Source organism: Chryseobacterium sp. HNCC26DJ238, from assembly GCF_057180465.1.
Map to the genome: position 1 here is coordinate 57,672 of NZ_JBXUGI010000014.1, position 57,671 is coordinate 115,342.

Annotated in this window: 35 protein-coding genes and 3 tRNA genes (2 of these 38 cut by a window edge); 17 read left to right on the top strand and 21 right to left on the bottom strand. The window is 39.5% G+C overall.

All coding sequences use genetic code 11. The annotated features are described in order from the left end of the window. Positions 1–133, bottom strand: partial view of a YdeI/OmpD-associated family protein gene (locus AC2A07_RS13980; protein ID WP_484050929.1) — the beginning only. The gene continues 431 nt to the left of window position 1, outside the view; the window shows 133 of its 564 coding nt (coding positions 1–133); the start codon lies at positions 131–133; its stop codon lies off the left edge, out of view. A gap of 227 nt (positions 134–360) precedes the next feature. Between AC2A07_RS13980 and AC2A07_RS13985 the strand changes: the two genes are divergently transcribed. Then, the gene (locus AC2A07_RS13985) at positions 361–3,228 is read left to right on the top strand and encodes a M16 family metallopeptidase (protein WP_484050930.1); all 2,868 of its coding nucleotides are present in this window, start codon (positions 361–363) and stop codon (positions 3,226–3,228) included. 123 nt (positions 3,229–3,351) lie between these two features. Here the strand turns inward: AC2A07_RS13985 and AC2A07_RS13990 are convergent, their stop codons facing one another. Continuing rightward, a complete protein-coding gene (locus AC2A07_RS13990; RefSeq protein WP_484050931.1) occupies positions 3,352–3,741 on the bottom strand; it encodes a VOC family protein in 390 nt (129 codons plus the stop codon). 3 nt (positions 3,742–3,744) lie between these two features. Continuing rightward, positions 3,745–4,899, bottom strand: a complete 1,155-nt coding sequence (locus AC2A07_RS13995) for an MFS transporter (protein WP_484050932.1) — start codon at positions 4,897–4,899, stop codon at positions 3,745–3,747. A gap of 123 nt (positions 4,900–5,022) precedes the next feature. Here AC2A07_RS13995 and AC2A07_RS14000 point away from each other — a divergent pair, with 123 nt between their 5' ends. After that, positions 5,023–5,592, top strand: a complete 570-nt coding sequence (locus tag AC2A07_RS14000; protein ID WP_484050933.1) for a Crp/Fnr family transcriptional regulator — start codon at positions 5,023–5,025, stop codon at positions 5,590–5,592. Positions 5,593–5,842: 250 nt separating this feature from the next. Here AC2A07_RS14000 and AC2A07_RS14005 read toward each other — a convergent pair whose 3' ends face one another. The 5 genes from AC2A07_RS14005 to AC2A07_RS14025 form a co-directional block, all read right to left on the bottom strand. Next, on the bottom strand, positions 5,843–7,984 hold the full coding sequence (locus tag AC2A07_RS14005; protein WP_484050934.1) for a S46 family peptidase: 2,142 nt from the start codon (positions 7,982–7,984) through the stop codon (positions 5,843–5,845). A gap of 201 nt (positions 7,985–8,185) precedes the next feature. After that, positions 8,186–8,767 (bottom strand): Crp/Fnr family transcriptional regulator, encoded by a 582-nt coding sequence (locus AC2A07_RS14010; protein ID WP_314497461.1) that lies wholly within the window; start codon positions 8,765–8,767, stop codon positions 8,186–8,188. A gap of 115 nt (positions 8,768–8,882) precedes the next feature. Continuing rightward, positions 8,883–9,527: an MgtC/SapB family protein gene (locus AC2A07_RS14015; RefSeq protein ID WP_484050935.1), complete on the bottom strand. Its 645-nt coding sequence runs from the start codon at positions 9,525–9,527 to the stop codon at positions 8,883–8,885. A 68-nt stretch (positions 9,528–9,595) separates the two neighbouring features. Further along, the gene (locus AC2A07_RS14020; RefSeq protein WP_484050936.1) at positions 9,596–12,157 is read right to left on the bottom strand and encodes a T9SS type A sorting domain-containing protein; all 2,562 of its coding nucleotides are present in this window, start codon (positions 12,155–12,157) and stop codon (positions 9,596–9,598) included. A gap of 84 nt (positions 12,158–12,241) precedes the next feature. Continuing rightward, the gene (locus AC2A07_RS14025; protein ID WP_484050937.1) at positions 12,242–13,003 is read right to left on the bottom strand and encodes a response regulator transcription factor; all 762 of its coding nucleotides are present in this window, start codon (positions 13,001–13,003) and stop codon (positions 12,242–12,244) included. 179 nt (positions 13,004–13,182) lie between these two features. Here AC2A07_RS14025 and AC2A07_RS14030 point away from each other — a divergent pair, with 179 nt between their 5' ends. Beyond that, entirely contained in the window at positions 13,183–13,743 is a 561-nt protein-coding gene (locus AC2A07_RS14030) for a sugar O-acetyltransferase (RefSeq protein ID WP_484050938.1), read from the top strand. Between the two features lie 103 nt (positions 13,744–13,846). After that, positions 13,847–14,503, top strand: coding sequence for a DUF1349 domain-containing protein (locus tag AC2A07_RS14035; RefSeq protein ID WP_484050939.1), 657 nt, complete (start codon positions 13,847–13,849; stop codon positions 14,501–14,503). Between the two features lie 136 nt (positions 14,504–14,639). On the opposite strand, the gene ligA is transcribed toward AC2A07_RS14035, so the two are convergent. After that, complete coding sequence (ligA, locus tag AC2A07_RS14040) at positions 14,640–16,640, bottom strand: NAD-dependent DNA ligase LigA (protein WP_484050940.1); 2,001 nt, start codon at positions 16,638–16,640, stop codon at positions 14,640–14,642. A 241-nt stretch (positions 16,641–16,881) separates the two neighbouring features. Here ligA and AC2A07_RS14045 point away from each other — a divergent pair, with 241 nt between their 5' ends. The 8 genes from AC2A07_RS14045 (at position 16,882) to AC2A07_RS14080 (ending at position 29,999) form a co-directional block, all read left to right on the top strand. Beyond that, complete coding sequence (locus tag AC2A07_RS14045; protein ID WP_484050941.1) at positions 16,882–19,983, top strand: TonB-dependent receptor; 3,102 nt, start codon at positions 16,882–16,884, stop codon at positions 19,981–19,983. 65 nt (positions 19,984–20,048) lie between these two features. Further along, on the top strand, positions 20,049–20,798 hold the full coding sequence (locus AC2A07_RS14050) for a glycerophosphodiester phosphodiesterase family protein (RefSeq protein ID WP_484050942.1): 750 nt from the start codon (positions 20,049–20,051) through the stop codon (positions 20,796–20,798). Positions 20,799–21,070: 272 nt separating this feature from the next. Beyond that, on the top strand, positions 21,071–24,043 hold the full coding sequence (locus tag AC2A07_RS14055; protein ID WP_484050943.1) for a SusC/RagA family TonB-linked outer membrane protein: 2,973 nt from the start codon (positions 21,071–21,073) through the stop codon (positions 24,041–24,043). Between the two features lie 11 nt (positions 24,044–24,054). Continuing rightward, complete coding sequence (locus tag AC2A07_RS14060) at positions 24,055–25,512, top strand: SusD/RagB family nutrient-binding outer membrane lipoprotein (protein ID WP_484050944.1); 1,458 nt, start codon at positions 24,055–24,057, stop codon at positions 25,510–25,512. A gap of 34 nt (positions 25,513–25,546) precedes the next feature. After that, a complete protein-coding gene (locus AC2A07_RS14065) occupies positions 25,547–27,130 on the top strand; it encodes a calcineurin-like phosphoesterase C-terminal domain-containing protein (RefSeq protein ID WP_484050945.1) in 1,584 nt (527 codons plus the stop codon). A gap of 164 nt (positions 27,131–27,294) precedes the next feature. Beyond that, positions 27,295–28,008, top strand: a complete 714-nt coding sequence (locus tag AC2A07_RS14070) for a 3-ketoacyl-ACP reductase (RefSeq protein ID WP_314497497.1) — start codon at positions 27,295–27,297, stop codon at positions 28,006–28,008. 310 nt (positions 28,009–28,318) lie between these two features. Next, positions 28,319–29,149: a 50S ribosomal protein L11 methyltransferase gene (gene prmA, locus AC2A07_RS14075; RefSeq protein WP_484050946.1), complete on the top strand. Its 831-nt coding sequence runs from the start codon at positions 28,319–28,321 to the stop codon at positions 29,147–29,149. A gap of 13 nt (positions 29,150–29,162) precedes the next feature. Beyond that, a complete protein-coding gene (locus tag AC2A07_RS14080; RefSeq protein WP_484050947.1) occupies positions 29,163–29,999 on the top strand; it encodes an SH3 domain-containing protein in 837 nt (278 codons plus the stop codon). 100 nt (positions 30,000–30,099) lie between these two features. On the opposite strand, the gene AC2A07_RS14085 is transcribed toward AC2A07_RS14080, so the two are convergent. Next, complete coding sequence (locus AC2A07_RS14085; RefSeq protein ID WP_484050948.1) at positions 30,100–30,684, bottom strand: Crp/Fnr family transcriptional regulator; 585 nt, start codon at positions 30,682–30,684, stop codon at positions 30,100–30,102. Positions 30,685–30,909: 225 nt separating this feature from the next. Here AC2A07_RS14085 and AC2A07_RS14090 point away from each other — a divergent pair, with 225 nt between their 5' ends. Next, positions 30,910–31,788 (top strand): nuclear transport factor 2 family protein, encoded by an 879-nt coding sequence (locus tag AC2A07_RS14090; protein WP_484050949.1) that lies wholly within the window; start codon positions 30,910–30,912, stop codon positions 31,786–31,788. Positions 31,789–32,712: 924 nt separating this feature from the next. Here the strand turns inward: AC2A07_RS14090 and AC2A07_RS14095 are convergent. The 9 genes from AC2A07_RS14095 to AC2A07_RS14135 form a co-directional block, all read right to left on the bottom strand. Then, complete coding sequence (locus AC2A07_RS14095; protein WP_314497513.1) at positions 32,713–33,183, bottom strand: hypothetical protein; 471 nt, start codon at positions 33,181–33,183, stop codon at positions 32,713–32,715. A gap of 164 nt (positions 33,184–33,347) precedes the next feature. Beyond that, on the bottom strand, positions 33,348–44,246 hold the full coding sequence (locus AC2A07_RS14100; RefSeq protein WP_484050950.1) for a LysM peptidoglycan-binding domain-containing protein: 10,899 nt from the start codon (positions 44,244–44,246) through the stop codon (positions 33,348–33,350). A 17-nt stretch (positions 44,247–44,263) separates the two neighbouring features. After that, positions 44,264–45,631 (bottom strand): hypothetical protein, encoded by a 1,368-nt coding sequence (locus tag AC2A07_RS14105; RefSeq protein WP_484050951.1) that lies wholly within the window; start codon positions 45,629–45,631, stop codon positions 44,264–44,266. 32 nt (positions 45,632–45,663) lie between these two features. Then, entirely contained in the window at positions 45,664–49,317 is a 3,654-nt protein-coding gene (locus tag AC2A07_RS14110; RefSeq protein ID WP_484050952.1) for a hypothetical protein, read from the bottom strand. A 26-nt stretch (positions 49,318–49,343) separates the two neighbouring features. Further along, positions 49,344–49,763 (bottom strand): hypothetical protein, encoded by a 420-nt coding sequence (locus tag AC2A07_RS14115; RefSeq protein WP_484050953.1) that lies wholly within the window; start codon positions 49,761–49,763, stop codon positions 49,344–49,346. Beyond that, positions 49,726–50,076 (bottom strand): hypothetical protein, encoded by a 351-nt coding sequence (locus tag AC2A07_RS14120; protein WP_314497527.1) that lies wholly within the window; start codon positions 50,074–50,076, stop codon positions 49,726–49,728. Before AC2A07_RS14120 ends, AC2A07_RS14115 begins: the two co-directional genes overlap by 38 nt. A gap of 615 nt (positions 50,077–50,691) precedes the next feature. Further along, positions 50,692–50,765: transfer RNA gene (locus AC2A07_RS14125), tRNA-Arg, on the bottom strand. Positions 50,766–50,796: 31 nt separating this feature from the next. Continuing rightward, positions 50,797–50,871 (bottom strand) — tRNA-Pro (locus AC2A07_RS14130). 15 nt (positions 50,872–50,886) lie between these two features. After that, positions 50,887–50,973: transfer RNA gene (locus AC2A07_RS14135), tRNA-Ser, on the bottom strand. A gap of 136 nt (positions 50,974–51,109) precedes the next feature. Here AC2A07_RS14135 and AC2A07_RS14140 point away from each other — a divergent pair. The 4 genes from AC2A07_RS14140 (at position 51,110) to AC2A07_RS14155 (ending at position 55,711) form a co-directional block, all read left to right on the top strand. Next, the gene (locus tag AC2A07_RS14140; RefSeq protein WP_484050954.1) at positions 51,110–52,135 is read left to right on the top strand and encodes an N-acetylmuramoyl-L-alanine amidase; all 1,026 of its coding nucleotides are present in this window, start codon (positions 51,110–51,112) and stop codon (positions 52,133–52,135) included. 71 nt (positions 52,136–52,206) lie between these two features. Further along, positions 52,207–53,607, top strand: coding sequence for an aspartate ammonia-lyase (gene aspA, locus AC2A07_RS14145; RefSeq protein ID WP_484050955.1), 1,401 nt, complete (start codon positions 52,207–52,209; stop codon positions 53,605–53,607). Between the two features lie 74 nt (positions 53,608–53,681). Next, positions 53,682–54,536: a glycosyltransferase family 2 protein gene (locus tag AC2A07_RS14150; protein ID WP_484050956.1), complete on the top strand. Its 855-nt coding sequence runs from the start codon at positions 53,682–53,684 to the stop codon at positions 54,534–54,536. Positions 54,537–54,661: 125 nt separating this feature from the next. Beyond that, positions 54,662–55,711, top strand: a complete 1,050-nt coding sequence (locus AC2A07_RS14155) for a hypothetical protein (RefSeq protein ID WP_484050957.1) — start codon at positions 54,662–54,664, stop codon at positions 55,709–55,711. Here AC2A07_RS14155 and AC2A07_RS14160 read toward each other — a convergent pair. Next, a complete protein-coding gene (locus AC2A07_RS14160; protein WP_484050958.1) occupies positions 55,704–57,182 on the bottom strand; it encodes a lipopolysaccharide biosynthesis protein in 1,479 nt (492 codons plus the stop codon). The genes AC2A07_RS14155 and AC2A07_RS14160 overlap by 8 nt on opposite strands. A 9-nt stretch (positions 57,183–57,191) precedes the next feature. Beyond that, positions 57,192–57,671, bottom strand: partial view of an FkbM family methyltransferase gene (locus AC2A07_RS14165; RefSeq protein ID WP_484050959.1) — the 3' portion only. It continues 315 nt past the right edge of the window; the window shows 480 of its 795 coding nt (coding positions 316–795); its start codon lies off the right edge, out of view — the gene reads right to left on this strand; it ends in the stop codon at positions 57,192–57,194.

A 57,671-nucleotide genomic window follows, 5' to 3' on the forward strand; every position in this document is an offset into this window, starting at 1 on the left:
ACCAGGTCATTGAAGGCTTTTTTGTTCCCACTTTATAAAATCCCACGACCAGCTCCGCTTCTATCCTGTGATTTTCTTCAAGCCATTTGCGGAAATCCTGCCGTGTTATGAAAAAAATTGCAGTTGTTTTCATTTTAAGTATTGATGATAAAATTAAAAATTTACTTTTAAATTTAAGGATAGATAACATTAAATAATTTGATATCCTGATAAACCTGATGTATTGTAATCTGATTTCTTACAGTTTATACAAATCATCATCATAGATTTATTATAAACATTTTGTAGAAAGTCTTATCTTTTGAATCCTTACATTTGTAAGGCATTCTGATTTAAAGAAAGAGTGAAAATGAATTTAATATGATTGACAGAAGATATAAGGAAACGATTCATACGGATAGTAATAATTACGAATACATCACTGTTACCAACGACGAAAATAAAGTCAGAATTTATACCCTGAAAAACGGATTGAAAGTTTTCCTGGCGCAGAATTTTGATGCACCGAGAATTCAGACATTTATTCCTGTAAGAACCGGCAGTAATAATGATCCTTCTGATAATACAGGTCTGGCCCATTATCTTGAGCACATGATGTTCAAAGGAACATCTAAGATCGGAACGCAGAACTGGGAGGAAGAAAAAGTTTTGCTGGATCAGATTTCAGATTTATACGAGCAGCATAAAGCGGAGCAGAATCCTGAAAGAAAAAAGGAGATCTATAAAAAAATTGATGAAATTTCTCAGGAAGCCAGCCAGTTTGCTATTGCCAACGAATATGATAAAATAATCTCATCACTCGGTGCCAGCGGAACCAACGCTCATACCTGGTTTGATGAAACAGTCTATAAAAATAATATTCCCGCTAACGAATTTGAAAAATGGCTGAAAGTGGAGAAAGAAAGGTTTTCAGAGATGGTTTTACGTCTTTTTCATACAGAACTGGAATCTGTTTATGAAGAATTCAACAGAGCGCAGGATAATGATTCCCGATTGGTTAATGATGAACTGATGGAAGCCCTTTTCCCCAATCATCCGAATGGGCAGCAGACTACTCTTGGTAAACCTGAACATTTGAAAAATCCCTCTATGAAGGCGATTCACAAATATTTTGATGAATATTATGTTCCCAATAATTATGCAATGGTGTTGGTGGGAGATCTCGATTTTGAAGAAACCGTAAAGTTGGTGGATCAATATTTCGGAACGATCCCGTATAAAGAATTACCTGTAAAAGAAGCCGTTACAGAAGAGCCCATGACTGAAATTACTGAAAGAACAGTATACAGCCCGACAACACCGAGGGTTCAGCTTGCATGGAGAACAGACAGCTACGGCTCAAAAGAAGCGATGTATGCCGATGTAGTTGCCAATATTTTAAGCAACAGGGGAGATGCAGGTCTGCTCGATCTGCATATCAATCAGACCCAAAAAATGCTTTGGGCACAAGCTTATTCTTTAGGATTAAAAAACTACGGATTCTTTTCCATTGTGGCTGTTCCTAAGGAGAATCAGACTTTAAACGAAGCCAGAGACATGGTTTTGGAGCAGATTGAACTGGTTAAAAAAGGAGAATTTCCGGATTGGATGTTTCCTGCTATTATCAATGATTTTAAGCTTCAGAGAATGAAGGCACTGGAAACTGCCGGAGGATTGGCTAATAATCTGTATGACACCTATATAAAAGGAAGAACCTGGGAACAGGAACTGAATGAAATGGATGAGTATGATGAAATTACCAGAGAAGAAGTCATAGAATTCGCCAATACTTTCTTTAAAGAAAATTATGTTGTCATCAACAAGGAAAAAGGGATCAATGATAAATTACTGAGGGTTGACAATCCCGGGATCACGGCTATTAAAATTAACCGCGATGCACAGTCTGATTTTCTGAAAGAAATTGTAGAGGAGAAGACTGAGGATATTCAACCTGAATTTATTGACTATCAGAAAGAGATAACCACGGATGTTATTAAAGATAAGAAAGTAAGTTTCGTTAAGAATAAGTACAATGAGATTGCCCAGGTGTATTTTATTTTTCCGTTTGGAAGCGACAACGACCGGCATCTGGGGATTTCTACACAGATCCTGCAGTATCTGGGAACTGAAAAGTTTTCACCCGAGGATCTGAAAAAAGAATTCTTTAAAATTGGAATAACGAACGATTTCAAAACCACTTCAGACCAACTGCATATTTCGTTGAGCGGACTTGAAGAAAACATGGAGAAAGGTATAGAGCTGCTTCAGCACTGGATGAAGAACGTAGAGCCCGATCAGGAAATTTACAATCAGTTTGTCACCACTGTTCTGGAAAACCGTGAAGCCGGAAAAAAAGATAAAAACCGGATCATGACGGCACTGACCAATTATACCAAGCTTGGGAAAGGTTCCAGATTTTTGGATTTCCTTACGAAGGAAGAATTAGAAAACACAACAGTGGAGGAGTTTACAGATCGTATAAGAAATCTGTTCAAATTCCAGTACCAGGTATTTTTCTATGGAAAAGATTTTGAAAAATTTAAAAAAGAAATAGAAAGCTTTACTGAAAACCAGAGTCGAAGTACTCCCGACCCTAAAAAATATCCTGACCCGGAAACAACCGGAAATGTATATTTTACCAATTACGATATGGTACAGATGGAAATGAGTAAAATAGGAAAGGGGCATCATGTAAATACAGAGAATTTTGGTAAGATCAATGTTTTCAATGAATATTTTGGAAGAGGTCTGTCATCTATTGTTTTTCAGGAAATCCGTGAAAGTAAAAGTTTAGCCTACTCAGCCTATGTTTCCTATTCGCCGAATACTGAGGCTGGTCGTCCTGACTACATTACAACTTACATAGGGACACAGCCTGATAAATTACAGATTGCAGTTGACACCATGACCGAACTGATGGATGAGCTGCCTGAAGTGGCCACCCAGTTTGAAAATGCGAAAAGTGCAGCATTAAAACAGATTGCTTCAACAAGAATTACCAGAACCAATATCTTTTTCAATACATTAAAATTACAGAAGCTGGGGATAACACACGATTTCAGAAAGGATATCTATAGCCAGATAAAAGACCTTAAATTTGATGAAATCAAACAATTTTATCAGACGGAGATAAAGCCGATCCAGTTTAATACTGCTATCATCGGGAAAAAAGAAAACCTGAATCTGGAGGCTGTTGAGCAGATGGGAACTTTTAAAGAGCTGGAATTAGAAGAGATTTTTGGGTACTAAAGTATAATTAATTTCCGTGAACGAATTATAAGTAAAAATATCTAAATGAAAGGCTGTCCCCATTTTCGGACAGCCTTTCATTTAATATATAGAAACAACCATTAACCTTTTTTTTGATCCTTACTACACACAAATTTCTATCTGGTTTCCTTCGGGATCAAGAATGACACTTTCATAATATCCGTCACCCGTTGTTCTTGGTTCACTTTCTATGGTATAATGACCGGTACGCAACCTTTCTGTTAAGTCATTTACCGCTTCTTTGCTGCCGACAGAAATGGCAAAATGAGCCATCCCTTCTGTAAATCCTCTTTTTTCAGGCTTATCATTTATATCCTGCCTGTTCATTAATTCAATACGTGTTTTATCATCCCCAAAGTTCAGGAAATAGGAAGTAAATCCTTTTGAAGGATTGCTGTATTTTTCATTGGAAACTGCATTGAAATAATTTACATAAAATTCCCGCATTCTTTCCAGGTCAGCAACCCATATTGCGATATGATCAATTCTCATTTTTTAGAATTTAATAGATTTGTATTTTTCGGAGAGAACAATAATTAAAATTCCGAAGGCCGATGCTGATAATAATGCGATTCTGAGGTCTGTAATTTCAGAAAGCAGACCAATTAAGGGTGGGCCAATCATAAAACCGAGAAAACTTATTGACGAGACTGCTGTGATGGCAATACTTGCGGACATCGTTTTTAATCTTCCTGCTGCACTGTAACAAATGGGTACAATGGAGGAAACGCCTAATCCTACAAGTAAAAAACCAAAAGTTGAGAGGATTAAACCAGGTCTGGCGGTAGCAAGTAATAAGCCCGCAGTAATTAATATCCCACAGTACTTCAGCACGGTTGAGGCCTGATAACGGTTGACAAATTTATCAGCGACAAAACGTCCTAATGTCATCGCTCCCATACTCGCTATATATCCCATACGTACAAAAGACTCGTCCGGTTTGATAATGGTAGAGAAATAAACGCTGCTCCAATCAAACATGGTTCCTTCACAAAACATACTTCCAAATCCTATCAGTCCCAAAATAATTACAGCAGCATCCAGTTTAAAAACTGTTTTTTCCGTTCTATCTCTATCAGCTTCCTTTATATCCTGATGAAGTAATCGCCGGCTGAAAAAAAAGATTCCTAAAATACCGAAGACCAGGATGATCATAAAATGGGTGAAAACTGACCATTCCGTCTGGGCGAATACAGTGCCTAAGATTCCACCTGTAAACCCTCCCAGACTCCATAATCCGTGGAAAGAAGACATGATGTTTCTTTTGTACAGCGCTTCTAAACTGACTGCCTGGGTATTCACGGCAATATTGGCCATGTTTGATGCAATCCCGAATAAAAATAATACGGAGAACAGGTATGCAAAGCTATCTGCGTTTGCAATGAATGTGAGCATGATTCCATACATGATCATTGCTGTGATCAAAACAGGCCGGCTTCCATATTTGTTCACCAGATAACCTGAGACCGCCATCATGGTTAACTGACCCAGAGGCATGGCAAAGAGTACCTGTCCCAGCTCGCCATCATTGAGCTGAAGCGCTTTTTTAATATCAGGGATCCTGCTTGCCCAGCTGGCGAATATCAATCCCATGATAAAATAGAAGTAAAAAATGCTGATACGCGTTGGAGATAATTTCTGCGTGGTCATAAGTGCTTTTAAAAATTAGAGTGCAAAACTAATAACAGATCAGGTGAATAAAAATGACGCACGTCATTTTCTTCATGTTTAATGAATAAATATTACTTTTGATAAAGTGATTATTTTAAAATAATGGATATTGTAAAAACAATTCTCGAAAAATATAAGGTGCGGTTTTCTCAGGAATCAATGTTGAGATTTCAATCGATACTGATACAGAAATCTTATCAGAAAGATGAAATGATTTTAGAAGAGGGAACCGTAAGCAGATACATTTATATTGTAGAAAGAGGCCTGATCCGACAGTTTTATTATAAAGAAGGGCGGGATATAACAGAACATTTTTCCTGTGAAGGTAATATTGCCACCTGCCTTGAAAGTTTATTTCTGCAGGAGCCGACGCGGTTATTGGTAGAAGCGCTGGAGCCGTCTGTCATCTGTCTTCTGGATTATAATAAATGGATAAAACTTTGTGATGAATTTCCGGATATTAATCAATTGTACAGGGCTGTTATGGAATATAAGCTCGTTGTTTCTCAGCACAAAGCAGATTCCTGGCGTTTTGAAAATTCAAGGGAACGCTATGACCGATTTTGTAAAGAACAGCCATCTATTTCCGGAAGGGCATCTGTAGCCCATATCGCTTCATATCTTCTGATGAGCCCTGAAACTTTGAGCCGTGTAAGGGCAGGAGTACTGTAGTTTTCTGATTAAAATTGCAGCAATTCATTTTTGTTTTATCACATCATTAACGATGTTGCAGCCTATTTCTATTCCTGTCAACAGACATCTGATATTGATTCATCCTAAAAAAATTCTGAGAAGAGAGAGAGTCACTTAAAAAAAGAACAACCCTGAAATCAAAAGTTTGCACACATAATTTCAAGGTTGTCCGATTAAATCAATTTTCTGAAGTTTTATTTTCACTTCCTGAAACAGGTAAAAGTTGATATTACTTCACTATTTTCATCTCGTTGATCAGCCATTTTGAATCGGCAAATTTATCAACGATAAAAAGAATGTATTTCGTATCAACCATGATATTTCTGCTGAACCGCGGATCGTAGTTAATGTCGCTCATGGTTCCTTCCCACTGTCTGTCAAAATTTAATCCGACCAGGTTTCCGTGTGCATCCAGAGCAGGGCTTCCGGAATTTCCTCCTGTGGTATGATTGGTTGCCGTAAATCCTACAGGAACATCTCCGGTCTTGTCTTTGTAATTTCCGAAGTCTTTCCTGTCATAAAGATCAATCAGTTTTTTAGGGACATCAAATTCGTAATCTCCGGGAACATATTTTTCCATAACACCTGCCAGGTGCGTCTGGTAATCATAGGTAACTGCATCTTTTGGAGTTGAGCCTTTTACTTTTCCGTAGGTTACACGAAGTGTAGAATTTGCGTCCGGAAAGAATTTTCTCTCTTTATCAGTTGACATCTGCTGAGCCATATACTTTTTCTGCAGACCGTCGATTTTTGCCTGCAGAGAAGTAAATTGTGGATCAGCAGTTTTCATATAAGTATCTTTTAGATTCATGAAAAGCTGATAAACAGGATCTTTTTTAACCGTTTTTATCAATTTGTCCTGATTGGAAAATGCTTTGTCGATATCTGCATTCAGAGCAGCTCCGTTTACAGAAGATCTTCCCGTGATAACAGAGTTTTTAGAGAGGTTTTCAAAGTCGGTTATGTTTTGAGCTTCATTTTTATATTTGTCAAAACCGGAAGGCAAAAATTGCGGAGCCGTTTTGTTGGCATACAGAGCCAGAAGTTTTGCCGTTACTTTAGCATCCAGTTCCGGACTGTAATCTTTGTAGAACGAGGTAAGTCTGCTTTTGAATGCAGCTGTTCCTTTCTCATCCATTCTGCCTGCTTCCACGGCGGTAATGTACGAAGAGAACAGATTGGCAAGCATCAATGTCTCAGCGTTCCTGATCACTTCAAAATAATAGGCATTATTTAAAGCATAAGGGGCCTGATCTTTATACAGTTTGTTCAGTTCGTCTATCGTGGTTTTTATCTGAGGATTTTTGGAAGCGAGCGAACTTTCATACGTTGCTTTTTTCTGCACGGCATTCGATTTTTTAAGACCTTCTACCTCGCCAATCCATTTTTTCCAGTAGTTGGCGACAGAAGCGAATTTTGAAGCGTATTTGATCCTTGTAGCGTCGTCAGCACGCATTTTTTCATCTAATGTCTTCAGGGCAACATCACGTACTGCGATTCTCGCAGGATCAATCTCTGTCATGATCTTTTCCACAGCAATGGCAGGAAGATATTCTGTCGTTCTGCCGGGAAATCCGAAAACGAAGGTGAAATCATTTTCAGCCTTATCCTTTATAGAGACCGGAAGGTAATGTTTCGGAACGTAGGGTACATTGTCTTTAGAATATTCAGCAGGTTTGTTGTTTTTATCTGCGTAAATTCTGAACATTGAGAAATCTCCCGTATGTCTTGGCCATACCCAGTTGTCTGTATCACTTCCGAATTTTCCGATACTTTGTGGCGGCGCTCCGACCAGACGAATGTCCTTATAGGTTTCAATCACATAGGCATAAAATTTATTTCCGTAATACATTGATTTTACAGAAATTGACTGATAAGGTTCTGTTTTTTGAGAATTTTTATAAATCTCAATATTACCGGCAATTTTTTTAGAAAGTTCAGGTTCCTGAAGATTTTCAGTGTTTTCTAAAATCTTATCTGTTACCTCCTTGATATCCACAATAAAGTCAACGGTTACACCCGGATTCGGAAGTTCAGTTCCCATATTCTTTGCCCAGAAACCATTGGACAGCAGATCATTGTCAACCGTTGAATGAGCCTGGATCTGACCGTATCCGCAGTGGTGGTTGGTTAAAAGCAATCCTTTAGGCGAAATAATTTCAGCTGTGCATCCTCCGTTGAATTGTACTACAGCATCTTTGATACTTGGTTTCTGCGTATTGAAGATATCTTTGGCAGAGATTTTCATTCCCAGATCCTTCATTTCCTTTTCATTCAACTCCGTGGGAATCCACATTCCGCCGTATTGCTGCGCCATTCCCCATGAAAAAGTAAAGAATGCCGAAGCAATTAAAATAGTACGTTTTATCATTGCAAAAAATTTTGACTAAAATACGGATTTAATTGTCTCTGAAAAAAGAAAACCCTTCAGAATTTTGTTCTGAGGGGTCTGGGATCTGATATCTTACAGATTGAAAATCTTGCTTAATTTTACAAATACTGTTTCATCATTTGCATCTTTTAAGCTGTTGCAAAAATACATCATTCATCAATACCGGAAAATGAATCCAGGTTAAGAAATGCGTTTTCTGATGCGGCTCAGGGCCTGTGGAGTAATTCCCAGATAAGAGGCAATATATTTCAATGGAATCTGGATCACATAGTCAGGATAGGTTTCTAATAAATTTAAATATCTTTCTTCAGCGGAATGCATCAAAAGTGACATCTCCCGCTGGGCTTTTCTCACATATAAACCTTCTGCGGAAATTCTGCCAATATAATTTCCTATCTCAGTACTTTTGTACAGATCCTGCAGATGAGTATGATGAATCCTGTAAACCACCGTATCTTTTAAAGTCTCAATGTTATAATGGCAGGGCCTTCTCGTAATAAAAGAATCGTAAGCACTGCAGAACATATTTTTTACCAAAAATGAAAACGTAATTTCTTTCGGTGGCTCTGTCGGATGAGGTTTGCAGACAAAAAAACGGACAATTCCTTCAGAAATAAAATATAAATAATCCTCGGTTTCTCCCTGATTTAAAATAACTGTCTTTTTAGGGATTTCTAACCGTTCAAATTTGACGGTGTGGAGTAGTGCCAGGTCTTTAGGAATTCCTAAAACCGAAACATAAAAATGTATTAAATCATCCATAAATTATGGGAAACAAAATTAAATAATTATACCTCACCTTAAACTGTTTTTTTTAATTAGACTTAAAAATAAAGGTGAGAAAAGGTTACTGATAAGATTAATGATTATTTGTTTTTCAAAATTCGTAAGATTTTACCTTTTTATCATTTCGGAGATGAAGGATAAACAGCTCATGATTGGTATTTTTTCCCGTTAGCATCCATGTCGTAGCAATACTTTCCGGAGTAAATTTTTGTCTGACAACATAAAACTTCAAATGATAATTTTTGAAATTGTTTTCAAAATAAACGACATCTTCAAAAGTGTCAGCAACAATTCTGTATTCCCGGATTTTGTGATTGTTGTCAATGAAATTCTGCAGATAGCTCAGTGAACTTAAGATCAAAAGAACCAGAACTGTTCCCGTCAAAGATAAATAAACATACCCTGCACCAACTGCCATTCCGATTGAAGCTGTAGCCCAAATAGTGGTGGCAGTGGTAATTCCATCAATTTTGCTGTCTCCTTTAAAAATAACACCGGCACCCAAAAAGCCTATTCCGGTAATAATGTTTGCTGCAAGACGGTCAGGATCATGGATACCTATTTTTATAGAAAGAATAGTAAAAAGGCAGGAACCGAAGCAAACAAGGATGAAAGTCCGTAAACCGGCAGATTTGTTCCGGTATTCTCTCTCAGCTCCGATAAAAAGCCCCAGAATCACAGAAATAATAATCAGTACGAGTTCATTGTGAATTGAATGATCTTTCAGAAAATCCATTGACTGTATATTTTTACTGATAATAAAATTACAATAATTTTCTTTTTAGCGATGCTCATATTTTAAAATTAGTTTTTAATAAACTTCTGTGTGACAGTTTTATCTTGTGTGAAAAATTTCACAATGTAATTACCTTCAGACAGATTCGAAACATCTGCAGAATTGTTTTTAAGTCCTGTCGAAAGTATGATCCTGCCAGTTGTATCATAAATTTCAGCTTTTGTAATGATAACTTTTGTTTTAACATATAGCACATCGTTTACGGGATTTGGATAAATATAAATATTGATTCTATCATTACTGAATTCTGTTGTTCCAAGAGTATTCTGTACCGTCGTTGTGTACGTGTTAGTAATTACAGGGGCATTATAATCAAAATAGATGTCTGCCGTATTACTGAAACTGTCTCCTGCATTCAGATTTGATTTAGTTTTAATTTTAAATGAAACATATCCGTCATTAACAGCATTATCAAAAGGCAGCTGTATATTCTCAAAGACGAATTCCACGATATTTGTTCCTGTTATTCTTGAAATAAAGTTATGACTTCCACTAATTGCCTGCAAAGTTGATATGTCAAATTTTGAAGTGTCAATGACATCCTTTACCACAACATGCTGAGCATTGGCTGTACCGGTATTCTCAAATCTTATAAGGTAATGTACATAATCACCTACTTTCGCCTGAGTAATTATGGTTCCTTCTAAACATGTTTTGTCATTCGGATCAATAGAGTTTACAACAGTTTGATTTAGGGTAAATATATTATCCGAAGGCGTTTCATCAGCTAATCCATTTATTTGAAAAGTGGAACTTAATATATGTCCCCCATTTAATGGTGGAGTTTGTAACGGAGTATTGAGTTTAAAGGTTAAGTTGATTTCTCTGGTTTCAAAAGGTAATAAATTGGTAAAATTCCAGCTCAGAATTCCCGTTGTTTGTGAAGTCAGACTGTAAGACGATGTTAAAAAATTCATTAAATTATCATCAAAATTATACAGTAGCGTTCCGGACTGCGCAGCTGTCCCTTTATTCTTGTAAATGATTTTATATTGAGCATCAAAACCAGGAATAGCTAAAGTAATCGGAAGAATTACTACTTCAAGATCATTATGGTTTCCATTGGCTGTTAAACAGAAATTTTGAGTAAAGGGGGTTGTCTGAGCAGGCAAATTAAGGTTAACCAATGAAGGTGTAATAGCAAAGTAAGAAGGATTTTCTAATACAGGTGAGAGCAAAATAGGGCCTGGCGTCAGTGCTAAAGAATAGGTTCCAGCTGAAGAAGATATTGCGGTTGACTGTCCCAGAATGTTAAATTTTTGAAATGGCTTAGTGGTATCATTATTATTGCATCCGTTTCCGTTCATGTCGTATCTGGTTGTACCCTGAAGGGTATAATATGCGCCTCCGGGAGTCATAGTACAATACGAATTGACTACTGTATTAGGCTGATTGTAAGTTGCCAATTGTGAAATTACAAAACTTGTCTCGTTGGGATCAGTACACACATACTGTAATTGTGGTGTATTTGAAAATCCAAGACCTAAATTATTATGTTTTCCGTTTTTAATGTTTAAAGTCTGTAAATTAGGATTGAAATCTAAATCTGCAACTTCGAGAAGTACATTCTTTGATAAATCAATATCAGTCAGATTATTATTCGTTATCTGAATGTTTTTTAGATTTTTCGCATGGTTGAAGGCTACATTGTTTAGCTGATTATTATTTGCATATAATAATTGCAGATTATTGTTATTAAAAAGGGTTAAAGTAGATAGTGAATTATTATAAACATAAATTTGACCAATCAGAGGGCTTGAGCTGAAATCCAGACCTGTAATCTGGTTTTCATGTCCGTAAAAGAATACTAATCCGGTATAAGGAGTAGCATCAAAAATCTGGAAGAGATTAAAACCTATGCTTATATAGTTGACCAGAGCAGGATTAGGTACTGTCAGACTGCTTAGTTGATTATGATGCAGTTCCAGTTTTTTTAAAGCAGTGTCTCCTGAAAAATTTATATTTGTTAAAAAGTTGTTTTCAGTTACACTAACCTCCTCCAGCAAGGGATGGTTACTTAAATTTAAGGACGAAAGTTCTGAGGAAAACAGAGAGAATTTTTTCAGGTTAGGGGTTGAAGAAAGATTTAAACCATTAATATTCTCAATTTTAATTTCCTGCGCAGTAGTATTCTGGATACTTATGATATTCCCTTTATCAAGACTGATTGAAAATAAAGCATTGCAATTTTCAATAGTAACATTATTCACTGTACCTCCAACGATTTTTAATTTTTGTAGTACAGGATAATTATTAAACGTAAGATTGTAGCTTGATAAATTAGGATTTGAAAATTCCAGTTCGGTCAAATTTGGAAAGCTGGTTAATCCTGTTAAACTGCTTACGGTGTCATTAAGATTGCTGATTGATATTTTGTACACCAAAGCTGCTTCTGAGACTTGAATTTCGCCATCCCCATTTGTGTCAACATTTATAAAAGTTCCGCCGGCATTTGAAGTAGCTCCGTAAGTCAGTAATTTTGCTTTAAGATAGGAATCGGGAATGTTGATAATTTGTGTTTTACATGCAGAAAAGATAAGGACAAAAATAATCAGATAGATTTTTTTCATGGATATAGCTTATATTTTTCAAATATAATGTAAATATTCATTTAAAAATACATGATCCAAAAATGGGATGAATGTTTTGTGAATTTATATCCATTTCAGTTTTGCCGCCATTGTGCAGGCTTCGGTTGTATTTCCTACACGGAGTTTTTCCAGGATATTCTGCCTGTGACGGTTCACGGTATTAATGCTGATAAACAGCAGTTCAGCAATTTCTTTGCTTCTTTTTCCGCTTTGGATCATTGTCAGAATTTCCTTTTCACGAATTGACAGGAATGCAGAATTCCCAGCTTCCGTCTGATGGATTATTGATCCGTCTGCTGTATTGATGATCATCCCCTGATGAAGGGAAGAATTAAGAAAATCAAAATGATATAGGCAAAGTGCCAGTTCTACATTTTTATCACTGGCATTTGTGAAGTAAAACATTTTATGTAGAAGGGCTTTCTGCCCCGGATCATCAGCAATTCGAAGTCTGCTGACAACACAATAATCTTTGTGGTTATCAAAAGTAATTGTTTTAATAAACTGAAAAAACTGGAGTTCAAGCAAATGTTTCTGTACGACATCTTCAGGATGCAGTTTCGAAAAAAGTTCCTCTTCCCAAATGCTTTCAATCAGCTGAAAATTATCATCCTGGAAAATATTAAGCTGATCAGCCAGTTTTCCGTTATAGATATAACTTTTATTATTCTGTAAATCACTTAAGACGGCAATGCCGTTTTCTAGTTCTATGAAGTTTTCAGCAATTTTCTGACATTTTTTTAGTGGTAACTGATCGCTGTCAGCCTTAGGAGAAAATTCCTGCTGTAACAGTTTATCGTTGAGGTCGGATTGGATGGTTTTCATTTACATTATTTATGAGAAATCAATCTGATGGGGTTGGAAGATTATTAAATTTTTATTTTCAAGAGTTTATGAAGATTAATATTTATCAAAGTATCATAGCTAATAAAATTGGTTATAAATCAGTATTGATCATAAAAAATGAAGATCATAAATTTGCTGATCATCAAAGTAAAAATACAATGAATAATCCGAACGAAAAAGAAAAAATGCTGAGCGGGAAAATATATAATGCCGCCGATGAATTTTTAGTACAGGAGAGAAATATCTGTAAAGATCTCTGTTTTGAATACAATCATCTCCCACCTTCTAAAACAGAAGAGAGAAAAGATATCATCAGAAAACTGTTTGGCCGGACAAAAGATAATTTTCACATCGAACAGCCTTTTTATTGTGATTACGGTTATAATATTGAGATTGGAGAAAATTTCTATACCAATGTCAATGTGGTGATTCTGGATTGCGCAAAAGTGACTTTTGGGGATAATGTCTTTATTGCTCCCAACTGTGGATTTTATACCGCCGGTCATCCTTTTGATGTAGAAGAAAGAAATAAAGCATTGGAATATGCTTACCCAATTATGATTGGAAATAATGTCTGGATCGGTGCCGGATGCAGCATTCTTCCAGGAGTTACGATTGGCGACAATACGGTGATCGGAGCGGGAAGTGTTGTGACCAAAGATATTCCGGCCAATGTGCTGGCGGTCGGTAATCCATGTAAAGTAATCCGTGAAATTTAAGGTTAAACAATAATTTTATCTTCCTGATGATCCGGATTAAAGAAATGAACCTCCGTCAGGACTGCATCATTGAGTACAGAAGAAAAATTTAGTAAGAATTAAAATGAAAAAAATAATAGGATCCACAATCATCGTTTTCAACTTATTTTCAGGACTAAAAGGACAGTCCCTGGAGAAGATGACATGGTTTAACGAACCTCAGCAATGGGAGATCAAAAATGGGAAATTAGTCATGAATGTAACGCCGCAAAGTGATTACTGGAGGATTTCACACTATGGTTTTACAGTCGATGATGCTCCATTTTACTATTCCACCTATGGGGGAGAATTTGAAACAAAGGTGAAAATTACCGGTGATTATAAAGCCCGTTTTGATCAGATGGGGCTGATGCTGAGAGTTGATGAACAGAATTACATCAAAGCCGGAGTGGAATTTGTCGACGGAAAATTTAATTTAAGTACTGTCGTTACCCATAAAACCAGTGACTGGAGTGTCATTGTTCTTGAAAAAACACCGCCGTTTGTCTGGATCAAGGCAGTCAGAAGGCTGGATGCAGTGGAGATTTTTTATTCCTTTGATGATAAGGAATATGTGATGATGCGCAATGCTTATCTGCAGGATAACACGCCTGTAAAAGTAGGATTTATGGCAGCGAGCCCTGATGGTAAAGGTTTTAAAGCGACTTTTGAAAATTTCTCTGTAAGACATCTCCCTGATCAGCGCCGCCTGGATTGGCTGAAGAAAAATCAGGATCAATAAAAATCTTGATTTTTCTGTAAAATAGATAAACCCCACAGGTTTTTAAAACCTGTGGGGTTTATCTTTCCGGTCAGAACCGGAATTCAGCTGCTTATATTTTTCTAGGTCTTTAGTTTGTTAACTTGAAATTAACAGCTTAGCCTATCAAATCCAGAAACTGCTGTTCATCCAGAATTTCGATGGTTCCGATATCATTCGCTTTCTTCAGTTTGCTTCCGGCTTTTTCTCCGACCACCAGATAATTGAGGTTTTTGGAAACTGCAGAAATGTTTTTTCCGCCGTGTTTTTCTACCATTTCTTCAGCAGATTCTCTGGTGAAAAGGGATAATTTTCCGGTAAACAGGAAGGTTTTCCCGTCTAAAGCGTTTGATAAAACTTCGTTGGTGTTTTCACCCTTTTCCAGCTGCACTCCATAAGATTTAAGACGTTCCAGCATCAGGATGTTTTCGGAATTGGCAAAGAACTCAACGATGCTCACGGCGATCTTCATTCCTATATCTTCCACCTGACAGAGTTCTTCTGCAGTTGCACTTTTTAAGTCGTCGATCGTGTTGAAGTTCTTGACCAGTTTTTTGGCAACGGTTTCACCTACATGCTTTATTCCGATACCGAATAAAACTTTTTCAAAAGGAATTTCTTTTGATTTTTCGATCCCGTCGATAATATTTTGTGCAGATTTTTCAGCCATTCTTTCCAAAGGAAGAATCTGATCCTTGGTGAGAGTATAAAAATCTGCCGGATTTTCGATCAGTCTTTCCCGGTAGAGCTGTTCGATCGTTTCACTTCCCAGATTATCAATATTCAATGCTTTTCTTGAAACATAATGAATCATTCTGCCAACAACCTGTGGCGGGCAATGCAGATCATTTGGACAGAAATGAATGGCCTGATCCTCTACCTTTACCAGCTCAGTGCCGCACTCAGGACAGTTCTTAATATATTCCACCGCTTTGCTTTCAGCCGTTCTTTTTTCGGTGTTGACACCTACAATTTTAGGAATGATTTCACCGCCTTTTTCTACATAAACATAATCGTGCTCATGCAACCCCAATTTCTTGATGATATCTTCATTGTGAAGAGAAGCACGTTTTACTGTTGTGCCTGCCAATAAAACAGGTTTTAAATTGGCAACCGGCGTTATGGCACCTGTTCTTCCCACCTGGTAAGAAACACTTTGCAGTTCGGTTTCCACCTTCTCGGCCTTGAATTTATAAGCCATTGCCCAGCGTGGAGACTTTGCAGTATAGCCCAGCTGTTGCTGTTGTTTCAAAGAATTTACTTTAAGTACGATCCCATCGATTTCGAATGGAAGCGTGTGTCTTTCCGTATCCCAGAAATTAATGAATTCTTTGATTTCATCCAGAGTTTTACAGAGTTTTGCCTGAGCAGAAGTAGTAAATCCCCAATCATGAGCTTTATGGATCAGTTCCCAATGGTTCTCTGCCGGCACATCAGGTGATACAAACTGATATAAAACCGAAGATAATCTCCGTTTTCTTACTTCACCGCTGTCCTGCATCTTCAGACTTCCGCTTGCGGTATTTCTTGGGTTCATAAAAGGATCCAGGCCCTCTTCTTCGCGCAGTTTATTGATCTTATCGAAATTTTTTCTCGTTAAATAAATTTCACCACGCATAAAAAAACGTTCAGGGAAATCTCCTTTTAGAGTAATCGGGATATCAGAAATAGTTCGCACATTTGAAGTGATCTCATCGCCCTGAAAGCCGTCACCACGGGTTACAGCCTGCGTCAGTTTCCCATTTTCGTACAGAATAGAAATGGATGCGCCATCATATTTTAATTCTGCCACAAATTCTACAGGTTCGTCAATTGTTTTGATGATGCGCTTTTCCCAATCTGCCAGATCATCAAAATCATAGGAATTATCCAGAGAATACATTCTGAACTGATGCCGGATTGTCGGAAAAATTTTGGTAACACCTCCTCCTACACGTACCGTTGGTGAATTATCATCATGAAATTCAGGGTGCCTGGCCTCAAGATCCTGAAGTTCTTTTAAAAGTAAATCAAATTCAAGATCTGTAATGCTGGGCTCATCCATCAGATAATAATTTTCATTATGCTGGTTGAGTTCTTTACGGAGCTGTTCTATCTTCTGCTGAATGGTTTCGGACATCTGAAATTTATTTGAAGCAAAAATAACCAAAGTAATTTCAATTTAAAAAAATATGATAATTAAATGATGTGGTATCATTAAAATACCTTAACATCTGATAACTGTCTGATATTTCACTCAATAAAATCACTGTTTACGATCTGTTAATCTAATGTTCCGATTTAATTAAAAAAAAGTTAAAAGTCCCGTAAACAGGAGGCTTACTCAGTCAGTTTACCTTTGCAATCAGTTAATTGAAATCATGAGAAAAGTAAAAATTGTAATAGGATTATTGTTTTTAGGTTGGGGAACACTGGCGTATGCCCAGACTACACAGGCATCTATTGTCGGTAAAATCACCAGTACAGGTACACAGGATAAAGTGAAAGTAATCATTATTAATGAATCCACAGGTTTCAGGACCGAAACAGAAACCAATTCAAAAGGAGAATATATCTTCAAAGAAATACCTTTGGGCGGGCCTTATACCGTCATAGTGAATGACAAAAAGAAAGAGGGATACAATGTTAACTTCGGTGATCAGGTGACCGTAAATATGAATCTGGAGAATACCGGTGAAAAGTCAATTGAAGAAGTTGTTATCACAGGAAACTTAAAAAATAAGATCGGTAACCTCGGAGCAGCCACAGCAATTACCACTAAAAATATAGGTATTTTACCCGTCAACGGAAGAAATTTCACCAATCTTACAGAATTGTCTCCTCTCAGTGGAAAAAACGGAAATCTCTCCGGTCAGTTAGGTTCGTCAACCAATTTTACCATTGACGGGATGACTGCCAAAAACCCTACTTCCGCTGGTTCTACTACGAGTAGAAGCGGTGCACCTTATTCTATTTCTATAGAAGCCGTTCGTGAATTTAAGATCACAACCAACCAGTACGATGTTACATTAGGAAGAAGTGGCGGCGGAACCATAAGTGCAGTTACAAAATCAGGAACGAATACATTTTCCGGAAGCGCCTGGGAATATTTAAGAACAAACTGGCTGTCCAGCCCCTATGATATCAGGGGAAATAAAAGAACAATCGATTTCTCAACTTCCCAGTTCGGATTTTCATTGGGAGGTCCGATTATCAAAAATAAATTACATTTTTTTGCAGCCTGGGATCATCAGCTGGATTCTAAACCGTTATTCATTGCAGATATACGCTCAAAAGAAGATGAACTGAGATTAAATACAACCAACCAGACGCTTAATCAGTTTCTGGATATTGCCAGAGCAAAATATGGAGTAGGAAACTCACCTCAGTTTGGAGCATTTGACAGAATAAGAAATTCTGATGCTGCATTTTTACGCTTAGACTGGCAGATTAATGATAAGAATTTACTGACGTTAAGAAATAATTTCACCTACGACTTAAATAAAAACGGACTTGCAGATAATACAGCCATCAGTTTCTATGAATCATACGCTAATGACAAAAACCTTGATAACAGTTTACTGGTAACGCTGAGATCAAATCTGAAGCCTAACCTGACCAATGAGCTGAAGGCACAGTATCTTTACACTTTTCAGGACAGTTATCAGAACGACGAATTAGGACATCCAGTTCCAAGAGCAATTGTTGAGAATATTGTATCAAATATAGACGGAAAGAATGCCGCAACAAATATTCAGATCGGAGGTCACCGTTTTGCACAGGAAGGTTTCAGAAATAATGTGTTTCAGATTGTAGATAATTTGTATTATAATACCGATAAAATAAAATATACTTTCGGAGCAGATCTGATGTACACAAGATCAAAATCTGTTTATGGCAGCGAAGTCAACGGGAGGTTCCATTTCAGAGAAGCTACTACTAACGCCAGTAATCTTTTTAATTTTGAAAACCTGATCCCCTATAGATTTTACAGAGAGGTACCTTTAGTTGCTGATCCATCAGTGAAATCAAGTATCTGGAATTTAGGTGTCTATGGTCAGATGCAGACAAGGATCGCAAGAGGCTTAGATTTAATGGCAGGTTTAAGGCTAGATTACGGTGGTTATCCGAAAGCTCAGTTTAATCAAAAATTATATGATCAGATGGGAATACGGACAGATAATCAGATTAAGTCGTTTATCATTCAGCCAAGATTTCAGTTTGAATGGAATATCAATGAAGAGAACAAAGATTTCTTAAAATTCGGAGCAGGAATTTTCTCTTCAGATATCAATAATTATATGGTCATCAATAACCTGGTTTTTGACGGAAATCATTTGGCAACCGTAGATGTCAATCCTTCCCAGATTGGGCTTGTACCAGATTTCAACGGTTACAGAAACGATTACGGTACTGTTCCCTCACTGACGCAGTACCAGTTGCCCACTATTAATTATACAGGGGAGGATGCAAAAATTCCTGTCGTTTACAAAGCCAATATCTCATATACTCACTTCTTTAACGAGAGATTCAGAGCAGGAGTGGCAGGGTATATGGCATTAGGGAGAAACAATTACTTCTATTATGATAGAAACATGGTGGCCAATCCTTATTTCACTCTTAACAATGAAGGAGGAAGAGGGGTTTATGTGCCGGCATCAGCAATTAATGCCAACGGAACTTTAGACTGGAAGGCCGGAAGAATCAATCAGAATTTCGGGAGAGTGCTGGAGCTTGTGAGTGACGGTAAAGTTAACCAGTTTTCATTTGTTGTAGATACAAGTTACCGCTACTGGAAAGACGGAGAAATCACGGCAAGTTATACCTGGTCTGATATCAGAGATAATACTTCTTATAATGGGAATGTTGCCAACTCTGCAACTTTATCTACTCTGGTTCAGGGAGATCCTAGAAATTTAAGAATGTCTTATTCTGACAATCAGTTTCGTAATAAAGTGGTACTGTATGGAAATTCACCTACCATTGCAGGCTTTACTGTAGGATTGAGATATTCCGGAATCGGCGGAACACGTTTCTCTGTGACAGCAGGTGGAAATATTAACGGAGACTTTGTAGATTCAAATGATCTGGCTTATATTTTCCCTAGTCTTACACAGACTCTGATTGACAATCCTGAAGTGGGAGATGCTTTGAAGAACTATATTACCGATTACAACAATAAGATCGCAGAACGTAATGGCGGAAAAAATGAATTCTTTGGAGTTTGGGATCTGCGTATTGCCAAGAAGCTGAAATTTGAGAAGATCGGAGGATTTGAGATTTCAGTTGATATTTTCAACGTTGCCAACCTTCTCAATAAAGAATGGGGCGTAAACAAATCTTACAACAATATGTCTCTGTACAGAATTACAGGATTTGATCAGGCAACCAAAGAATTTAAATACAGTCTGAACAACAGTGGTTTGGTGCCATTAACAGGAAATCCTTATCAGATTCAATTAGGCGCTAAATACACATTCTAAAAATTTAATATTATCTTTATGGAAATGCTTCCGCAGACATACACATTTAATTATCTGATTATATTATGAAAAATTTTATCTTAGGGTTAACAGTTTTAAGTACAGTAATGATGAGCGCACAAACCCGGATTATTGCACACAGAGGATATTGGCAGACCAATCCTCCCACAACGGAAAATTCATTGAAAGCATTGGAGAATGCTCGGGATTTAAAAATTTACGGAGCTGAATTTGACGTAAGGATGACCAAAGATGGCGTTCTCGTAGTCAATCACGATGAGCACCATGGTAAAATGGAAATTTCAGAAACCGATTTCAAAGAGCTTAAAAAAGTGAAGCTCTCTAACGGTGAAAATTTTCCCTTATTGAAAGATTATTTAAAAGCAGGGAAAAAAGATCAGTCTTTAAAACTGATTGTAGAAATCAAGCCGGATAAAACAAAAGAAAAAGAAGATGAGCTGACAGCAAAAACCATCAAGATGGTAAAGGAAATGAAACTTGAATCCCAGACTGAATTTATTTCTTTCAGTCTGAATATCTGCAAAGAAATCAAAAAATCAGAACCAAAATTCAAAGTTCAGTACCTGAAAGGAGAGCTTTCTCCACAACAGATCAGAGATGAAGGTATTGACGGTATTGATTATCACTACAGTATCTTCCAGAAAAACCCAACCTGGATCGCAGAAGGAAATGCATTGGGACTGATTACCAACGCCTGGACGGTAAATGATGTTGAGGTGTATCAGGAATTAAAGAAACAGGGAATAGGTTTCATTACAACCAACATCCCGGACGTTTTAAAAAATACCAAGTAACCTCCATTCTTTTTAAATGACAATGCCTTATGAATTTATAAGGCATTTTTTTATGGCTCTAAGGATAACTGAAAATGCTTACGAAGATACCGGATAAAATTAGTATGCATGGCATTAAAGTTTATTAATGTCTCTAACTGAGTGTTTAGTAATGTTTTAAAATTTTTGTTAAAGAATAGTTAATATGGCGTTATCTTTTTATTTAAAATATGTTAAAGCCTTGTTAAAAGCATCGTCATAATGTCGTTCTAATTTTGCGCAAACAAAAAGATATGCGTAAGGAAACTCAAAAATTATTTCTGTTATCCGCTTTAGGACTGGTCAGCATCAATATGTCAGCTCAGCAACAGGTTAAAAAAGATACCGTAAAAAATATCGAAGAAGTTGTAGTAACGGCTTTAGGCATCAAAAGACAGGATCGGTCTTTGGGATACGTTGCAGAAACCATTAAGTCTGAAGAAATTCTTAAAACGCAGAACAATAACTGGTCACAGGCATTGGAAGGTAAAGTAGCAGGGTTAAAGATACAGACCGCAGGTGCAGGACCTCTGGGAAGTTCACTCATTAAATTGCGGGGTGACATCTCAATGAATGCAGATCAGAACAATGCTCTTATTGTGGTGGACGGCGTACCGTTAAATAATAATACAACAGGAACAGGGTTTTCAGCGTATGGTGCAGGTTCCAAAGCAGACCTTCCTATTGATTACGGAAACGGGATTAATACAATCAATCCTGATGATATAGAGTCCATTACAATTTTGAAAGGTTCAACCGCATCCGCACTTTATGGTTCAAGAGGTGCAGGGGGAGCGGTGATGATTACGACGAAATCAGGAAAAAGCAAAAATGGAAAAGTACAGGTTTCTTTAAATTCATATTCAAGCTATGATACGGTGCTCAGATGGCCTGATTATCAATATGAATACGGTCAGGGAACCATGCAGAAAAATACGGCCGGAAATTATTATTACTCTTACCAGGCTTCTGAAGATGGCGTCAATACAGGATCTACGAGCAGTGCTTTCGGACCCAGGTTTAATGGACAGTATTATTTTCAATATGATCCGGCAACGGAAGGTCAGAGTGCAGTAAGACAGTTGTGGAGACCATACAAAGATAATATCAAAGGCTTTTGGCAGACAGGTACAACATTTTCAAATAATGTTTCTGTAGAAGCGTCTAACGAAAATACGTCTTTCAGATCTTCTTTAACCTATCTAAAGAACGAGTGGATGATGCCAAACACGGGTTTTGACAGGTTTAATGCAGCCTTCTCCGTGGATCATAAATTAAATGAAAAACTGAAAATAGGAATTAAGCTCAATTATAACAAAACAAAAAGTGACAATCTTCCGGCAACGGGCTACAGCAATCAGTCTATTTCCTACTTCATGATTTTCCAGAATCCGAATGTCGATTTATCCTGGTATGCACCGATCTGGAAATCAGGAAAAGAACAGGTGGATCAGGTCCATCCTTTTAGTTCTTTTATCGATAATCCTTACCTGATTGCTTACGAAATGCTGAATGGGGTGGATAAAAACTTTATTACGGGAAACGTTAATCTGAACTATAAGATTACCAAAAACTTTGATGTTATGGTGCGTTCAGGAATGGAATTAACCAATGAACTGCGAACCCAGAAAAGACCCTGGAGCTCTGCCAATTACCTGCAGGGAATGTACAGGGAACAGCATATCAGGCTGATGGATTTGAATAATGACGTTCTCTTTTCATATAGAAATAAATTCAACGATTTTGATTTCACAGCTTCAGTGGGAGGAAATATCCGTTACACAGAATACACCATGAATGATTATCTGGCAGAAGGGCTTCTGAAACCGGGACTTTACACAATGCCAAACGGTATATCAACAATTGTGAAGTTTGCAAAACCAAATGACAAGCAGGTTAACAGTACTTATGCGCTCGCCTCCTTAGGATATAAAAATGTAGCCTTCCTGGATGTTACCGCAAGAAATGACTGGAGCAGTACGCTTCCGCAGGAAAACCGTTCCTATTTCTATCCATCTGTGGGGTCGTCATTTATTATTTCCGATATCTTCGGCCTGACATCTGAAAAATTTAATTACTGGAAATTAAGAGCCTCATGGTCTAAAGTAGGTAATGATACAGATCCTTATATGTTAATCAAATATTACAACAACAGTGATTTCGCAGGATCCGTAGAATCACCTTCACTATACCCCAACCCCGGATTGAGACCCAATATGATTACCAATATCGAAGGAGGTATGGATTTCAGTATTCTTAAAAACAGGATCAGTTATACCATTACCGCATATCAGAATAATTCGAAAGACCAGATTGTAAGAATTCCTACGCTGTGGGAAACAGGCTACAGTAACAGGGTAATCAATGCAGGAGAAGTAAGGAACAGGGGGTTGGAAATGACTTTAAATACCTATCCGGTCAAAAATCAGAATTTTTCATGGAGCATTAATGCAAACTGGGCGATGAACAGGAATAAAATACTTTCACTTCCTCAAGAATTCAATGGCGAGCCTTATACAATGGCAAGTGTTGGCGGGGCTGTCTATTACAATGCATCTGTTGGCGGTTCTTTAGGAGATATGTACGGTTACGGGCTGATGTATTCTCCTGACGGAAAGGTAATTTTCGGAAGTGACGGCTTAACGGCAAAACCTACAAAAATGAAAAAAATAGGAAATGCCTATCCAAAATGGAGAGCAGGTCTTCAGAATGAATTCAGATATAAAAACCTGACCTTAAGCTTTTCATTTGATGGACAATACGGAGGGATGGCCTACTCTCAGTCTCATCACAAAATGACAGAACAGGGAAAACTTGGGCATACATTGGCTGGAAGAGATAATCCAGGAGGGTTAATCATCGGGCAGGGGGTCGTTCAGAATGCTGACGGTACATTCTCAGCAAATACAAAAGGGGTTTTGGCCTCAGCGTATTATGCTGATTATTACAGAAGAGCCAACGTAGAAACCAATACTTTTGACACTTCATTCATTAAATTAAGGGATGCCAGAATTGCATATTCATTTCCCAAAACAGTTACACAACAGCTTAAAATTACAGATCTCACATTGGCTTTATTCGGAAGAAACCTCTGGATGTGGACCAAGTTCCCGCTTTTCGATCCTGAGGCAGCAACCTTAAATGACAACCAGATTACTCCAGGGGTTGAGATGGGACAATTACCGACCGCCAGGACAGTGGGTATTCAGCTAAACGTTAAATTTTAAAATTTGAAATCATGAAGAAAATATTTTTAAATACATTATTGATTGCAGGAATAAGCCTGGTTTCGGTTTCCTGTGACAGAAATTTGGATGAGGTGAATGTCGACGAGAGCAGGATCAGCGAACCTGTAGCTTCAAAACTGCTGGTACCGATTCAGTATAATATGTCAGCGGTAAATTATATGAGGGCTAATGATTTCACTTTTGATATCATGCAGGTTTCTCTTGATTTTCCGAATGAAGGAAACTCATTAAGCCGCTATTACCTTACAGAAAATACAGGAGCCGGTTTCTGGAATAATAGTTACAAATGGCTGATGCAGATTCAGGATATGAAAAAAGCAGCAATAAGGGATAATGATGTAAATTATCAGGCAATTGCAATGGTACTGAATGCCTGGGTTTATTCAAACCTGACCGATACCTACGGTGATGTTCCGTTTTCAGAAGCTTCAAATCTGGATGGTGGAGTTACGCAGCCGAAATTTGACCGGCAGAAAGATATCTATATTAAGTTACTGGACGATTTAAAAACAGCTAATTCGCTTTTTGTAACTACGAAATTACTGACAGGATCTGATATCTTCTATAAAGCAGAAAGTGATGTCAATGGGATTGTCAATTGGAAAAAATTCTGTAATTCATTATCACTACGGTTGTTGACAAGGATTTTAAAAAGAAACGGAGAGGTCAATGTCAACGAAAGAATTCTGGAGATTATCAATGACCCTGCAAAATATCCTGTCATTCAAAGCAATGCAGAAACAGCAAAGGTAAATATTACGGGCGTTGCACCACTTCTTACTCCTATTGCAAGGCCGCAGGATTTTACCACCGGAAGAGCTGCTTCAGCATTCTTTATAGAAACCTTAAAGGCAAATAATGATCCGAGGATGGCATTGTTTTTCGGACAGGCTAAAAATCTGGCCTCTCCGCAGGCAAATATCGGTTACAAAGGTGTTCCTTCCGGTTATGCAACAGGAACAACATTCGATTATCAACCTTCCAATATGAACCAGAACCTGTCTAAGGCACCTCTTAACATTCTGGTTTTCCCTTATGCGGAAATACAGTTTATTCTTTCAGAACTGGCATGGAGAGGAATTATTACCGGAAATGCACAGGCTTTTTATGAAAGCGGAGTAAAAGCGGCAATCGAGCAATGGGGTTCCACAGTAACGTCATCTTATTTTACCAATCAGAATGTAGCTTATAATGGATCCCTGGAGAGAATTATGCTACAGAAATACGTAGCCCTGTTCTTTGTGGATCAGCAGCAATGGTTTGAAAAGAGAAGAACAGGATTTCCTGTACTGCCCAATAACGGAGGTCTTTTAAACAACGGGAATCTGCCTTCAAGGTTAATGTATCCACCTAATCCAAGAGTTCTTAATACAACAAATTATCAGGCAGCCGTACAGCAGATGGGTGGCGATGACGTGAATGTAAAAGTTTGGTGGAACAAGCCATAACAGAATAAAATTACTAAACAATAAAAAAAATATAATGAATTTAAAATATATAATTCCGTCATTATTGATTTCCTCAATGGCAGTTTCACAAACTTCAGTGTCAGGATACGTCTTTGAAGACCTGAACAAAAACCAGAAAAAGGAAAATCGCGAAAAAGGAATAGAAAATGTAGCTGTCTCTAATGGGAATCTGGTAGTTTTAACTGATAAAAACGGTAAATACAGCCTTCCGATTGCAGAAGGCCAGACCGTTTTCGTTATTAAGCCATCAGGATATATGATGGGTTTAAATCAAAATAATCTTCCGCAGTATTATTACCAATACAAACCCAAAGGCTCACCTTCTGATTTTAAATACAAAGGAACTGCACCTACAGGAGTGCTCCCGAAAGAATTAAATTTTGCTCTGCATCAGCAGAATGAAAGTAAAAACTTTGATATTTTGGTCTTCGGTGATCCTCAGCCTTATACAGAAAAGCAGCTGGATTATTTCAAAAGAGCAATCGTCGACGAAGTAAGGTCAAATAAGAAAAATGCGGTTTTCGGAATCAGTCTGGGAGACCTGGTTGGAGATGATCTGAGCCTTCAGAAACCGTATGCCGATATTATGAAGGAAATAGGCCTTCCCTGGTACAACGTTATGGGAAATCATGATATGAATTATGATGCTCAGGAAGATCAGCTCTCAGATGAAACTTTTGAAGCTAATTTTGGACCGGCAAACTATTCTTTCAACTATGGGAATGTACATTTTTTAGTATTGGATGATATTCTTTATCCGGATCCCAGAGACGGAAAAGGATATTGGGGCGGTTTCAGGGAAGATCAGCTTCAGTTTATCCAAAACGATCTGAAGCTGGTAGATAAAAACAAATTAATCGTTGTCTCGTTCCACATTCCTCTGGAACATAGCAATGAAGATAATTTCAGAAATGCTGACCGTCAGAAATTGTTTGATGCCCTTGCACCTTTTAAGAATGCTTTACTTCTATCTGCCCATACCCACATTCAACAGCAGATTTTCTACGGAAAAGCACAGGGCTGGAACGGTGCAGGAGATTTGCATGAATACAATGTAGGAACGACCTGTGGAGATTGGTGGTCAGGTACTTCAGATGAAATAGGCCTACCTACTTCTACCATGAGAGACGGTACAGCAAAAGGATATTCATTTATAAGCTTTAAAGATAATGAATACAGCGTAAGGTATAAAACAGCAGGCAAACCTGAAGATTATCAGATACAGCTGTATGTACCGAAAGTAATTCCTTATCCGTCAAAAACTTCAGCTAAAGTTCTGGCAAATGTCTTTATGGGAAGCAAAAAAGATAAGGTACAGTACAGAATTGACGGCGGAAAATGGGATGAAATGGAATACAGCGAAACCATCGATCCGAACTTTGCGCAGGCTGTCTTCAAATGGGACTCTACGGAAACACTGTTCCCGGGAAGAAGACCCTCAAATCCGGAACAGTCAAAACATATCTGGACCGGAGGATTCGGAAATAAATTAACACTCGGTAAGCATAGAATAGAAGTGAAGGCAAACGATATGTACGGAAATGAATTTTCAGCATCGGAAGAATTTGAAGTACAAAACCCGGTACTCATTCCTTAGGGTTATTTTTTTACTTTTATATATTACTTTCAGAAACCAACTTATTACTGAGTTGGTTTCATCTATATATAGAATTTCCTGATCATACATTTCCAATAAATCAAAATAATAAACGTTTGTTTAAAAAAATGCTTTCGTAAATTTGTAGCATAAAAATTTAAATAATGAACTTACACGGAAAAAATGCCATTGTTACCGGAGGCGGCAGAGGTCTGGGAAAGGCCGTTGCTTTACTTCTCGCAAAGGAAGGAGTGAATGTCGGAATTACAGGGAGAAATGAAGAAAATCTTAAAATGACTGTTGATGAAATTCAGAAATCGGGTGTCAGGGCAGCCTATGCCGTTTTCAGCATTGATAATGAAATCCACGTAAAAGCAGGAATAGAATCGATTGCCGAACAGCTTGGAGGGATTGATATTCTCATCAATAATGCAGGAATCGGTGATTTCGGAACGATTGAAAATATGCCATCTGAGACCTGGGAGCAGGTAATCAGAACCAATCTTTTCGGGGTTTATTATGCTGCGAAGGCAGTTTATCCGTTTTTAAAAGAGAAAGGAGAAGGAGATATTGTAAATGTAGCTTCTACAGCCGGACTGAAAGGTGGTCCCAATATGTCAGCCTATGCAGCTTCAAAAGCCGCAGTAGTCTCACTGTCACAATCAATGATGGCAGAATGGAGAAAACAGAATATCAGGGTTATTACTTTAACTCCAAGTACCATTGCCTCAGATATGTCCATAGAAGGGGGGCTTACAGACGGAAATCCGGAAAAGGTACTGCAGCCGGATGATTTTGCTGAATGGGTAAGGGATATTCTGAAAATGAACAGACGAGCTCTGATAGCAAACGGATCCATCTTCTCTACAAACCCGTAATATTCTTTTTTCAAGGGGATACATGAAGAACATGACTGTGATAAAGTAATTGCATACTTGTATCAGGGTATAATACTAAAGGTAAAGAAAGCGGGCTTAAGCCCGCTTTTTCCATGAATCATTAAAACAGTCTCTAGCCAGACTGAAAAATATTATCTTATATTTATTCCGGATGAATCTGAACTGTTTTGTATTGTCTGATCCTCTGTGAGGATTTTAATGGATCATCAACTTAATCGTAATTGCTGAAATTTTTCAATTTTTAAATCTTTCATTTTTTAATTCTCTATTTTTGCAACAAATTATTGACATGCAAAATTATTTGGAATTCGATTTTAAGATACAGCCTCTCCAGCCTTGGAATGAAATATTAATGGCCGAACTTATAGAAATAGGTTTTGACAGTTTTACAGAGGAGCATGAAGGAATATTGGGATATATTCAGAAAGATCTTTTTATAGAAGATGATCTGAAAACATTGCCGCTGTTTCAGAATCCTGAAGTAAAAATAGAATATACTTTTACCGAAATGCCCAATATAAATTGGAATGAAGAATGGGAAAAGAATTTTGAACCGATCAATATCGAAGATAAAGTTTTGATCAGGGCTGAATTTCATGAATCTGTAGAAGGAATGCACGAAATTATCATACAGCCGAAAATGTCTTTCGGAACTGGTCATCATCCTACTACCCATTTGATGATTCAGCAGATGATGGATATTGATTTCAAGGATAAAAAAGTTCTGGATATGGGCTGCGGAACATCAGTCCTGGCAATTTATGCAAAACAGAAAGGGGCAGGGGAAACCAAAGCGATTGATATCGATGAGTGGTCCGTTGAGAATTCAAAAGAAAATGCAGTAAGAAACGGGGTGGAGTTAGACATTGAACTGGGAACCGCAGAAAATTTGGGTAAAGAAAATTATGATGTCATTTTAGCCAATATCAATAGAAATATTCTGATTTCCGATATTCCCACATATGTATCAGTGATGAATTCCGGAGGTCAGCTGCTGCTTTCAGGATTGTGTTTTTTTGATGTAGATGATATTATCGAAGTCTGTAAAGAAAATAATCTGGAGTTAAAAAAGAAGTTGCAGCGTGAAGAATGGGTAAGTTTGCTTTTAGAAAAAAAATAAATGTAACCGCGGTATGAAAAATCTATTTGTGCTTTTTTCGGTAATAATCATGCAGATTTTTTCTGCTCAGGAAGAAATCTATGCTCATGGTGTATTCAGTTTTGAAGAAAATAAGACACAGAAAATATTTACCGATTGGGCTAGAATAAGACAGGAACCCAATGTAAATTCCCCGATCCTGGATTCTTTACAGACCAATCAGCAAATTGTAATCATCAGAAAAGATGATCAGGTTTTACAGTTGGGAGAAAGATCTTCAAACTGGTATAAAATATCTTATCAAAAAGAAAACAGGCAGGCGGAAGGATATATCTGGGGAGCTAATCTCTGTATCGGTTTCAGGAGCAGAGACGGCTTTGACTTTCTTTTTGGGATTTCAAAAACAATTGACAGAGAGGATAAAGAGTTTAATCAGAAGTACAGACAGAATATTGCCGCCGTTAAGGTAATGAGCGGCAATGTTCTGATCGATGAGGTTTTCTTTGATACCGGTTCAGGGGAGAGTCTTAGCTACGGTACATTTATTATTGAGAGTAATCACAGACTTAAGAATGTTGATTGTACTTTAAAAGCTGTGGTTTCCGGTGAAGCCTGCGGAATTCCCGGTTATGACCAGTATATCCTGTTCGGAAATAAAAAACTGACCGTACTGCCTCAGCTGATGAATGTTGGAGATGCAGATGTTTATCACCATGGTGAGCAGTTGATCTTCCCGAACGACAAAGGCGGACTTCCTGATGCTTTCATTTTTAAGATGGAAGAAATGGAGAAAGATGAAAATGATAAAGAAAAAACAAAGCAGCTTTCTAAAACCTACCTTTGGAACGGAAAGGCTTATAAACTGAAGTAATTTTATTGAAAAGTAAACTGTAGGAAAGAGTCATTCTAAAATCTACTGCTTATCATTATTTACATCAGGCTTTTGCCTGGGGGAGATAAATTTATGATTGTTAATCTTTCTGTGTTATTTTTTTTCTTATTCTGCTTACAAACTCATGGGTAATACCTAAGTAGGCAGCAACCTGTACATTGGTGAGGCGTTGTGCGATCTCACTATATTCCTCTATAAAATTCAGGTATCTTTCATCAGCAGTTACACTGAGGTTTTCAACCATCCTTCTCTGTAATGATACATACGCATTCTGAGTCATTATTCTGAAAAGTTTTTCTACAAACGGAATGTTCTGAAGTGCGAATAATTTATCTTTTTTTGAAATAACCAGAATTTCGCTGTCTTCAATGGCCTGTATGTACAATTCAGACGGGCTGTTATTATTAAAGCTGTCAATATTGGCAAGCCACCAGTCCTCTACAGCAAAATAAAGTACCTGTTCCATGCCACTGTAGTCAATATGATAAACTTTAAACAGGCCTTTGATAACATAAGCCTCAAAATTACAGACCTCTCCGCGCTCAAGAACCCATTGTTTTTTAGCGACTTTTTTATATTCAAAAAGATTACAGAATTTTTCGGCTTCCTCTTCTGATACTTCCGCAAGCTTGATAATTTGCTGTTTTAAAGAATCTTTATGCATGATGACTTTTATAGATTTAAAGATAATATATTTTCGTTAAATCTTGATTTTAATTGTTCAGACGAATGATGAAAATTCTTTTTTCATGAAATTTATAAATTTCAGAAATTTAAATAATGCACATTCCTTAATTTTAGTAGTTTATTGATGTAGTTCAATGTTTTTAGATGATCGCCTCTTTATTTTTGTAAAGATTTATTAATAAAAATAATTTAACACAAAAAAATGATTAAAAAAATTCAGAGACTGCTTACGTTGTTTGTCTCTTCAGTTGTAATGTTATCTTGCTCAGATAATAATTTTACAAATATTTCCGACTCTGCAACCTCTTCAGGACTCGCCCGCGGCTTCTATCAGGAGGTAATCGTAAATAAAGATATGAGTCAGTTTAATAAGTATATTGGTTCGACTTATATACAGCATGCTACTGGGTACGCAGATGGAGTAGAGCCTTTAAGAGAAGAATTGACCGCTAATGCTTCAAGCAGCAATCAGGTGCAGATTTTAAGGGTTGTCGGTGATAAAAACTATGCAGCACTGCATTCATTGTGGACGGTCGGATCACAGCAGATTCTGTATGTTGATATCTGGAGAATAGAAAATGGGAAGCTGGTAGAGCATTGGGACCAGTTTCAAAATGTTTCTGAAAATCCAGCCAATAGCAATACGATGTATGCAGGCCCTGATACCAATGTAAATGCCAACCAGAATATTGAGCAGAACAGAGCACGTGCAATCGCTGTCTTAAATGTATTTGACAACCTGAATGATCTCAGCCCTGTTGAGAACTTTGTTTCTTCAGAATATATCCAGCATAACCCGACCGTTGCAGACGGTAAACAGGCATTCATCGATATGCTGAACGGATTGAATCAGATCAGTTATAAGTCCAGCACTAAAATAGCCAAAACACTTGCTTTTGGAGATATGGTCATTGTTCATTCTCATGTTACAGATCCTACCGTATCAAATGATAACGGTACAGGAGGAATGGATATTTTCAGATTTGACAGCAACGGACAAATTGTCGAGCACTGGGATGTTCTGGAAACGATGACTGGTAGCTCATTAAATAACAATGATCCTTTTTACTATCCTAATTAACTAACCGTAACTGATATTTTATTGGTTCAGCATCGATCTAAATGACCGGTGCTTTTTTTATAAACGATTTTTAAATTATTTCAATAAATATAAAGAGAGATTTTGATTGGGTGATGTTACGGTTTTAAAATTTCATCGGCTAAGACGATCAACTCATTCTGAGTACCCTGATCCGCCTCATTAGACAGTAAAACAATTCCTGAATTCAGATCAGGATAAAATATCATATAACTGCTGAAACCGCCCGCTGCGCAAAGTCTCCTGACTTTGAGCAACAACTAATTTGAAAAAAATACAAACAAGAATATTTTAGTAGCCATAAACAGAACCAGAAAGCAGAAGAGAGTGGATACTGTATTTACTTAATAAAGTTGTAAAAAGCAATACCAGAAATAAGAATTATCAGTTTTGACAATACGGAAATTATGCAGAAGAAATATAAACTTTACATTTTATATGGGATAAGTTAAAGTACATCCATCTAAATCCAATTAGAGCAGGCATTGTAGAAAAAGTACAACATTATATATACTCTTCGGCGAGCAATTATTTTACAGGCAAAGGATTATTAGAAGTTGAATTCGCTGAAAATCCTATAATCGCTGTAACATCAAAGAATGAATTTTGGAAATATAACAATGATGATGAATGGATAATTTGCTCAAAGTCGGGAGACTTTGCGCAGCGGGAGAAAAGAATTATAAAAGCAACAAATACCGCATCGAATTCGTTTAAAATTAAGATGTAGATTCCCTGAGTATCAAAAGAAGATTTTGAAGCATATTTTTAGGATAATTCCTTTTAACCAGAGCTACCGTTAAATTATAATGTATTTCGCAACATCATTACTTGGAAATTTAACATCATCCTGAAATTTTTAAGAATAAAAAAAGGATACGTAGTTACGTGGAAAAGTTTTAAAGATTAGCGGAGCAGAGACCAGATTAATACACCGATTCCGGCATAAGCAGTAACCGTAATAATATCTGCTATCGGCTGTGAAAAGCGTTTTTCAGCAATTCTGTCACCATTGATCTGGTTCTTATGGAATTTCAGAATTCTTTTAGGACTACTAATTGGGTGGGCAACCAGGCTGTCGCCTTCCCATCTGTTAACGATTATTTTATAGCTTTTACCATCTACATCGATTTTAAATTTTTTATTAGGGGCAAGCTTCTCCTGAACATTAACCGGAACAGGTATTGGTTGTGAGTTCAGGCTTATAGATTGAGCCTGTGTATTTTTAATCTGTCCGGAATTGTTATTCTCAGGAGTTGCATTCTTTTTAGATTCCTGCTTATTGTCGGTTGCCGGATCCACCTTTTTTTTCACTTGGTAGGTGTAGCAACTGTTGAGGGAAAATAATATAATGATGAGATAAAGATTCTTTAGCATGAGCCAAATTTAAGAATTAAACGGAATATTTGGTATTTTCTTTTGAAAGATCATATTAAAAAATATTTTTATCTGAGAAAATTACTGAAACTCTGTAAATAAAAACTAAAATCCTCGCCATGGCAAGGATTTTAGTTTGCTCAATTCATTGAAATAAAATTTTATTATGCATTCATATCCGTAATATTAGTATAATACAGTTTTACGTCTTTAAGCTCTATCAGCGGCAGCTTGCTTTCGCTGAGTGATGAGAAAACGGCTATATCGATCTGCAACCAGGCACCGTCAGTTAATGGCTGGTGCTGTTTATACCATAATTTAAGGGTATTGGCCAAACGGCAGACAAATGGATCTGAATCACTGAAGGACGGCTGACACCCTCCGGCAGGAATTTCATAATCTGTTGGGATCTCGAAAGTGAACGGTGCTGCCAGCAACACAGGCAGTTGTATGGCAGGGAGCAAGTCACCTGATGTGGTCAGCAGAGGATAGTTCCATGATACGCTGAGCTTTACCAATTGCTCTGTCAGTTCATCATATGTAAAGAAAGTACTGAAGAAGTTGGCCAATTGCTGAGCAAGCGGTAGATTCAGTCCCGTATCATTATTAATCCTTGCAATATCAAACGTATCGTCGCTGCTGAGCAGTGGGATCAGCTTATTGGAGAACCTTACCAGTGGTGTCCGGTAAATAAAGTCATTCACTGTCGGATTGTAAGGCACGAGATCTTCGTTACGGATAATAGACAGGCCTGCCCATGCATACTGGAACTGTAAGATATTCAGTGCATCTACATTAACGTTGCGTGATGGGATATTGAAAGATTCTTCCCATGTCAGATAGGTTTTATCTACTGCCTGATACCAATACGCATTAGGAATAGTCACCCCTTTCTTATCCGTAGCATTAACTTTTGTATAATTATCAATCGTTACATAAGGGGTTAGTGGCAGCTCTGCTTCCAGCACAGCTTTAGTGCCCCGGTACAGAGACAGATCATCAGACGATAGATCTCCGGAAGGTACAATAGTGACCAGCAGGCGGTTGTCGAAATCATTGTCATCTGTCTGACGGATAATGAAATCGTAGGCTCGGGCCGTACCATTGCTGTTAGGGTTGCCGAGAAGCAGACTGTTAAATTCGCTCCAGGCAACAGCAAGGTTACTGGACAGGGTGACCATGGTTTGTAATGCATAATAAGCATTGGCCAGATTCGTATCACTGCTGTCTGATTGAGCATTAATCAGTTTCAGATAACGGTTGAAATCATCCAGCACCTGTGGCCATACGGTGACGAACTGTGCCAGGTCACTGAAGAGGTCACGGGATGGTGCTCTGAACATTTTTGCAGAAGGATTCGGAATCATATTGAACTCAATATCAGAGAATATCTTGTCCTGCGCAGCCTGATCTTCGGTATAGGAATAAGTGAAATCCCATTCGGATGCTTTGGCCAGACGCGTTTTGGTCGTATCGCCTTCTACAGATACGCCTTTGCCTGTTTGTGTGGTCAATGTAGGAGGTGTAGGGTAGTTTCGTAGTACTACAGGAATATCAACGTTACCTAAGCTTTGCTGCAGAGATGAAGCAACAGACGCTGCTTTAAGCGTGCTGCTGTTACTGCTTACATCAGCAGGAATAATAAAGGTAAGCCAATTCGATCCCTGATAGCCGTTGATGCCTGCCACATCACTGATGTCGCATTCCACATGGGTTACTACATACGTCATATCCAGATCTACGCTGGTAAATTCCTTCGCATTTTTAGTCATAAAGCTGAAGGTGAGGAAAGAATCCGTATCGATGGCATCCTTTTCATTCAGCTGTATCTTAGAGGTGGAGATGCTGTATTCTTTTGCTTCACCATCTGTTTTATTACCAATTACCGGGGTACCATACAGGCGTGGTGGTGTTTGATAACTGCCGGATGCCACAAAGTCTGATTCAGCTGTTACTTCAAATTGGACCAAAGCATTGACGGTGTAGGCATTACCCAGTTGGTTAAGCAGTTGCTGTTCGAATTTATCTTTTGCATTGCCGAGACTGGTATGATCACCCGATGCAGTTGAAACATAAGGTGCTGTAAGTACAGGCTCTACTTCCGAAGCAATGGTTCCGGCCAACTTGGTTTTAGCATTGGTGATGGCTTGAAGGTACGTTGTAGCATCAATGCCCTGTGTTTCCAGCCATGTTTTTTCCTCATCCGATTTCAACTGATCTACAAGGAAAGCCGGTATAGCGTAATCTGCACTCAGGAACACATCAATGGCATTGAGGGATTGTGAGCCCCAATTATCCATATCTATGCCTGTAAACGTTTGTATTTCACCTTTGCTGCAATCCAGACCCTGACCCGTCAGATAATCACATATAGGAACACCGGCTTTGGAAACAAGACTTGTGGCCAATGGCTTAGGCGCATAGAATACGGCATTCAGCAAGCTGTACGTATAAATATTGATTCTGTACTGATTAAACTGTTCGGCTGTCAATTGTTGCTGCAAAGCAGTGTCAAACAGATCTCTGCTGTCATACAGAGTATCAACTAATTTATTGATCGCAGTGGTCACATCACCCGGTACGTCGTCTGCTGTCAGCTGGGCAATAGAGTCAGCCGTCAGTTGATAAGTACCCGCCTGATTGACCTGCCAGTAAATACCCTGGCCGGACCTTAAGCCCATGCGGACTACAAATACAGCCTGGTTATTGGCACCACCTGCAGTTGCAGCATTTGTACCGATGGCGATCTTCAGTTCATAATTACCAACACTTAAGAAGGCGGCTTCAAACAGGGCAGCAAACTCATTCAGACTGTACTGCGGATCAGTGCCGTCCTGTGCTGTTTTAGACATCGTTTTCGGCTTCACCTGCGTAAGAGCCTGAGTGACCAAAGTACTGTCTTTAAAGTCTGTATTCACATAATTCAGGTCCCGGTAAAAATCAAGATTCACAGTGAGCTGTAAGATGGAATGGGTGTCGATATCTGCTGTATTAACCGGGCTGGTGAGCGGGTTCATAACCGGAGCTGTACCCTGATTTCCCTGGCTGCGTGCAGATAAATACGTATAAATATCTTTTACAAACTGCAGCAACTGTTTGAACTGGTCTCCGGACAGATTGGTTGCTTTAACAGGAGTAAGCGATGTACTGAGGGTCGCAGTCAAAGTATTTTTACCATCTATCGGATTTAACTGGGTCAGTTGATAATATACATTCGTGTACGTCAGTAAATCATTGGCGGCATTCTGTTTCCAGTCTTGCTGCTGGTCTGCCGGTACATCCGGAAGCTCGTTATAGCGTTGTGTATTGAAGTTGAATTCCAGCTTCAGTTCCGGTTCATTATCAGTACCGAGGTCAAATAAATAGCTCAGTTCCACACTTGGCCATTTATTCAGTCCTTTCAGCTCATCCACATACCCTGTCTGGATAGGAGGGTTATTGATTGGGGTGGCAGGATCAAGCTGCGGATCACTGAATGGAGTAACCGTTACGTTGCCGTAATAATCCACCCAATCAAAATGCACCTGCACCGGATGACCGATACCACGGTAAGGGTTATCATCTTCCTGCGGATAGCCGGCAGGATAGGTCATAAAAGCATTAGATTTAGCAAACTTGGCAATAGGCACCACCTGGTTGTAATACCATATCAGATCGCCGTCGCTGTCGTCTGTTTTACCCAGTACATCGTCCTGTGTCTGTGGCTTGGCAGGTCCTGCAGGTAAGCCTACAATACTTTCTGTGAACCAACTGTTCTCTACCACCTGATAACTCAGAAGGTTGTACATATTGTTGAGGTACACTTCGGCATAATCAGGATCCGTTACTTTAGGTTGTTTATCAGGATCAGGATCGGGATTAGGATTCGTGCGGTTCAGATCGAAGCCGGCAGTACCTTGCTGTACAGCAGTTACCTTATGAAGGATCTGATCGTTGAAGCTAAGCGTGGTAGGATTCACAAAGATGTTCACTACATCCCTTGCAGCCCAGGCCATAGCAGCCATGTCTGTAAAGTAATAGGCAGCAATGGTTTCGAAGGTAACCCCTGCTTTACCCCCAATGGTATATTGTACCTGAGGTAACAGTATGAGTTGCCAAAGCGGAAGGTTATTCCAGTCGATGATACCCGGATTTAGCTGTTGAATAGCCGCTGCATCCACTTCATAATACGCTGCGATGGAGCTTAATGAATTACCGGGACCGTTAGTTCCTATTTCGGCTACCAATCCGTTAAAAGAGATAACAGGTACAGGATATTGTGCAGGGTTTGTTACATCTGCTTTAGTGTTGAGGACTACTTTTTTATTCAGCTCTACAAGTTCGGCAGGCAGTATATTGAAGCGGGCTGTAATGCTATCGATCGTATCATCAGGAGTGTTAACATAGTACGATAATCCTTTCTGCATTTCACTTTGTGCGTAGACCACGCAGGAGTTGGCATCGATCTTATCGCCTGTTACGGCGCAGGTCATATAATCAGTTGGTTTGTTGTTGTACTGACTGCTGTAAGTGATCAGCAGGCGCACATTTGCAGTATCCCCTTTACCGAATACACTGGAAGGGAAACCTGTATTACCTTCAGTTTCGTTGTACATCAGGTAATAGCCTCCTGAACGGGTAATGCTGCACTCCCAAAGCAGGCGGATGAAATCGTAGATACTGTTCAGTACACCTGTATTTGGCGCGGCTTCCACTTCCTCTCTTGCTGCCATTTTCAGGGCAGAGGTATCCGGATTGGTTTCGGTTGAGAGATTGGCCTGTACAATAAATGTTTTCATATGCTCCATGCCGACAGATAATAATCCGTCTGAACCTTCATACAGCCATTGTATATCAACGATCTTATCCGTGTTATTGTTGGCTGATTTTGGATCTAAAGCCAGCAACAGTCTTTGCAGAATAGTTGCATCAGCCTCGCTTGCCCCCAGAAGTTCATAGCTGTAAGCATTGACAGAAGCTGTCGAATCAGTATCCAGAAGTTTAAGCTCTATATCAACCATCGTACTCCATCCATAGTAAGAAGATGGCCAATAATCCATCACCCCTTTGGCGGCATCGTACTGTCCTATCTGAACGCTGAACGCTGAGCCTTGTTCTTTAGGCAGTGCCAGCTGGTTGAGCAGACCGGAAGGGAACTGCCAGATCAGCGGTGATACAATGCTTTGGTCTCCCGGAGATCCGTAAGGTAAATTCAGTGCTCCTGATGTCTGCCATTTCGTCGTAGTCTGGAAGGTGTATTGTACCGCCTGCAGATTGAAAGGCTGCATAGGGGTAAGTTCAAGTACATCCGGTTGAATACCCGTTTCCTGTGCATAGGTAAGCAGGGTGCTGATCTGGTTAAGATCTTCAGATGTTAAGGTGATATCGAGGGTATTGCCACCTTCTTCCTTCATTGTTTTTCCGTTGAACTGCAGCCAGCTTAATGAATTGTTGATCAGCTGTATTGAGAAGTCGTCAGGTATCGTAGCAGGCAGGGCAAATTCCTGGCCAGTCAAAGAATACAGGGCACAGTTGGAGCCTATACAAGGTGAACCGTCCGAAAGGGTAAGTCCCGGAAGAGTGGTAGGCAGACGCATACCGTGTAATTGGTAACGGGATACCATACCAGACAGCTGTCCGTAAGAATTATTATCGGTAAAGTATTCCAGGATACTGCCTACGGTAAGGTATTGCAGACCCGGAATATTGGCATTGGTATATCCTTCGCCGTCGTAGAAAAATTTGTCCTGCTGCTGGTTGGCATAATTGGTGGCCAGCAGGGCTGCCGTAGTAGTATATTGTTGCGCCAGAGTATCCAGCGTGTCAGCCTCAGCTGCATTGCCGAAGGTAATAGTAGTATGGATAAACGGCTGAACCAATACCTGCCCCAGCGGCTGGATTTGCAGGGCCTGTACCTGTAGATTACCCGCAAGATCCTGAGGGGTAACCGTAGCATTTGCTAATATGGAAATAGCGGCTGCCATGCTGGTAAGCGTATCACCCGGTACAATGGTATATTGGGTAGTGTTGTATTCAAAGCTGTTACCTGCAATGAATAATCCTGGCGTTATCTGGTTTTGCATTAACAGGGCACTTACGTCGAGTTTTTTGTAGACGTCGGTGCAGATGCCATTAAAGGTGTCTTCGTTCTTAGCAATATAAATTGCAGCACCAATGATCAGCCAGCTGCCTGTCATAAGGACTGCCGTATTCTGGAAGCTGGTATCAGCGGCAAGATCACTTACCGTTGTTTTTAATCCGGTCGCTACTGCATTGATCGTATCAGTAGCCTGTACAGTATAAGAATTTCCTTTATAAGTAAGCATTTGAGGTGCCAATAATCCCGGCACAGCTGCATTCTCTGTGATTAGCATGGTTGCTGTAATGGCATAAATGGCAGCCACAGAAGTGAAGGTGTCACCATCTGCAATATCATACATAATCCCTGTTATGACTACCGGATTATTGCCGGTGAGCGGATGGGTCTGATTAGCGGTAGCGATGTCCTGTACATTGACCTTATTGCTTGTTCCGTCTACACTGATACCATTAGCCCAATTGACCATAGCGGATAAGCTGTTGCCATTGCTGAGGCGATAGGTGAAATTATCCATCGCATCTGACGCATATCCAGCCAATTGCTTGCCTAACAACACGAAATAATCTTCAAAAACAAAAGTAGACATACTCCATTGCTGCGGATCGGATACTGCAAATCGGGAAGCAGTTGCTGATTCCTCCTGTACTTTTACAGCCAGCTCATTGAACCATTTTTTCACTGCAGACAGGTAATCCTGTGTAGCCATATTATAATTATTAAACTGGATGTCCAAAGAAATATCGGGCACCTTCAGTTCAAGATCAAAGAACATAGGGAAGATGGCTGCTGCGGTCAGATTAGTTTCCAGAAGCTGGACGTTAACAGCCTGGAAGCTATTTTGAAGGAAAGTGAGCAGATCATTGGTTGGTATAGGGAAAGGATTGTTTTCGCTGGAAAGGAATGCGATCAAAGCATCCAGATCCGCTTTTGAAATACCTTCGGTATCTATTTCTGCACGGGCAGATTGTGATGGGGTCTGGTCAATATAGTTCAGTACAAGCCAACGGAAGAAGTCAGCACATAGATATTCAAAGGAAGTCGTAGCTCCACTGCCTTCACCCGATGGATCAGGTGCGTCGGTGAACAGGGTCGCTACATATTGTGCGGTCTGGTCTTTCAGGTTTCCGTTTTCAGGTCCTGCCACGGTTAAGTGAGGAACAAAATACAGATTCAGTGTAGGCACACTGTCCGCAGAAGTTGCAGCTAATACAGAGCTGTAGTTGACAGGCATATGCGGAGAACGGCGTATCACCATTTGATCAGGCCAGATTTCTCGTGTCACTTCGAATGTATCAATGGTTGCGAATTCAACAGGCAAAGCATCATCAAGTGGTGTTGCCCTGCGGGCAGGTGCAATACGTACGGTAGCCGGAGGTACAGATAAACGGGCAGCAGCATGTGGCGCTCCAAGATTGTTGTTCCACGGTGCTTTGGCGGTCTGGTCTGTCCCAATGGTAAGGTCAAAGCGGATTTTAGCAGTAAACGTAAAGTGAATGGTGATGGAAAAGATCCCCAGATTCAGTTTAGCCGAAACCCTGACATCCACTGAAGCAACGATAGCCAGAGGGATTTTGTTATAAGCTTCAAAAATAGCCTGTGCATATACCATGACAGTAATATTAACACTCGCCGATATGATCCCGAAGTCAATAGAACCGTATAATTTACCGATGATACCTATGGTGCCCTGCAGGTAATAATAATAAGACGTTTCTACCTGTTCCTTGTTGCTTTCCTGTAATAGACCACTGTAAGGGTGATAAGAAGCTATAACACCTTCGATGATACCGAACATTGTAATGCTGAAACCGGCATTGAGCACTCCATAGTTTACACTATATCCTACTCCTACCTGCAAGCCGATACCAAATACGATTACCGGATTAAAGTTTCCGTAATTGGTTTTAGGTACTTTATTGGTCGTGGCGCTGCTCAGCTTGCCGAAATAGAAACCTCCTGAACCCATTGCAGGGATACCCGGCGGCACAATGGCCTGCAGGGTAAAAGAACGGGAAAAGTCCATATTGTAAGGGAATCCTATGTCCACCATGAAATCACCGTTGGTATAAATTTCAATGCCAAGGGAAGGCAGCGTAATATTGACTGCTCCGAACTGAAGATAGCGCAGGGCATTAGGCAGCGTCAGATCTATTTGATAAACCCCGATGGAGTCAGAGATCTTTTTATACATGATCTCGAAATCGAGCCCGTCGAATATCTTGGCTTTTCCTCCAGCCATGGCGATGCGCAGACCGTACAGATTAGGATCATTAAATACGACCTGCATATCCAGAGTCCATACCGGTTTATCCTTGGTGCCTGCATTTAGTATCCCAAAATTAGTCGCGATCAGCCAGTTGCTGTCCTCATTGAACTGCAACAGGGTATTGCCTGAACCCGGTCCTATAGGCACAGTGCCCGGTTTAGGTTCGGTAAAGGCTTCCTGCATGGCCTTGGTTACATCTTTGATAGAATTGTATTGGGCTGGATTCACCAACTCTACGTGCTGACCCATGGCCAGCAGACGAAGATCAAAATACTGGTTGCCCTGTCCCGGTACCTCCGGCATTTTCTGAATGTCCTGTCCGCCGGTAGACGGTTTGAACAGGTTACTGTCGTTGATAGAAGGCACTACGGAATTACCATCAAAGGTCATGAATACACCCTTTTCAGTCTTGGTAAGGTTGATGCCATTGATATTGATGAATATCAGATTAAGCGTTTTAGGCAGTTTATAGGTAACCTTGATGTCTTTGGTATCCAGGTTGTAAGTAACCGAGAATCCGTCCAGACTTATTTTGTTCAGTATGTCCCATGGAGCATCGAGCTCAAAGGTTGGGTTGAACAGCATCTTCATGAAAGAAGTGATCAATCCGCCTAAAGTCCAGTTTTTAATCGAGAAAACAATGGTACGGCTTTGTCCGCTTATATCATACATTGCGGTAAAACCTTCCCAGGTAATTGCCAGCTGCTGATTGTTTTCGGAGAAATTATAGCTGATGCCGACAGTGGCATTGAAGTAATCCAGAGTAACACTGCCCAATACGCAGCCGGAGTATTTGCCGGTGGCAGAATCATTGCTTGCGGCTTCATATTTCAGCCAGAGATTGGCGATAATATTAATTTTCTGATCGATAACCGGGAAATTAAATATCCATTGAAGGCCTCCTTTCACTTCATAGCTGCTTTTTCCTGTTCCACCTGGAATCGTGGCACTCAGGGAGAACTGTGTAATATTTAATCTGTCGGGAAGGAAGCTGGAAGGCAGACTGATGGTCTGGAATAACTGCTTAATGAGTTCACCCAGATTTAAATTACTGCCTTCAGGCATAGCCAGACTTAGGTCCCATCCGTCAGATGAATTGTAATTCACATCTGTATTGAGCTGAAGGCTGCCAATGGCAAATAATCCCGATACCTGGGCTGTAAATATACTTGGACCGGAACCGCTTGCAGGTGAAGAAGATGTCAGTCTTAGGGTGCCGTCAGTTACCGAAACATTAGTGATGAAATTAATGTCAATATTGGCATTAGCATAAAATTCATAATACTTACTGTTGATATCCATATTGATACCAAATGAGGTAAACTCAACCAGCAATAAATTTTCAGGGATGTTAACAGCTCCTCCCGTAATGGCTGATAATAAATTGTTAAACGTAACTGAACCGGTAAAGGCAGCTGAAAGCGTCAGATCTGAAGTGATCTCCACATCAAAACCTCCTACAAATAGAGTAGGGAAGAAGTTGACTCTTGCACTGAAATATAAACTTTGTGCATTCGTGGTCCCCGGACCAATGATGACCCAGTTCACATCGAATTGCTCAATAACAAAATTATCGAAAAGCGTCCATGCGCCGTTCGATCCTATATATGCTGATACGCTGGTTATGCTCAGCCCTTTGCTGAAATCCAGAGAGGTATTAAATCCTTTGAATGCAATACTGTTGAGGTATTGCTGTAAAGTGGGCGGGATAGTCTGAAACCAGTTCTGTCCGGCCATTAGCCCAAATAAACTGAGCGGAGTAAGTGGTTTGTCCGGTTCGGAAGCTACATTCAGCAGGAAAGAAGAAGATCCGGATTCAACGGCTGCGCTAAAATTCAGTACAATAGCATCGCCGGCTGCCAGTAAAAGGCGGAAGTAGAGTATGGGCGTCTGTACTTTTTCCGTTTCACCTGCTGTTGGCATCAACCCATCATCCGTTTCGTACTCAAGGCGCAATGCATCTCCTTCATCTTCCGGTTCGGTGGGGATGGTCTCTTCTTCGGTTTTGATCTGAAACCCTATACCGGGGTTGCTTACTTTCAGAAATCCCAAAGATACCAAAGTGGCATCAACATTGACAAAAAGATCCAGATCAGGGTAAACAATATCTTCATTATTGACCTGCGAAGGATCTACACTTCCCACCAGAGCCAGCTGTATAGATGAGTTCCATGAAGTAAAGAAATTCACAACAGGCTGCAGCCATTTGGTCAGTGTAATAAGCGCTGCAAAGTTCTGGCCTTCCGCTAATGAAATATTTTTCTGTTGCCATTGGAAAGCAGTTACTTCGTCCGTACTGAAAATAAAGGAAGGTAAGGTATAAGGAAGATTGTCAAATACTCCGCCGGTCATATACTTCCAGCTTGTGGAAAATGTCCAGTTGGAGAGATTGATCTGTATGGTAAACTGTACTTCATTCGCATCATTCGCTGTAACGGTTAGGGTGACGAAAGTATTAGTCTTTTCTACATTGAGTATGGCGGCCGTTGCGTTGGTAATCGTTAATGTGTTTCCTACAGGCTCAGGTATAGAAGTACCGGAAGTGTCGATCAACAGAAACGAATCAGCAGTCAGCTTGTAGCTTTTGGACAAAAGGTCGTCCAGCCCGGCCTGTGAGATCAGATCCGAATCTGTAAAAGATGCTGCATTGACTGTAATGTTGTTATTATTGGAAGCGGCCTGGCTCCTGAAAGTAGCAGCTAATTTGGATAAGCTCATAATAAAATAATATTCAGTTAAACGTCTACAATTAATCCCATATGGTCACTTGTACTTCTGACCCTGCGGTAATTGTTCCAGCCAACAAAGGTGGTCATAGCCCCTATATTGCCTTTAATGTAACCTCCATGTCCCGTAGGGCCTGCAGTTGGAATTGCTAAAGCGGAAGGTAAGCCTGCCGCAGGCATTGCTGCATTTAAAGCCATAGCAGAGTTATATACAAGACTGCCTTGTGGCACACCGATGACCGGCGGTGCATCCCGGTTATATGTCGTGCCGGTTATCCTGTTCACAATGGTGATATTAGCCGGGGGACCAAGCGCTGTTCCGCCGCCATAGCGTGTCAGTATATTATCCACACTCGAAAAAGTATCCTGGATCACATACTCATAACCCGGATATCCATTGGTCTGCCATGGTCTTGCACTGTTGTGTGATCTGATCATGGTACAGACATAACCTTTGTCAGGCCATACATTGGGTGTGGGGTTAATCTGACGTGAGTAGCCGACACCGGCAGGAAAATTACCCAGCAACCGGTCATAAGCAATGGGCTCAAAATGTGTGTTAAAGATGTCAACGTTAAAATCCCCGACGATCACGCCCACTTCATTGACTGCAAGGTTTGTCGTCATTTCCTGGATATAGGAAAGTTGGTTGGTACCATCTGCCGACTGTTGTTTTTTGGGAGAAGCATGAAACGACAGTAATTTGATCGTCCTTCCTCCACCTGCCGGATCCCAGAATGTAGTTAAAAAAGGGGTTCTGTTCATCGCATTCGGAAAACTTAACACAGGGGCTACACCTCCGACAGCAGGTCCGCTGAACTGCCATTGACCCGCAAGGTGACGGTAGGGTATTCCCGGATTGATCAGGTTAGCTCCACCGGGTGCATTACCCATAGGGAGAGCACCTGTCCAGTTGATTCCGTAATTGACAAGATTTCCCGCTCCTATATTAGCCACTGAATCAGAGGGGTTAGCTCCGCCCTGCCAGCCCCAGGGACCTGTGAACTGTACATGGGCATGGTTATAAAAAACGGAAATACCTTCCTGTACATTACCTTGGCCCAGTCTGAGGGGAGGAACAAGACGCCAGTCATTGGGAGCAGGAAACCAGGCTCTTAACTGTTGTAGCAAAAATAGGCTGCCAGTCTCCCCACCTGCTGTGATCAGCGTGCCGGGAGCGCCTGTGCCCGTAGATGTTTCTACCACCACAAAAATATCGGGGGTATTCTGGATAAGGGTTGTACGGATCACTTCTCTTCTGTAACCGGCCTGAGGCGGAGGGATCGTAAGCGTTCCATCCCGTTTCCGCTTGGCTCTGGGTTCATTTATTTTGTTGATTCCGAACTTTTCAATGTTCCAATATAAGATACGGGCCATAAGACATCGATTTAAGGTTTATAGCAACAGGTTTATACATTTTTGTTATAGGCAGCATACCAGCCCAGACTTTTGGCTGTAGCTCCGGGATTGGGATTACCGAACAAAAGGAAGTCGGTATTACCTCCCGGTGGCAGTTTCAGGATACCCAGCAGTTTCAAAGCGATATTGGACAGGGTGAGCAGATACGACTGCTGGTCCACTACATATTGCAGGCTCAGTTTATCAATAGCGAGCTTCAATACGCCCTGGATACTCAGCAGTTTTGCATTGCTGGCAGTACCGGGCAGCTTGATTCCCACAAAAGCATTATAGCCGGGAGCTGCAATTTTAGAGCCCGGACTCCATGCGATAAGCAGGCTGGCATTGAAACCGATGCTGCTGGCTAGTTCGCCGGGTGACCCCATATTAAGGGTCATCTGAAGGCCATACCAATCCCCTGTAATTCCTGTGGCATTAATGCCGGGTAAGGATAGTTTTAAATAGCCCTGACCTGAAGGTGCCGAATCGTCATTGCCGCTCAACAGCTTATTGATCTGTAAAGCAAAATTGGGGTAGAGACTATTGGCTCTGGCGTTGCTTTGCGATGAGTTAAATGCAATTTGCGAGGCATCAAAACTATAAGTGGTCACCGTTGGCGTATTGAGATTAAAGGCCATGTTTACATACAGATTACTGTAATTGAGTCCTCGTTGCAGGGTGCCATCATTCGATGCGATACCAAAGGAAAAAGCATCCAGTGGATAGTCTGAACCATCTTTGGTGGTTGCCTGAGCGATCATCGTATCAAAGTTGAGGTAGCCCCACATTGTAAATCTTGATTGTATGTCCAGAACCGCAGGATCTGTCGTGAGGGTGTTGAATTGTATTTTGGTGATCTCTACATTGGTCAGCAGGTTACTGTCAAAGTAGAATAAATTATCGTCTTTGTTATCGAAAACATAGACCGGGGTGCCGTTATGATCCTGATAAGTACCGTTCAGCACTACTGTATTTAAGCTATTTGAGCCATACGGATTGTTGGTGCCGGTCACTTTATCGGAGAACAAATTGTTCATGGTCAGTTGCAGTTTACTGGTAAAGTCTTTGATGGCGGTATTTTCAAACAATATCTGGAGGAACAGTACTTTAAAATCGTAATTAACTCCTGTAGCAGGCTGCACAGGTTTATTGGGGTTCAGTCCCTGTGATATCTGCTGGGCATAAGCAGGGTCAACATAATTGATGAGTCCAAACAGCGAACTGACAGGATCCATGGTGATTACGCCGCTGGCATCTACCCGGTTCACTTCAATGCCGAAATGATGTGCGTAGAAGTTTTTAAGGTTGATACCGCTGATCAATCCTTTTAATTGCTGCGGGAATTCCTGTAAATCAATCGTTGCTTTCAAAGCCAGAACACCATTCCAATTGGGATCATTAATGATGGTGTGAAATTTCTGATAATATTCCAGCTGTCCGGAAGCAGGATCGGCTAATGCTGCCTTGTAGGCATCTTCAGCTGTTTCCAGGTAGGTCTGCAGCCAGGATGACAACGCAACCAGCTGATTATAGGCAGCGGCGGAGTCGGTGTTGCTTTTATCGATGTTGAACGCATTGGCCTGGGTCCATTCTTTGGGATTTTTTACCCGGTCGATGATGGAGCCTTTACAGAATTTAAAGATCAATACATTATTGTAATCGGCGTAGGTATTGCCGGTGCCTACGTTCAGATCAAACGGCCAGTCTTCGATGGACATTTTATTGTTGAAGACAGGCTGACTGCTTGTGCCACCGCCTGGTGTATTCATGGTTGAAAACAAATCACCCAGATACTGGTTGTTGGTTATCACCAGAAACTGCTGATTGGTAAGGAAGGCACTTTGCATTTGAGGCATCAGATTTATAAAGCTGAGCTGGTATTGCGAAGGTGTTGCAGGAGTTTCTCCTTCCGGGTTAAGGTATTCAGGCGAACCGTTGTTGACCGTATTCTGTGCCAGGTTCAATAAGCTCCAGTTACCATTGTTGCTCACATTGGCCACCAAACCTTGTGGAGTGGCTGAGGCCGTATAGTCTGTAGCTGCAGTTTTTGCCATGGCTCTTTTGGCCTTGCTTTTACTGCTGTGTGGCGTACTGAAAGCAGCAGATATCAATGTTTTTCTTTCGGTGCTGAGTACCTTGGATTCAAAAGCATCAATACCTTCTGCACTGGGTGGCGGAACCGGATTTACGCCAAGATATGGCGCTATAGGCACTGCAAAACCACTGTTTTGAGGCATGTCTACAGAGGGCTCATAAAAGCCCAGAAACCCTGTGATATTATTATCCGGAGATGCTACCCCATGATCTTTAGCGTATAAAGAAGCACCCTGAGGCTGTGAGGCATATTGCACATTGCCGGGTGTAGCGGCTACGATATTCGCCCATGCTGTCAGATAAGTGCTGTCGAGTATAGGTTTATCGGTGCCAGGGTTAGCCAGGGATACTTCCTGACCGGGAAAATTGGCAGCAAAGGCCGACTGTTTTGAGGTAAAACGTATGGTGTCACCGGTTATAGTGCCGGCGTTGTTCTTATAGGGAGTAAATGAAACTACTTCTGTACCGGAAAGGCCGGGCAGTAAGCTGTACTGTCCGTTTTCATCAGCAAAAGCAGCCTGTGATGCGCCTGGGTCGAGGTAGAAATCTCCCTCCGGCGACAGATAAAATGATTTGATCCCTGCAGCATCCTGCGGGGAGATGACAAAGCGTGCGCTACTGTCTGTCGGAAAAAGATTATTGACCGGTGCTCCTGAATCCACCATGTTCACTGCAGGCCATAAGGTAAGAGGGTAGCCGGTATTGATGGCATAATAACTGGGCAGACTGGCTGCTCTTGTCATTCCGGTATTGGCATTGTAGATCTGACCTGTGATGGCAAAATAGGTATTCAGTCCTCCATTATTAGCTACATCAAGGAGATCTATTTCAGTCTGAGTAAGGAGAAAATCATTGGTATTGCCAGTTTGCAGAATGGGATAGGCAAAGTAGGAAGGTGCTGTGCTGTCACCATAATAATAGTTGTTTTGCAGACCATATCCCTTAAAGTCTAGATTCATATTCAGACCCAGCAAAAAACGGAAGGAGCCCGTACCCGGGCCGCTGAAAGGAATCGTAATGTCGCCATTGAATAAAGAGCTGGTACCTAATGTCTTATTGGCAAAAGTCATATTGGGATTGCCAGGCGTCCATGTGAGGCGTAGCGCATTAGGGTTTTCATCCGGCTGCAGCTGCATCACGGTATTATTCTGGATGGAGAGTGTACCGAAGCCGCTGCCGATAGTTACAGTAAATGGCTGGCCTACTACAAAAGGGGCGCTGGGACCAAATTGCGCAAAGTTGAGGACCGTTGTATTCTGAGTGGAGGGTTTTTGGTCCGGATTGCTGAGCCATGCGGTCGTGAGGTTGGCTGTCACATTTTGCCGGAAGGTCAACAGGTAAGGACGGTAGCTATCGATAAAGCTTTTTGCATCTGAGGGAGCTATCCGGGCAAACAGGAAGTAGACCTGTTGCTGAACTGCTACCTGGAAGCTGATGGTAGGGTCGTTATAAGAAGATCCTTCAGGAAGCAATAAAGCGGTCCAGTGCTGTCCTGCCTGATTAAACAGATAGAGTGCAGGATTTCCTGAATTTTCATTGCTGAATATGATGTCTGTTTCGGATGGTGCCATAAGAATAATTATAGGTAGTGAATACTTTAACCAGGGCAGAAGAGCATAACAAGAATCATAACATTCATCAGAGACAGATTTAATACCGTGATTTGCCTGCCTGCAAAGTTGCCTACAGCAATTACCTGCTGGCCGGGCTTTAAAGAATGTATACCATTGAAGATTTCCGTGCTGTCCAGCTGAATAGCATCAGGGGCACCGGTCAGAACGGTCATAGCTATATTAACCTGACTGGTATTGGTGATCGAACAGATACAATCGCTTCCGTTATTGGTTAGTTTTTGTGTAAATTCAAAACGGGAAAGCGATACGGTATCAGCTTTAGACCTGATCAAACCCTGACCCATTGCCAGGGTATGACCAAGAATAATTAATAAAAGGATCTGAAAGTGAAGTTTATAGCTGCACTTAGCTTGTTTGGCACTGAATAGTTGCCTCAGCATCATTTTGAGCATTAGTGATGTTTGTGATAGTGACTGTAGAGCCTCCAAAATCACCAAATGCTGTCACTACAATGTTGGGAGAATTAGGTTTTAAAGAATAAACTCCGTCGAACGCTGATCTTGAATTCCCTGCGTCGTCTACAATAATACCGCTTCCTGGTGCTCCTGAAATAGCGAATTTCAGTACGTTGCTTCTGCTGGAGTTAGCAATAGTAATAGTCGAATTTGTACCGTTTGTTGTGTTCCAGGTGCAATATTGACCTGATTTAATGCTGGCACTTCCATTTTGATTGATTACTGGATTTTGAGATGGCATAAATATTTGTTTTAAGGTTAAAAAATTATTTTAAAGAGGTAATGTTATAATCGGGCAGGATTCTTTATTTATGTATATCGAATACCCATTGATTCTTCTTAATTTCTCAATCCGATTCTTTTTTGTAAATGACCGATAGATAAATATTGGTTTGGACCTGTTACAATTCATTTTTTCTCTTTTTCTACTCGGACTTTCGATCGTTTGCCTTTGTTTACAGTCTTTATGAGTTTCATTGGAGAACAAGTCAAAGTAAAGACAATAAAATAATATGATGTTGAGTGAAAATACTGAAATTATGAATTGAGTATAAATACGTAATTGATAATCAGGTTGATAAGAATGAAATTGAACCTGAATTTTTTAATTTTGAGACAATATTAATACATAATGAAAATGCAGTTTTACGGATATTGTCAAGAATAAAGATCATCGGTCATCAGCATTAATATTCTGATATTGACAACAGGATGATCTGTGTAAAAATTGAAGTTTTGTAATTCTAAATAAAATTGAATGATTTAAGTTGATCCTAAAGGATCCCTGCCAGGATAAGAGTACTTAAGAAATAAAAAAACCGACATCAAATTGTTTACAATTCTGATGTCGGTCTTGTGAGCGCGAAAGGATTCGAACCTTTGACCGTCTGCTTAGAAGGCAGATGCTCTATCCAGCTGAGCTACGCACCCATTGGTAATTTTGAGAAAATTACTAAAACAGTCGGGGCGGCAGGATTCGAACCTGCGACCTCCTGGTCCCAAACCAGGCGCGATGACCGGACTACGCTACGCCCCGAATTTATCTTTGCTGCGGAGAGTAAGGGATTCGAACCCTTGGTACCGTTTCCAGTACGCATGTTTAGCAAACATGTCCTTTCGGCCTCTCAGGCAACTCTCCTGTTATAACGTTTTTTGAATGATCGCTGTTCCGTTATTGCGAGTGCAAATATAGAATAGATTTCTTTATTTACCAAATAATTTTCAGAAAAAAATTGTGTATTTTTGAGCTGATAAATGATTAAAAATTTAAACTAATGCGTAAAACATTATATATCATCGGCTTAAGTGTTTTCGTTTTTTCGTGCAGTTCACAAAAAAATGTAAAGAAAACAACCTATAAACCGAGAACAACAGCAGTGCAGCCTAAAACTGCTGCTAACTCTCAAAATTCAGTGAAAAATAAACCTGAAGTAACTACCGAACATGGAGTGGAATTTTTCAGAACCAATATTGCAGATATCACCAAAAATGACAATACTGTAAGTTATGGATCTATTGTCTCTGCAAAACCTGCAGGGTATAAAGTTGTCAAAACTTACTTTCCTTCCATGGGACAGAATTTCAGACAGAAATACCTGATCCTTCATTACACTGTTTTACCGGATGATAAATCGATCACCGTTCTTACCCAACAGTCCGTGAGTGCACATTATCTTGTTAATAATCTGGGAGATAATGAGATCTATCAGCTTGTGGACGAAAATAAACGTTCTTATCATGCCGGTGTAAGTGCGTGGCGTACGGATAAAAACCTTAATGACACTTCCATAGGCATTGAGATCGTCAATATGGGATATAAAGCTGATGCATCAGGAGTGAAAATATTTGAACCGTTCAGTGATGAGCAGATCAGAAAAGTCGCTGCGCTGGCAAAAGATATTGTTGTAAGATATCAGATTCCTCCCACCAATGTTTTGGCACATTCGGATATTGCCCCTACGAGAAAGCAGGATCCGGGTCCGCTTTTTCCATGGAAAAAATTATATGATGAATATCAGATCGGGATGTGGTATGACGAAATGGCAAAGCAGAATCTCATGATGCTGGCCCAGACAGATATTGAAACAAGATACAGTGAGCCTGCATTTATTTTTATTGTGCAGACCGCATTGCAGAAATTCGGATATGATCTTCTGCCTAACGGTGTATGGGATGACGCAACCAAAAAGACAATTGAAGCTTTGCAGTATCATTTCAGACCTCAGAATTACAGCGGTATTTTAGATGCCGAAACATGGGCAGTTCTTCAGGCACTGAATCAAAAATATCCGGCGAAATAAGACAGAGTATACATCTTTAAGGGTGCGTTTTATATCATTTCAAAAATTTCAATGCTTAAATAAAGATTTTTATGGAAAATTTCAGACAGGAAACTGATTTATTGGGTGCACTGAATGTTCCGGTCAATGCCTATTACGGAGTTCAGACCCAAAGAGCAATTGATAATTTCAAGATTTCAGGTCAGCTTCTTTCATCCTATCATGAATTTATTAAAGGTCTGGCTTTCGTAAAGAAAGCGGCAGCGAAGACCAATTATGAATTAGGTCTGTTAGATCAGGATTTATATTTTAAAATTTCGGAGGTATGTGATGAACTGATCGGTGGATTATTTCACAGTGAGTTTCCTGTTGATATGATCCAGGGCGGGGCAGGAACCTCGATCAACATGAATGCCAATGAAGTCATTGCCAACAGGGTTTTGGAAAAATTAGGAAAGAATAAAGGGCAGTATGAATTCTGTTCTCCCAATGACCATATCAATCTGTCACAGTCCACTAACGATGCCTATCCTACCGCAATTAAAATGGGATTGCTGCAGATGAATGAAACGTTAGTTGAAAAACTGAAAAAAATTGTTGAAGCTTTCCGTGCAAAAGGGCAGGAATTTCAGGATGTTATCAAAATGGGGCGTACGCAGCTGCAGGACGCTGTCCCGATGACAATGGGACAGGAGTTTGAAGCATTTGCTGCCACTCTTGAAGAAGATATTTCAAAGCTGAACAGCAACGCTGATCTGTTTGTTGAAGTAAATATGGGAGCAACTGCTATCGGAACAGGAATTAATGCACCGGTAGGATATGCAGTACTCTGCGCGAAAAATTTAGCAGAAATTACAGGATATCCTGTAATTTCTGCCCCTGATTTAGTTGAGGCTACTCCGGATACAGGTTCTTACGTAATCTACTCTTCAGCAATGAAACGTCTTGCATTAAAACTCTCAAAAATCTGTAATGACCTCAGGTTGCTGTCTTCAGGACCAAGAGCAGGTTTGTCTGAAATAAATTTACCTCCTATGCAGCCGGGATCATCTATTATGCCCGGGAAAGTAAATCCTGTAATTCCTGAAGTGGTCAATCAGGTATGCTTTAAAGTAATAGGGAATGATCTGACCGTAACCTTTGCTGCCGAAGCCGGACAGTTACAGTTAAATGTAATGGAACCCGTTCTGTCTCATGCTATCATGGAAAATATTCATTTTCTGTGCAATGCGCTGGATACTCTTCGGGAAAAATGTATTGTGGGAATTACCGCTAACAGAGAAGTCTGTCTCAACATGGTAAAACACAGCATCGGTATAGTTACTGCATTAAATCCTTATATCGGGTATAAGCAGTCTACACAGATTGCCAAAGAAGCGCTGGCTACAGGAAAGAGTGTTTATAATCTGGTGTTGGAAAAAAATCTTCTTTCTCAGGAACAGTTGGATGAAATTCTGGATCCCAGAAATATGCTGAAACCGCACAATAAATAATGGGTAATATGTAATTGGTTATGAGTAATTTCCATTAATCAATATTTTCATAACAGGATAATTCAATATTAGATTTGAAATTTTTAATCATCATCCCCGCGCACAACGAACAGGATAATCTTCCGCTCACCTTAGATTCTTTACAAAAACAGAGTTTTAAAGATTTTAAAGTGGTCATTGTGAACGATGGTTCTACCGATAGAACATTTGAAGTTATTAAAGAATATACAGATGCAGATTCTCGTTTTGAAACAGTTGATTTGGAGAAGTCTGCTCATCAGCCGGGTTCAAAGGTGGTAAATGCTTTTAAAAAAGGTTTGAAAACTCAAAACATCAATAATTACGATATCATCTGTAAGTTTGATGCCGATATTATTTTAAATGAAAATTATTTGTCCGAAATAGAAAAAGCCTTTGCTGATCATCCAAAATACGGCTTGGTTGGCGGTTTATTATATGTTGAAAAAAATGGAGATTGGGTGTATGAAGGCAACTCTAACAAACACCATGTTCGCGGTCCTATGAAAGCTTACCGAAAAGAATGTTTTGAAGCTATAGGTGGTTTAAGGGAAACTTTAGGCTGGGATAACATTGATTCAATTTTGCTTAAACATCTTGGCTGGGAAGAAGTGGTTTTGCAGGAATTACAGGTCAAATTAGTCAAGGTAAAAGGAGCTGACTATACGATAAAACCTGCAGATTATTATGGCAGATATTTTTATTTTTTAGGATTAAACCGATTTCTGACCTATGTTGCGGCCGCTAAAGAAGCCATGAAAATAAAATCCCCTCCATTTCTGTTTCAGATTGTCAAAGCTTACGAAAAATGCAAATCTCAAAATCTGGAGCTGAAGATTTCGAAAGATGAACAAAAAATAATCAAAAATCAGCGTTGGAAAGAATTGAAAAAGAAATGGCTGAAAATTTAAAAAATAATCTATTAAACCTCAGAGGTTTTAAAACTTTATAAAATTCAGATATTGAAAGAGCGGGCTTTTGGCTGGTTATACAAAAATAATCATTCAATCGGCTTTAGCCAAAAATAGAAAATAATTTGTTGAGAAAAATAGCCTACATAGAAATAGACACCCACGCAGAAATTGCGCAGGATTTTATTGATTTAATGGATGATTCCAAAGAGTTTTCTGTAGATTATTATTTTTCCGAAAAAATTAAAAACCAGATACAGCTAAATAATGAATCTGTTTATCTTTCAGATTCTTCCATGATTTTAGATCAGTTGTCGGCTAAAAAATATGATCTGGTGATCATCGGAACAGTGCACCGGTATTTTAATACTTTCCTGACAGTCACCCGAAAGTACAAAACTGCGGTAATTATCCATAACCTGAATTTTTCAAAAATTTCAAAGCTTAGTTTAATTAAAAATGTATTTAGGGATGACTTGATTTACAGGCTTAAACTGTTGTGGAAAGAAGGACTGTCAGATGTGAAAAAGACTTATTCAACATCAAAATACCACCTTGTTCTTGATAAAGAATTATCAACAGGAAAAAATCGTTTTTTACCGCTTTTTTATACAAAATCACTGTCGAAAACCGAAAACAAACATTTAACAGTAGTAATTCCGGGCGGAGTATCCCAAAAAAGGAGAGATTATCAGCATGTTTTCAAAACCATTCGAAACATGCATACATCACACGAACTCACTTTTGTTTTATTAGGCAAAATTAAAGGACAGGAGCTGACACATGCGGAACACCTGCTGAAAGTACTTCCTGAAAACATCAGCATAAAATATTTTAAGGAAAGAGTATCTCCAGAAATTTTCAACGACTGGATGAAAAAAGCAGACGTATTATGGTGTCCTATTCAACAGGAAACAGAATTTTTCAGTAATAAAGAAATTTACGGAAAAACGAAAATGACCGGAAATTTAGGGGATGCCGTCAAATTTGGAAAGCCGGCCGTTTTTCCTCCAGATTATTCATCTGATCTCGACTTCATCATTCCGGAAGAAGATAATGTGATTGGTCAGTTTCTGAGACTTAAAAATTTTCAATACGATTTTCAGAACGATTTCAATCGGGAGAAAATTCAGAAAGATGCAGAAATGCTTTTAAATCAGTTGATTTCTATTTAAATTTCAGAACACTTTTAATGAATTTCATATTCAGATAGTCCTCAACAGGGAAGATTCTGGTAAAATGATTTCCAATAAAGATCAATACCAAAACTACAGCAGGTTTGTAAATAAGGTTGATAAACTGGTTGTTGAAATTCGGTAATACAATGGCTACTGTAATGGCTAAAGTACAGATTATAGATACAAAAATCATCTCAATACTTAAAGGGGATACTTTAAACATTATATAATTAAAAATGATTTTAATAACATTGTAGGCAGTCAGTGAAATTGCTGTTGATAAAGCAATTCCAATCAGTTTCAGTTCCGTATGGTTAATGAAATACAGATTTAAACTTATGGTCAGTCCTGCCAGTAAAAGCATGACGATGATATTGAAACGGTAATACTTTGAGAGAGAAATAATATTTCCGTTAAAACCTGTAGCCAGATCCAGCAGTACTGCAGAGCCCCATATCCAGATGACCGGAGTATATTCCTGAAGCTGAAGTCCGTTTTTAGGCATAAAATGCGTTAAGAATGGAAAGCCGACCATAATACAGGAAAAAAGCACTGCTCCGAGGAAATATAATGTTAACGAAGTTTTTTTATGAAATCTGTCGAGCTCTTCCATATCTCCTTCTGCAAGATTTTTGCTGATGATGGGTGCTGAAATATTGAATAAGCCAAGCTGTGGAATCGAAATCAAAGAGATCAGGGCATACAAAACAGAATAAATTCCGTTTTCCTCCATTCCGAGAAATTCTCCGATCATGAAACTGTTGATGGCTAAATAGTTTCCGAATGTTCCTAAGAATCCAAAAAAACTGTAGGAAGAGAACTCTTTCCAGAAACTGTCTTTTTTAAAATAGTCTGTACTTATGTCAAACCTGATTTTTTCTAACCTGTTGGTGTAATAAATATAACCCGTGAGCATGAGGGCAAACATTCCAAAGAAAAAGGCAAATGCAGTCTGTTGTGATAAAGCAAAATAAAAGACAAGTGAGAAAGCTCCAAGATTTGCTATTTTCGGAAATAAATTGTCAAAAATATTGGATACGACAATTCTTTTGTAGTTGGAGGTGTATTTGTTAAAGACTGCACAGAACGAAAGCAGCAGGATCATCGGAAGAATGACCTCTTTTATTTTCCAGGCTTCAGTATTTTTAAAAGCAGGAAAAACAGATGGAATGATAAAAAAAACAAGGGAGAATATGCAGAAATTTACAAAAATAGCAAGAAGGGAAAGTGAAAGCATATTCTGTTTTTTACCGTCTTTTTCCACTTTGTGAAAAAATTTGACATTGGAATAAGAAATTCCCAGTACGACAAAAGGAACCAGCATTTCGGCAGTGGGTAAAATATATCTCAGTTTCCCATAAAATTCAAAATCATTCGGAAAGATAAATATGGCGGAAATGGTTCCGATTAAAAAACCAAAATATCCAATGATGGAATATTTAAATCCCTGTCTTGCAACTACACTCATACAACGTTTTTAGTGATTTTTAGGGAGAAAGATAATATTGTTGATGTAGTCGGTTTTATTTTTTTCGTCAGCCGTATTTTTAGTAAGGATCTCTTCGGTCAGTTTTTCGGTTGTAAAACTTATCCTGTTAAGATAGTGGGCCTGAAAGCCCCAGCTTTCCACTTCTGAAATCTCATCCCAGATAGGCTGTTGATGATGTCTCTGTTCCATCTCAACCATTAAGGTCGGTTTAAATTGCCGGATCGTATTTTTTCCGCCAAAAAGTGTTTTTATTTCATTTCCTTCAACATCGATTTTGATAAAATCAATTTTTTTGATATTTTTAGATTGTATCCAATCATCCAGTTTTACCACTTCTACGGTTTCTGTGTAGGAATTTTCTTCGTCTTTTTCTTTGTAAGAAGTGTTCAGTGTACCTCTTGAAGCCACCATTTTTCCTTTGATAACCGGAACCTTAAATTGAGCGGTTGTATTTTCGTCAGAAAGTGC

Bases quoted from the DNA above. Each gene is read 5' to 3' on its own strand.
- AC2A07_RS14080 (WP_484050947.1), top strand. From the start codon at position 29,163: ATGAAAAATCTATTTGTGCTTTTTTCGGTAATAATCATGCAGATTTTT.
- AC2A07_RS14070 (WP_314497497.1), top strand. From the start codon at position 27,295: ATGAACTTACACGGAAAAAATGCCATTGTTACCGGAGGCGGCAGAGGT.
- AC2A07_RS13985 (WP_484050930.1), top strand. From the start codon at position 361: ATGATTGACAGAAGATATAAGGAAACGATTCATACGGATAGTAATAAT.
- AC2A07_RS14085 (WP_484050948.1), bottom strand. From the start codon at position 30,684: ATGCATAAAGATTCTTTAAAACAGCAAATTATCAAGCTTGCGGAAGTA.
- AC2A07_RS14060 (WP_484050944.1), top strand. From the start codon at position 24,055: ATGAAGAAAATATTTTTAAATACATTATTGATTGCAGGAATAAGCCTG.
- AC2A07_RS14035 (WP_484050939.1), top strand. From the start codon at position 13,847: ATGAAAAAAATAATAGGATCCACAATCATCGTTTTCAACTTATTTTCA.
- AC2A07_RS14050 (WP_484050942.1), top strand. From the start codon at position 20,049: ATGAAAAATTTTATCTTAGGGTTAACAGTTTTAAGTACAGTAATGATG.
- aspA (WP_484050955.1), top strand. From the start codon at position 52,207: ATGGAAAATTTCAGACAGGAAACTGATTTATTGGGTGCACTGAATGTT.
- AC2A07_RS14030 (WP_484050938.1), top strand. From the start codon at position 13,183: ATGAATAATCCGAACGAAAAAGAAAAAATGCTGAGCGGGAAAATATAT.
- AC2A07_RS14160 (WP_484050958.1), bottom strand. From the start codon at position 57,182: ATGAGTGTAGTTGCAAGACAGGGATTTAAATATTCCATCATTGGATAT.
- AC2A07_RS14090 (WP_484050949.1), top strand. From the start codon at position 30,910: ATGATTAAAAAAATTCAGAGACTGCTTACGTTGTTTGTCTCTTCAGTT.
- AC2A07_RS14105 (WP_484050951.1), bottom strand. From the start codon at position 45,631: ATGGCCCGTATCTTATATTGGAACATTGAAAAGTTCGGAATCAACAAA.
- AC2A07_RS14095 (WP_314497513.1), bottom strand. From the start codon at position 33,183: ATGCTAAAGAATCTTTATCTCATCATTATATTATTTTCCCTCAACAGT.
- AC2A07_RS14065 (WP_484050945.1), top strand. From the start codon at position 25,547: ATGAATTTAAAATATATAATTCCGTCATTATTGATTTCCTCAATGGCA.
- AC2A07_RS13990 (WP_484050931.1), bottom strand. From the start codon at position 3,741: ATGAGAATTGATCATATCGCAATATGGGTTGCTGACCTGGAAAGAATG.
- AC2A07_RS14115 (WP_484050953.1), bottom strand. From the start codon at position 49,763: ATGATGCTGAGGCAACTATTCAGTGCCAAACAAGCTAAGTGCAGCTAT.
- AC2A07_RS13995 (WP_484050932.1), bottom strand. From the start codon at position 4,899: ATGACCACGCAGAAATTATCTCCAACGCGTATCAGCATTTTTTACTTC.
- AC2A07_RS14005 (WP_484050934.1), bottom strand. From the start codon at position 7,984: ATGATAAAACGTACTATTTTAATTGCTTCGGCATTCTTTACTTTTTCA.
- AC2A07_RS14010 (WP_314497461.1), bottom strand. From the start codon at position 8,767: ATGGATGATTTAATACATTTTTATGTTTCGGTTTTAGGAATTCCTAAA.
- prmA (WP_484050946.1), top strand. From the start codon at position 28,319: ATGCAAAATTATTTGGAATTCGATTTTAAGATACAGCCTCTCCAGCCT.
- AC2A07_RS14000 (WP_484050933.1), top strand. From the start codon at position 5,023: ATGGATATTGTAAAAACAATTCTCGAAAAATATAAGGTGCGGTTTTCT.
- ligA (WP_484050940.1), bottom strand. From the start codon at position 16,640: ATGTCCGAAACCATTCAGCAGAAGATAGAACAGCTCCGTAAAGAACTC.
- AC2A07_RS14025 (WP_484050937.1), bottom strand. From the start codon at position 13,003: ATGAAAACCATCCAATCCGACCTCAACGATAAACTGTTACAGCAGGAA.
- AC2A07_RS14015 (WP_484050935.1), bottom strand. From the start codon at position 9,527: ATGGATTTTCTGAAAGATCATTCAATTCACAATGAACTCGTACTGATT.
- AC2A07_RS14120 (WP_314497527.1), bottom strand. From the start codon at position 50,076: ATGCCATCTCAAAATCCAGTAATCAATCAAAATGGAAGTGCCAGCATT.
- AC2A07_RS14110 (WP_484050952.1), bottom strand. From the start codon at position 49,317: ATGGCACCATCCGAAACAGACATCATATTCAGCAATGAAAATTCAGGA.
- AC2A07_RS14100 (WP_484050950.1), bottom strand. From the start codon at position 44,246: ATGAGCTTATCCAAATTAGCTGCTACTTTCAGGAGCCAGGCCGCTTCC.
- AC2A07_RS14045 (WP_484050941.1), top strand. From the start codon at position 16,882: ATGAGAAAAGTAAAAATTGTAATAGGATTATTGTTTTTAGGTTGGGGA.
- AC2A07_RS14055 (WP_484050943.1), top strand. From the start codon at position 21,071: ATGCGTAAGGAAACTCAAAAATTATTTCTGTTATCCGCTTTAGGACTG.
- AC2A07_RS14140 (WP_484050954.1), top strand. From the start codon at position 51,110: ATGCGTAAAACATTATATATCATCGGCTTAAGTGTTTTCGTTTTTTCG.
- AC2A07_RS14020 (WP_484050936.1), bottom strand. From the start codon at position 12,157: ATGAAAAAAATCTATCTGATTATTTTTGTCCTTATCTTTTCTGCATGT.